Genomic DNA, 45,095 nt, shown 5'->3' with positions numbered 1-45,095 from the left:
CCGGGTTACCCACGGATTCAAGCCTGCGTTCGGCCAGCGTGGTTTAACGGGGCGCCTGAGATCAAAAGCAGATCAAGATCAAGATCAAGAGCGGGTCGCTTCGCATCGTGGTTAGCGTTGGCTGCTACAGCATTGTGTAGATAGCCAAGGCTATCGGGAGCAAGCCCCCTCCCACGCCGGTTGGGTGGCCTGCCGGTATTGCCTGGGCGTGAACCCTGTCGATGCCTTGAACTGTCGAGTGAATGCACTGTGGTCGGTATAACCGCACTGCAACGCCACGTCGGTAATCGGCAGTTCGGTGTGCAGCAATCGGTGGGCATGCTCCAGCCGTACCTTCTGGATCATTTGCCGGGGCGTGAGGTGGAACACGCGCTTGCAGTAGCGCTCCAGCTGCGCCACGGAAATGCCGGCAATGCGCGTCAGCTCGCCGAGGGTGACACGGCGGTTGAAGTGCGCGCGGATATGTTCGTCCACGGCCGCCAGGCGCTGGTAGGCGGGGTGGGTTTCGCTGGCCGATTGCAGGTCGAGCGAGATGCCGGCCAGGCCGATGATCGCGCCGTCATCGTTATACAGCGGCCATTTGTGCGTCAGGCACCAACCCGGTTCGCGGCTGCCGTAAAGGTGCAGCTCAAGCTGGTCCTCCAGCACCAGACCCTGCTGCAGCACACGCCGGTCCTGTTCGGTATAGCCCGGCCCCAGTTGTGCGGGGAATACGTCGGCGCTGGTCTTGCCCAGCAGCGGCTGCAGTTGCCGCAGACCGCAGCGCTGCACCAGGGTGCGGTTGGCGAGCACGTAGCGGGCCTCGATGTCCTTGATGAAAATCGCCGCGTTGGGGATCACGTCCAGCAACGGCAACAGCTGCGCCGCGCCCGTCAGCAACTGCTCGATGCTGTGGGGGCGACTGCCCTGCAAGAGACTCGCAAACACGTGCTGAACCATGACCTTCATCGCCCGTTTCTGACCCCGACGCCGAGCAGATTGCCCCATGCCCGAGAACCTGTCGAGCGCTGAAAACTGTGCTGAATTCGTCGTCCATTCCGGCGCAAACCATCAATCGCCGCTCGCGCATCGGCATCACGATAGCGCCACTGCATGCCTATCCAATAACTCACAAGAAGGCGCCGCTATGTCAGGCCAAGGCAAGTTCAAGAAACAGCTGTCATTGATGGACCTCACCTTTATCGGGTTGGGGGCCATCTTCGGTTCGGGTTGGTTGTTCGCCGCCAGTCATGTCTCTGCAATTGCCGGTCCCGCCGGGATTATCTCCTGGCTCATCGGCGGCTTCGCGGTGCTGCTGTTGGGCATTGTCTACTGCGAACTCGGCGCCGCCCTGCCCCGTGCCGGTGGCGTGGTGCGTTACCCGGTGTATTCCCATGGCCCGCTGTTGGGCTACCTGATGGGTTTTATCACGCTGATCGCGTTTTCCAGCCTGGTGGCGATCGAGGTGGTCGCCTCGCGCCAATACGCGGCGGCGTGGTTTCCGGAACTGACCAAGGCCGGCTCCAGCGACCCCACCACCCTCGGCTGGCTGGTGCAGTTCGCGCTGCTGTGCCTGTTCTTCGTCCTCAACTACCGCAGCGTAAAGACCTTCGCCATCGCCAATAACCTGGTGAGCGTGTTCAAGTTCATCGTGCCGCTACTGGTGATCGGCGTGCTGTTCACCTTCTTCAAACCGGCAAACTTGCAGATGCATGGCTTTGCGCCGTTCGGGCTGTCGGGCATCGAGATGGCGGTGTCGGCCGGTGGGGTGATCTTTGCCTACCTGGGGCTCACGCCGATCATTTCGGTGGCCAGTGAAGTGAAGAACCCGCAACGTACCATTCCGATTGCGCTGATTCTCTCGGTACTGCTGTCGACCACGATCTACGTGCTGCTGCAAACCGCCTTTCTGGGTGGCGTGCCCACGGACATGCTCGCCGATGGCTGGGCGGGCATCAGCAAGCAATTGGCGTTGCCGTATCGCGATATCGCCCTGGCACTCGGCGTGGGCTGGCTGGCCTACCTGGTGGTGGCCGATGCGGTGATCTCCCCGAGCGGCTGCGGCAATATCTACATGAACGCCACGCCGCGCGTAGTGTACGGCTGGGCGCAGACCGGCACCTTTTTCAAGATTTTTACCCATATCGATGCGAAGTCCGGCATCCCACGCCCGGCCCTGTGGCTGACCTTCGGCCTGTCGGTGTTCTGGACCCTGCCGTTTCCATCCTGGGAAGCGCTGATCAACGTGGTTTCCGCCGCGCTGATCCTGAGTTACGCCGTGGCCCCGGTCACCGTCGCTGCGCTGCGCCGCACGGCCCCGCAGTTGGCGCGCCCGTTCCGGGTCAAGGGCATGGCGGTACTGGGCCCGCTGTCGTTCATCATCGCCGCGCTGATCGTGTACTGGTCGGGCTGGAGCACGGTGTCCTGGTTGCTCGGCCTGCAAATCCTGATGTTCGGGGTGTACCTGCTGTGCGCCCGCTGGGTGCCCACCGCGCACGTGAATCTCAAGCAGCAGGTGCGCTCGTCGGCCTGGCTGATCGGGTTCTATGCGCTGACCATCCTGCTCTCCAAGCTCGGCAGTTTCGGCGGCATCGGCCTTATCAGCCACCCGTTCGACACCGTCGTCGTGGCGGTCTGTGCCCTGGGCATCTACTACTGGGGCGCCGCCACCGGGGTACCGGCCCATCTGGTGCGCCTGGAAAGCGAGGACGATGAAAGCGAAGCCGTCAGTGACGATCGTTACAGCCCCCCACTTTCTCCGGCCACCCACTGATGGAGCCTTGCATGAAACGCCTGCACGTTATCGACTCCCACACCGGCGGCGAACCCACACGCTTGGTCATGAATGGCTTCCCCACGCTGGCCGGCGCCACGCTCGCCGATCAACTTGACGACCTGCGCAACCACCACGATCAATGGCGCCGCGCCTGCCTGCTGGAACCGCGCGGCAACGATGTGCTGGTGGGGGCGCTGTATTGCGCGCCGGTCACCCCGGGCGCGACCTGTGGCGTGATCTTTTTCAACAACGCCGGCTACCTCGGCATGTGCGGCCACGGCACCCTCGGCCTGGTTGCCTCGCTGCACTACCTGGGGCTGATCGAGCCGGGCGTGCACACCCTCGACACACCGGTGGGCCCGGTGACGGCCACGCTGCACGCCGACGGCACGGTGACCCTGCGCAATGTCCCCGCCTATCGCTATCGTCGCCAGGTCGCGGTGCAGGTGCCCGGCCACGGCGAGGTCGTGGGTGATATTGCCTGGGGCGGCAACTGGTTTTTCCTGGTGTCCGACCACGGTCAGGCGCTGCAGATGAGCAACGTCGACGCCCTCACCGACTATACCTGGGCCATGCTCAAGGCCCTTGAAGCCCAAGGAATACACGGCGAAGACGGCGCGCTGATCGACCACATCGAACTGTTCGCCGATGACACCGAGGCCGACAGCCGCAACTTCGTGATGTGCCCCGGCAAGGCCTATGACCGCTCTCCCTGCGGCACCGGCACCAGCGCCAAGCTCGCCTGCCTGGCGGCCGACGGCAAACTCGGCGCCGGTGAGCCCTGGGTCCAGGCCAGCATCACCGGCAGTCAATTCCAGGCGCGCTATGAATGGGACGGCGAACGCATACGCCCGTTCATCACCGGCCGTGCCCACATGACCGCCGACAGCACGTTGTTGATCGACGAGCAGGACCCGTTTGCCTGGGGCATCTGAGCCCTTCCCCACTACTCAATACCAAGGAGTCAGCACCATGAGCGACAACCTCTTCACCGGCTGCATGCCCGCCCTGATGACGCCGTGCACCGCCGCACGCAAACCGGACTTCGACGCCCTGGTGGCCAAGGGTCGCGAACTGATCGATATCGGCATGAGCGCCGTGGTGTATTGCGGCTCCATGGGCGACTGGCCGCTGCTCACCGAAGCCGAGCGCCAGGAAGGCGTGGCGCGCTTGGTGGCCGCCGGCGTACCGACCATCGTCGGCACCGGGGCGGTCAACAGCCGTGAGGCCGTGGCTCACGCCGCGCATGCCGCCAGGGTCGGCGCGCATGGCTTGATGGTGATTCCGCGTGTGCTGTCCCGTGGTGCCTCGGCCACCGCACAAAAGGCCCACTTCGCGGCGATCCTCAAGGCGGCGCCCAACCTGCCGGCGGTGATCTACAACAGCCCGTACTACGGTTTCGCCACCCGCGCCGAGCTGTTCTTCGAACTGCGCCGCGAGTACCCGAACCTGATCGGCTTCAAGGAATTCGGCGGCGCCGCCGACCTGCGCTATGCGGCCGAAAACATTACCTCCCAGGACGATGACGTGACGCTGATGGTGGGTGTCGACACCCAGGTGGTGCACGGTTTTGTCAATTGCAACGCCACCGGCGCCATCACCGGCATCGGCAACGCGCTGCCTCGCGAAGTGCTGCAACTGGTAGCGCTGAGCAAGCTGGCCGCCACGGGCGATGCCAAGGCCCGGCGCCAGGCTCGCGAGCTGGAAGCCGCGCTGGCGGTACTGTCCTCGTTCGACGAAGGCTGCGACCTGGTGCTGTATTACAAACACTTGATGGTACTCAACGGCGACCAGGGCTACGCCCTGCACTTCAACGAAACCGATGTGCTCAGCGACGCTCAACGCCGCTATGCCGAGCAACAGTACGCGCTGTTCCGCCAGTGGTACGCCAACTGGTCGGCCGAGCAGAACGTCGACTGATCCCTGTGGCGAGGGAGTTTGCTCCCCCGCCACACCCACCTCTGTTTCCAGGATGATCCCATGACTCTGACGGGCAAGATGCTGATCGGTCAGCACTCCCTTTCCGGCACGCGCGAGGCGATCCGGGCCATTGATCCAGCCACGCGCACGCCGCTGGAGCCTGCCTATGCCGGCGCCGATCGCCAACAGGTCGAGCGGGCCTGCGCACTGGCAGGGTCCGCGTTGGATACTTACCGCGAAACCTCCCTGGCCGCGCGCGCCACGTTTCTCGAGACCATCGCCGACAACATCGAAGCCTTGGGTGACGCGCTGATCGAACGCGCCGTCGCCGAAACCGGCCTGCCCCGTGTGCGTATCCAGGGCGAACGCGGTCGCACCTGCGGGCAGTTGCGCACCTTCGCCCGCACCGTGCGCCTGGGCGAATGGCTGGACGTACGCGTAGACACCGCGCAACCCCAGCGCCAACCCCTGCCCCGTGCAGACCTGCGCCAACGCCACATCGCCCTGGGCCCGGTGGCGGTGTTCGGCGCCAGCAACTTCCCCCTGGCGTTCTCGGTGGCGGGCGGCGATACCGCGTCGGCACTGGCCGCCGGTTGCCCGGTGATCGTCAAGGCGCACGCGGCCCACCCCGGCACCAGTGAGCTGGTGGGCCGCGCCATCGCCCAGGCGGTGCACCACTGCGGCTTGCCGGACGGCACATTTTCTCTGCTCTACGACGCCGGGCATGACGTGGGAGTTGCGCTGGTGACCGACCCCCGTATCAAGGCGGTAGGCTTCACCGGCTCGCGTGCTGGCGGTATTGCCTTGTGCCAGGCGGCCCAGGCGCGCCCGGAACCGATTCCGGTGTATGCCGAAATGAGTTCGATCAACCCGGTGTACCTGTTTGCGGCTGCGCTGCGCGCACGGGGCGACGCGCTGGCCGAGGGTTTTATCGCCTCTCTGACCCAAGGCGCCGGCCAGTTCTGCACCAATCCGGGCCTGGTGATCGCGGTGCAGGACGCCGCCCTGGACCGCTTTATCACCCGCGCCAGCGACGCGCTGCAGCGCTGCCCGGCCCAGACCATGCTCACTCGCGGTATCTTCAAGGCTTACGAAAGCGGGGTCGGCAGCTTGACCCAGCATGCGCGGGTCGCCGCAAAGGGCTTGTTGCCCACCGGACCGAACCAGGGCCAGGCCCACCTGTTCGTGACCCAGGCCCAGGCTTTTCTCGGCAACCCACATTTGCAAGCCGAAGTCTTCGGCGCGGCCGCGCTGGTGGTGCAGTGCAGCGATGCCGAGCAGGTGCGCCAGGTGTCCGAACACCTGGAAGGCCAGCTCACCGCCACCCTGCATCTGGACGACGATGACCTGCCGCAGGCACAAGCCTTGCTGCCGGTGCTGGAGCGCAAGGCCGGTCGCCTGCTGGTCAACGGCTGGCCGACGGGCGTGGAAGTGTGCGACGCCATGGTGCATGGCGGGCCGTTCCCGGCCACCTCGGATGCGCGCAGCACCTCGGTGGGTACGGCAGCGATCCTGCGATTCCTGCGCCCGGTGTGCTATCAGGATTTCCCGGACGCATTGCTGCCCAGCGCCTTGCAGCACGGCAACCCGTTGCTGCTGCGGCGCTTGCTCGACGGCCGGAGAGAGGCATAAGTGATGGCCGATCCCCACTCAGCGGACATCGTCGTGATCGGCGCCGGCATCATCGGCGTTGCCTGCGCCTTGCAACTGGCGCGACAAGGGCGGCAAGTGCTGGTGATCGACGCGCAGGCGCCCGGTATGGGCGCCTCCTACGGCAACGCCGGGCACCTGGCCACCGAGCAGGTATTTCCCATCGCCGACCTGTCGATCCTCAAGCGCCTGCCGGCCATGTTGCTCGATCCCATGGGCCCGCTGCGCCTGGACTGGACCTACCTGCCCCGCGCCCTGCCCTGGTTCATGCGCTTGCTGCTGAATCTGCGGCCGACACGCTATCGGCGCACTGTCGCTGGCATTCGCGCGTTAAATGAAGCCAGCCTGGGCGCTTGGCAGCGTTTGTTGGGCTCTATCGGGCAACCGCAGCTGCTGCGCGAAGACGGTTCGCTGCTGGTCTTCGAGCACGCCGAATCCCGCGCGGCGCTGGATGCCTTGCACCAACGGATGCAGCAGCAAGGCGTGCCCGTGGCGTTCTGGTCGGCGCAAGCGGTACGCACGGCGGCGCCGCAGTTGAGCGAGGCGATACGGGGCGGCTTGTTTTTTCCGGGCACCGGGCATTTTCTCGATCCGTTCGCAGTGGTCGGCGAGTTGGTGAACGCGGCCAGGGCCTTGGGTGTGACCTTTCTGCAACAACGCGTCGTGGATGGCCGCGTGGATAATGACGGTGTGTCATTGATGACGGATCACAGCGTAGTCACCGCGCGCCAGGTCCTGATCGCCTGCGGCGCTCACTCGGCTCATCTCACCGCCGCCCTCACCGGCAAGCGCGTGCCGCTGGACACCGAGCGCGGCTATCACCTGATGCTGCCCCACGAACACCAGCGCCTGCCCTTCGCCGTCACCTCACTGGAGCGCAAATTCATCATGACCCCCATGGCCGACGGCCTGCGTCTGGCCGGCACCGTGGAATTCGCCGGCCTGGAACTTCCGGCGAATATGCAGCGGGCGTGGCAGTTGCACCGTTTGAGCGACGGCCTGTTCCGCCAGCCGCTGAATGCCGCTGACGCCACACCGTGGATGGGCTTTCGACCTTCCCTGCCCGACTCATTGCCGATCATCGACCGGGTATGCGACGGCAAGGTGCTGCTTGCGTTCGGTCATCAGCATCTGGGATTGACCCAGGCGGCGGTGACGGCGGAAAAAATCGCCGGGCTGGCAGGCGGTGAGGCGGTGCCGGGATTGCAGGCGTATCGATTGGAGCGGTTTTGATAAGCCCTTAACAGGGCTGATTCGAGGAGGCCGCGAATAATGCATCCGCGGTGTCCTGGATATCGTCGCGCTGGCAGAGCGTGTTCAGCCAACCGACGGGGATCCCATGGACACCATAATGTGCACCGGCCAACTGCCCCACGATAGCGGCGGTCGTGTCGGCATCATCCCCCAGGTTGGCCGCTGCGAGCACCGCTTCGGCAAAACTGGCGGTGTGCTCGAAACACCAGAACGCCGCTTCCAAGGACGCGACCGCATAACCTGATCCTGTAATGTCTGCCTGGGCCTTGTCGCGATACTCACCACGGGCGATCGCCATGACCTTGGGCGCCGATAACGCGCTGTCCTCCAGGCGCAGCACTTCATTCTTCGGCGCACCGCTCAAGGCCCTGCTCATCGCCTCGGCCAGCAGCACGCAGCATTCGATAGCCTCTTGGGCGGCGTGAGTAGTACGCGAACTGAGCGCGCTGAATCGGCGGATGCTTTCCAGGTCTGGAAAGTAAAACAGCACCACAGGCGCGAGTCGCATCATCGAACCATTACCGGCCGAATACGGGTCGGTGGAACCGGAAAACGCCTCGCCATTGCGCTCGAATGACGCCAGCGCTTCACGCACCGTCATGCCGATATCGAAGCATTCACCGGTCGAGCTCAAGTAGCCCCACTTCCACCAGTTCAGATAACGCCCCATCTGATCCGCTGCGTCAAAACCGCCCTTGCGCAGCAGGCTCTCGGCCAGGCACAGCGCCATGGAGGTGTCGTCGGTCCATTGGCCCGGTTGGAGGTTGAACGGCCCGCCGCCGACCATATCGGTGACGGGCGAAAAGGTGCCCCTGGGCATGAACTCAACCGTGGTGCCTACCGCGTCGCCACAGGCCAGCCCAAGCAAGCTGCCGCGATAACGATCCAAAAGCGTGATGTCCATCAACCCTCCCTGAGAAAACATTGCCCCCCCTACTACTTGACCAAGCGCTTTTCTTTAGAGGGGCGATAGCCGAAATACGCGCTGTAGCACTTGCTGAAATGACTCGGTGACACAAACCCGCAGGCCACCAGCACGTCCACCTGCGACAGCTCGGTGTGCTGCAACAGCCGCCGCGCTTCGGTCACGCGCAACTCCATGTAGTAGCGCTGCGGCGTGGTGCCCAGCTGTTCCTTGAACAGGCGCTCCAACTGGCGACGCGAGCGGCCGGCGTAGACGGCGAGCTGGTCGAGCTCAAGCGGTTCTTCGAGGTTGGCGTCCATCAGCTTGAGCACTTCGCGCAGCGGTGCGCTGACGCAGACGTTTTCGGTCGGCTTGATGCGGCGGTAGCGCGACTCTTCGAAGGCGAGGATGTCTTCGATGCCTTCGACCAACGCCTTGCCGTGCAGGCCCTTGATCCAGTCCAGGGCCATATGGAAGGCACCCGAGGGGCTGGAAGCGGTGAGGCGGTCGCGGTCGATCACATAGGGCTCGCTGGTGACCTGCGCGGCTTTGCACACCTCCGCCAGCGCCGGACGATGCTCCGGGTGGATGGCGCAACGGTAGCCCTGCAACAACCCGGCGCGGCCGAGAAACCACGAGCCGTTCCACAGGCCGGCAAGCCCTATACCCTGTTCGGCAGCGGCGTGCAGGATATGGATAAAGTCTTCACTGGCCTTGAGTTCGGTGCGAAATCCGCCACAGATCACCAGCAGGTCCAAATCCTGCAACACCGAAGGTTCCAGGCGCGCATCGGGACGGATGACCAGGCCCAGGTCGCTGATGATCTCACGCTCGTCCCACCCGAACGTGCGTGTCACGAACAGCTCCGGACGCAGCAGGTTGGCGGTGACCAGCGTGTCGAGGGTCTGGGTGAAGGCAGGCAGCGAGAAATGTTCGAGCAGCAGGAAGCCGATGCGGGTGACCGCCGCTCTCTGCTGGGGGTTGTCATTGAGGTAGCGCAGGTTCTTACCCTTCATGCCACCGCTGAACTGGCGTCTTTCCATCGCGGGTTGGCCCACTCTTATTGTTGATGCAGTGGGCGCTATCTTAGGGGCAAATGCGGTGGCTGTCTCACTCCCTGCGGCTGATCAGCAAAAACCTGTGGTGCCTGAAAACCTGCGACTCAGGCGCTCGCTCGCCATCTGATACGGTTTTTTGCGCATCATCTGCCTCTGTATCGAAAGCCGCCCGAAGCGGACAATGGCGCCACCCGACATTCCTGTCGTCCCCCCTTCCCTTTGGAGGCCTTATGACCAAGATGGCTATTTTCCTGTTCGGTTTTCTGGTGCTGACCATCGGCATCGGCTTGCTGGCGACCATCTCGCCGGTCTAGTGGGGCTGTCACCCCACAAAAAGCATCGGATACAGCGACAGCACCAGCAACCCCGCCATGGTCCAGTTGAATGCCCGCAACCAGCGCGGCTCGCGCAATACACTGCGCAAGCCGCTGCCGCAGCCGACCCACACGCACACACTCGGCAGGTTGACCACGGCAAACACCAGCGCAATCACCAGCACATTGGTCACGTAACCCTCGGCCGGCGTGTAGGTCGTAATCGCGCCCAGTGCCATGATCCACGCCTTGGGGTTGACCCACTGAAACGCCGCCGCGCCAAGAAAAGTCATCGGCTTGCCCTGTTCGTCCTCACTGTCCGTCATGCCGCCGGCGTTGGCGATCTTCCAGGCCAGGTACAGCAGATAGGCAGCGCCGACATAGCGCAGCAGCGTGTACGCCCAGGGGAACAGCTTGAACACTTCGCCCAGGCCCAGTCCCACGCAAATCACCAGCACCATGAACCCAAGGCTGATCCCCAGCGCATGGGGCATCGAACGGCGAAAGCCGAAATTCACGCCAGAGGCCAGCAACATGGTGTTGTTGGGCCCAGGAGTGATCGACGACACGAAAGCGAACAGCACAAAGGCTGACAGAAGACTGGTGGACATGACCATGGCGCGGCATCCAAGCGGGGTTGATGTGCCTGCGACAGTAGAGGGTTGTGCGCTTTATCGCCCCATACAGCTGGCGCTGGATCGAGGAATACACTTTGATGACATGGGTTTCACGAAGCTTTCACAGACGCAGGCCTAGAGTTATCCCAGCTCCTACATGAACACCTTTTAGCCCGCTCCCCCATCGCGGGCTTTTCTTTGCCTGTGATTTTCCCCGGATAAACACAATGGACGCGTTGATAGACGATCTCGGCGGTCCCAGGACTGCGCAGCAGGAACTGTTCTACGACCTCGAAGATGCCGGCGCCGTGATCGGCTGGTCGGTGGTTGAACTGACGGCCCTGGCGGCCAGCGGCAGCGCGGGTAATCAAGCGGCGCTGCTGACCAAAGTGTGCGCCCTGCTGGCCATTCAGCAGAAACGTCTTGAAGCCTATGCGCATGAAGTCAAAGAGCAGCGAATCAATCGAGCTGAAGCGGCTGGCTGAGACCAGCCGCAAATCGGCATGGGTAGGGGCAATCAGCGGTGTTGCGTTGAATGCTGGCTACCGTCGGTTTGTTGTTTTTTTACACGCTTGCGCGTTCTGAGTTCGTATTGGTGGTGGACAAACCAAATCACCAGAAGCAGAGCCGTCACGCCGAAAACCAAAGTTAAAAGCTCTAGCGCAGTACCTTCGTGTGCAAACATTTTTCGTTCCTCATCCTGAAGCCGTGTGACCGAAAAACAGTCACACCGAAATTGTTTGTAACAATACAAACAATTTCAGGGTAGTCGGCTGAGGCGTCCGTGACAACCGTTTAAGGGCCGGAACCCTTGATCCAGACACGTCATTCGTCGAAAACCACGGATGCGGGATTTGAAAAAACGATGGCTGGGTCGTTCTGCACCGCAAAAAAAACCCGGCGCCAGGCCGGGTTCATTCGCGTGAATCAATCACTAGTTATCCGGATGCTCACTGGCCACCGAATCGGCCGCATCCACATCCGACATATCCTCCTCCAGCGGCGCCTCGTCGTCCGGCGGCAGTGGAATAGTGTCCTCATCACGCTTAGGGTCGTGACCGGTTTCGTTATCGGTATTGCGGGTCACGTCCTGTTGAGACAGGTTCCCCGGGGCATTTTCGTTGATATGCATGCTGGCTCTCCGTTCCTACGCTCGGGATATCCGCGCTTGATATTCAGAGACGGCATGGCAGGCAGAGTGCCGGGTGGCAGACGAATGGTGATCCTATGTGGGAGGGGGCTTGCTCTCGATGGCGGTGGGTCAGTCAATATAGATGTTTCTGACTCACTGCTATCGAGGCCAAACCCTAATGCCAGTCAGTTGAGCGAACGAGATGCTCAAAGCAGCGAAGATCAAATGTGGGAGGGGGCTTGCCCGCGAAGACGTCGGCCCAGCAAACACTGATGTTGGTTGACCCACCGCTATCGGGGGCAAGCCCCCTCCCACATTTGATTTTCTCAGTCTTGTAGATTGAGTCAGCAGCAAAATCCTCTATTTCCAACCGGCATGCATCCGCTCTGTCTTGCTTCGGAGATTTCCCACAAGCCGAAGCGGTTGAGCCCTGGGAACCAACTTGGCTAGGATTCGACGTCGCAGTAAATCCTGTGGCCGGGTGTCGCAACCTGAAGTAGTCTGAGGCGCGGTAGCGCCATAGCTCTGTAGCAGGCGCTTTTTTTATGCCTGCTTACCGCATCTATGGTGGACCGTGTGAGGCGGGCTTTTGCCCGGCCGGTACCCTCGGACACCGGTTTGCGACCCTTGCACGGTCCACCACCCATCCGTGTCGCAACGGCGGTGGTGGCCTCTTAACTGTCTGAGGATCGAGAGGATGTTTTTAACAAATCGTAATGATCGAGCTGTTGAAGTTGAAGTCGTGAAAATCGATTGGTGCTTAGTCGTGAGCAGTTGTTCAACGTGTGGCGCATTGGAGTATCGGCCATGAAAACGTACCCAATTGATAGCGATCTTCCCACCAGTGCTTTCACAGTACGGCCAGATATTAGTTCCGAAGAAGCATTAGTAAACGCAAGCGAAATCTTGGCTTCAGCAACCGCAATGGCGAATGAACAAGCACATGCTTCAAGCGGTTCACAGCGTCTTCAAACGTTTGGGTTGGCTCAGCTTATTGAAAGCGCGGGACTTCTGGTGAATGTTGCGTTGGAGAAGATTAGCCCAGTCACTCGCTAAATTTTTAGTGTATAGCTGGAAATAGCAAGGATTAGAATTTTAATGTTGCTCCAACCTTGGTCTTCACTCCTCTTGTAAGGAGGAGTGAAGACTAAGTGACGCGCCACAAACCATCAGTCGCGACCAATTCCCGTGATGCCAGCGGCGCTCGGGAGCTGCCAGCTCTTTCTGATGTTGTGAATGATGGTCTGACCCCAATTAGTTCCTTCGATGCACGCACATACCAAATCAGAATACTCATACTTAGGCGGAGCCCATGGATCAATAAGACCAAGCGCTCTAATTAAAGTCGCAACCATTCCAGCCTGATTAAAAACATATAAAAAAACGTCGCCATCATATTTAGGTAAGCTTTGGTCAGAGGCATACAATATTTGATTCCTGAAATTAGCTCTATCCTTAACCATCTCTGGAAAATTACCAAATCCACCTTGAGTAGCTATCGCTTTCACCCCATCAAAAATGATGTCCTCCCAACGAAGGCCATTTTTAGTTTTAAGGCTGAGCGGAGGCTCAATAAAAACAGATTTACTTGTCCCTTTTATGGGCATGAACACACCGAACGCTTTGCGCTTCCCAGCCTTACAGGGAAACAAGCGTAGATTATCTAACCCAGTAATATTCTCAGCATGGAAGGATGTATACCAACTTTTGATAGCCTGAATAAAAATTATTATGGCTTGTTTATCTTGATGACTTCTAAATTGAATTTTGTCAGCCCCCTTATAGCGTAAACGCTTTAAAGAGAATATAAGTGCAGCCGCTGCTTCTTCCTCAGCACAAACAGAACGAAAAACAGCCATTAAAGGATCAACGCCCAATATTTTCCTTGCCATACTTATGTGCAAACAAGAACTTTTAGTTGCGAGCTTAACACGACCAGAACAACCTTCTATAAAGTCATCATATTGTACAAAAGAGTTAATTCTTTGATCAAGATCGTCAAATCCAACGCGACCTATTTCGCGCCCACGTTTCAGCCCGCTAGCGATAGCTTCTACGACTGTCACCCCCGGAACGCTATCGCGGTATTCCTCGTGAATGGGTATCCCCGCTGAGGTATATACGCCAACGAACAATTGAACCGACCCGTTTACTGCAAGCCGACCTAGCGACTCGACATATTTACCACTAATCAGAACTTCATCTCTGCTCTGGTGGTTCTCTTGAGTTAAAGCCCAATCGAAGTACGTTTTTGTTCTCTGAATAACGTCTGGCCTCATTCCTTGCAACCTCCTGAATAATTGAACGCAGTAACACACACCCATTGGATTCACGTCAGCAGGTGAAGTACTCCTATGTCCGCACGACAGAAGAAACACCCCTTCGATTTCAAAACCCAATATGGATTCGGTTTCAATCCTCAGGACGATGAGATCGTTGTCGGCGGCTTCTGCGGCCGCGCGGGGACCGGACTGGAGATAGGCTATGGCTGTGTAGCGTCAGTGGCCAAAAATCACAACCCAGCGACTATCCGCATGCACACTGCGAACCACCATACCTCGTACCACTTCACTACTGTCGTGCTTGAAGTCGATCCCGACGAGACTGCCTGCCTCAATCACTCTCGCCTAATAGCGAATACTTATAGCTGCAGGTCTTTGCCCGTGCGATGAATAAGATCTTCGGCGATTTTTAACAGCAGGGGAACCTCCTGCACTAGCAATTTTTCCTGACCTGAGAACGGGGTAAACCTCGACTCTTCCCCTTCTTTGTTGTGCACGAGTGCGTTACGTATCTGATAGATCCTCGTACCGATGGACGGAAAAATTTGGTTATCTGACAGATCGATCCTGTTGAGCTTACCAAACACATCCTGCTCCACAGTGAAGCCTGCACCGTATTCGGCATCATAGCTTTGTATCCAGTTGCGAAGGCCTTCCTTATCGATATGTTGTTCTAAAACAGTCTGAAGCATTACTTTTTCATTCATCTTGCTGTCAAATGTCCTGATCACTTTTGTCAGGCCTCGAAGCTTTGCGACTTTTGCGTGTGAGAAATCCGGCGCTAGCAGATGATCTTTAATTTTCTTATGCAATACATGCTCGGAAGCGTCTGTATAAAAGTACTCAAGAATTTTGTACAGAGCCAAATATGCAAGAACTAGGCTCTCGGCCCCTAGCGCCATTTGGTAATATGCGACTAACTCTTGATTGTAAGTCTGCAGCGGAAACTGTACCACTTCGGAGCGGCTACTAGGAATTCGAAAAAAAGACCGTTCCCATGATTTAAGCGGCACTAGCCCAACACCATTTCCGTATGACATATGGTACAAGCCAGACTCCGCAATTAACTGCAGTTGCTTAGCACTCTTTCTTTGAGAATAGTTAGAAGGCGCAAAAACCTTCACCGACATAAATCTAGAGTACAGATCTCGCAACCCCAAATTTGAACCAGCTTTGCTTACTGACCTATACATGGTGGATCTACGAAATTCTTTATTCATCTCATCCACATCTGCCATGCCCATAATAAATATCACGGACAAAGGGCTAAGTTCAATGAGAAAACCTGACTGTTCATGCTTTAGCGTGATAGTTCTATTTTCGCGAAACAACCTATAAGAACCAGGCCCATTACCATGTATTTCAATCGCCTGCTCATAATAGCCTTCATGAAATACACTAGTCTCGGTAACTTGCTTCGGTGACTCCTTAAAACTCTTATAAGCATCCAACTCTACAGCAGTAACGGTAATAGCCACTCCCCGCACAGACAGTTTTACAGCCCCTTCCAGTGCTTCCACATCACCGATCTTAAGCCCCCTAAGGACCGACTTAACTTCGTCCATGATCGAATTAGATATCAGATTCAAGCTTTCCACTTCCATACTTATCCTTAAGGTAAAGACCGAGATGATCCGATAATATTACAACGCCATAAGCGAGATGTCCCTAAGTCAACAGAAAGGCTATAGAGCTAGCTCGGCCACCAGCTTTGCGCCTAACTCCCGACCAGCCACCTGCGCCAGGCCATGGTCAAACTAGGTTAGGTCACCGGCTGCTGGGCGCGCCGCAGTTTGGGTCCATGAACACTCAGCGCGCCCCAAACTTCTCCCTTAAATGGCTACCGGTAAGCCGTTGGCCGCATTCTACCGTCAGTACGGTGAGGACCACCTCATGGAAATACAAAGCGAAACCCTCGCCGAGGAAGAGCTGGCAGCTATCACAGGCTACCTGCTCCCCTCCAAACAAATCCAATGGCTGGCTGACAACCGTTGGGAATTTGTTCTAACCGGTGCCCGGCGCCCAATAGTGGGCCGGGTATACGCTCGACTAAAACTTGCAGGCGTTAAGCCTTCGGCGTCTAACGCAGTAGCCGAAACCTGGACGCTCGACCTTTCGAATGTGAGCTGATCTATGCGCCAGAAAAGCACAGCCAACCGAGATCTACCACCACGGATGATACGGCGCATTCGCAAGGGTAAGAGCGGAAAGACATGGACATCGTATTACTACGACGGCAGGACTGCGGACGGAAAGCGAAAGGAAATTCCGTTGGGCACCGACCTCGACCAAGCGAAGGTCGAATGGGCCAGGCTCGAGCGCAAGGCACCTCCGAAACCCAACCATCTGATGGGTTATGTGTTCGACCGGTATGAAAAAGAAATCATCCCAGGCAAGTCAATTCGTACCCAGTCCGATAACCGCAAAGAACTCAAACAACTGAGAAGAGCGTTTGAGAGCGCACCCATTGAGTCGATCACGCCCCAAGTAATAGCTCAGTACCGAGATGCCAGGACAGCCAAGGTCAGGGCCAACCGTGAGATCGCCCTGCTCTCCCATGCCTTTACCATTGCACGCGAATGGGGGCTGACTGACAAAGCAAACCCTTGCTTTGGCGTTCGACGCAACAAGGAAAAGCCACGGGACTACTATGCAGGTGAAACCGTATGGAGCGCGGTTTACGCGGAGGCAGTACAGGAGCTCAAGGACGCGATGGATCTGGCCTACCTGACGGGCCAACGTCCTGCCGATGTGCTCAAGATTGCAGCCACCGATTTGAACAACGGTTTCTTGCTGATTGGCCAGGGCAAAACCGAAAAACGCCTCCGCCTTCGTTTGGAGGAGGCAGGAGTACAGTCCGGGCTGAGCGCCTTTATTGAAGACCTGCAGGAACGTAGAACCATCAATGGGATTCGTACCTCAACCTTGATCACCAATGCCTCTGGACTTCGAATGAGCCAGCAGATGTTGCGCAACCGGTGGGATGATGCGCGGGAGAAGGCGGCAATCAAAGCTGCGTCTGATGGCGACCCGGCATTGGCCACGAGCATTCGACAGTTTCAGTTCAAGGACATCCGGCCGAAAGCTGCTAGCGAGATCGAACTGTCCCACGCAAGCCGGCTATTGGGCCACTCCACCGAGGAGATGACCAAAAAGGTCTATCGGCGAGTCGGAGAGATAGTGAAACCTACGAAATGACCCTGATTCAGCCATGACTCCAATCAGTAACAAATAATGAAAACAACTACCTCAGCCCGGCCACATTTACTGGTTCGCCCTACCGGCCTGAAGTGAGAGACTAGCAAGTGAACAATCAGCTATAATAGTTTACATCCAGAGGAAGACGAAACTAGCTATACATTGTTAAACTTACAAACCCGTATAATAATTTGGCATCTTCCCAATAAAAGCCAATAACAAACCACCCAAAATCAAATATTATAGACTTAAACCCCTTCGCATTGGAAAGGTAGGATATGGATATTCTTCAAAGACAGCTTGACGAAGTCATCGCAGAATTCATGGAAAAAATCGAAACAGAGGCCGACTTTGAAATTGCGTCAGAATCCCTAAACAAAAAAACGATTGCACTGATAAACAATCTCCCAAAGTCAATTCTTAGATCAATAAAAAAAGACGCATTTGGAGCAGGACTTTCCGATCGCAGGACTCAAAACAATAAATTCGTAGCACGGAATTTTGAGCGATGGGAGGAAGGATTTAATACACTTGAACTCCTGATAGAGATATGTGTAGAAGCAGGCAGCAGCAACAACACGAGATTGCGCCCGGACGCAGTTGAAACCCAAAATATTGTATTTGACGTCCTAACTAGATTGCATGCCAAAGCATGCTTAATCTCTAAAGAAATCATCTGTTTGCTCAAAAATGGATTCGCGGATGGTGCTCACGCACGATGGCGCGCACTACACGAGATAACTGTTACTGCTTTATTTTTGGCGATGCATGAAAAGGACACTACGGAAAGATACGTTTCACACGAGATAATAGACTCATATAAAGGTGCCTGCCAACATAAAGAATACGCGAATCGTTTACAAGCAGCCCCTCCAAATGAAGAGGATTTGCGCATCTTAAAAATTGAGTACGACGCAGCGATTCAACGATTCGGCTCAAATTTCAGTAATGCTTACGGCTGGGCTGAACTTGCTATAGGAAAGAACAGAGCAAACTTCTCCGACATAGAAAAGGCAGTTGGACTTGATCATTGGCGCCCTTATTATAAATGGGCCAGCCAAAATATCCACGCCGGCGTAAAAACCATCAGATCGTCTTTAGGCCTCACCGACTCACAGAAAGGGTTACTGCTTGCAGGCTCAAGTGATTCGGGAATGGTGGATCCCGCCCACTCGATGGCCATTTCACTAACACAAATCACCTGCACACTACTAGGACAATCACCCAATATCGATAGCGCTGTAACAATGAAAATCATACAATTGCTATGCGATGAAACCGGTGATACTTTTTTGAAGTGCAGCAAAGCAAAATAGAAAACTGATAAGATTATGGGCCAATAGAAATAAACTCTCAACGGGCGCTGAGATGGCCTGATGCAAACAATTATTAGCACGACCGACTGTAAGCTACTGCCTTAGTTCGCTTATAGCGGTCTATCTGGATAGAGAGGTGACTTAATTAAATCACTTACGCTCAGACAGCCAAGCTCAGCTGCACCTGAGCAGGTACGGTCGCGCGACGCCAAAGCCAGGCATCGAACTCGCGACGAGGAAGAGATAGGAGATCGGCAGCACAGCAAAACGACTTACGGAGAAAATGGTAATCGTCATTTTCAATACCAACCGATCGTGCGAAGGCACGAACGTGACGATCAACAGCAATAGAGTCGATACCAACCAGGCACGCCATATAGTCAACCGTTTTTGGCCCGATGCCATTCACTGTTTGAATGGCATCGCAGAACTCGACAGAAACCAAGGCTGTACGTAGATCTTGCGCGTCTTCGATCCCCATGCCCTGCAAGAAAAGCACAAGTGCTTCAAATCGGCCCACTTTTTCAAAATGGCGCCAATTCAAAAAAGCACCGACATTGCTAGCTTGAACCAACGAGACCAATGAGGAGATTGTATCCAGATCAGGATGCGACTGTAGAATTGCAAGGACACGAGGCCGCACGACCGTGGTGTAATTGAGGCCCGCCTGAAGTACAGAATCTGCCAGCACCGCCCCAAGATGCTCACAAGTGGCACGCGGATGCTTCTCATCGAAGAGCGCGCCCTCCTCCTTGGCGCGGTTAGCAATACGACGTGCAACCAGGAGAACATCGACGAGGGAGTTGCTCATACCAATTTAGCCTCTTTCAGCGCGTTCAAGCGCTCAACACAGTTCGGGCAAGCGCCGCATGGAAAATGGGCCGACGCCTGACAGGAGTAAGTCCTACCAATCGGTACGCCTAGCGCAGCTGCGGTCATAGCCACATCGCTTTTGGAGGAATATCGGAAGGGTGAATGGAAACGGACAGAGCCTATTGTCGAGGTTAGCCCATCAAGGCTGTTCATAAACGCAGCAGTACAGTCGATTTCTTTAGCGTGGTTGCTGTTAATGAAGCCAGTATAGACATCCAAAATCCCGACGGTCTGGGCGCGCGCTGCAGCAGCTGCAAAGAAGAGCATCGTCCGATACGGGATGTACAGGTCGTCGTCCTTCACTTCTTCTATCCAGAGATCAGCCTCTCGGATAAGGCGAGACTGCGACCCCCGGAAAATATCCGAGATATCAAAGCGCTCAGGTGGCACCATTCCGGATGGAAGGACCTCATTCACCCGCTCCCATTCAACGTCGGCGCAATGCTGCCCGTAATCGAAAAAAATTGGTACTACTTCAACGCCTTGGGCGACGAGCTGATATGCCACGGTGGTGGAGTCCAAACCACCTGATGCCAGTAATAGGGCCTTTTTCATGACTTTTCGCGCCCTAATTCAGCAATTACGTTGAAGATTCCGTTGAGACATGTGTCGAGGTCGGCGGAGAATATAGAGCTACCAACCATGACCATCGTGTTTTCATTCTCGCGCCGAGGATCATAGGTGACGATCTTTTTGCCCATTTCAATAGCCATCCCAATCTCTACGAGGGTTCCGGGGTCACGATCGAGAGGAATTGCAAATACCACGTCGCAGTCCCTTAGTAGCTGACAGTCCAAAAAATAGGCTCGACGCAGACCGCTTTCAGTGGCCGGCCTCTCTAACTCACCGTTCTCTACTATTGGTCGTCGTACTCTAAAATTGTGGTACATGAGGCTATCCACCGCCCGATCAAGCTCTCGCTTGTCGACGTAAGAAAAGTCCGGGCCTGCAAGATAGATAGAGTATTTCTGCCGCTCGTGCCACGGAAGCGACGTCCCACCAAGACCTTGCAGCGTACTTAAAGGTAGCCTAAACCCACGCTGTACTTCCCGCTTGATATCGTCTGGGAACGTAGACTGAGAGTAGATTGTCGCAGCCTGACACCCACGCCACGCCGCCTCGACCCACCCTTTCTGTGAGTGGGCGACCATAACACTTGAGTAAACATCCCCTACGCCCACGGAATTAATGGTGCGACCCAACGTTGCCGGGATCTGTAGAACGCTTCCCTTACGCAAATCGAAAAGCCGGCTCCCACCACGATTCTCTTTAAGCAGGAAGACTTCTGGTGAAAGTTTTCGGACGGCAGCAAGCAATCCATCAAGATCTTCATGCCCTAAATTCATGAACAGAGACGATGACGTCGAAATAATGACTGCTTGCAATCGACCTCGAAACGCTTCGAGCGACGATAGGTCCTCAAGATCATAGGCAACATCGAACGAGAACCGTGCATCTTTGGAGAATGCCTGAGCAAGCGCTTCAATGCTGAACTTGCCCGGAAAGACGACAACCTTTTGGTAAACTTCTAACGAGGGTAAAGGATCGCGGAGCTTCAATCTCTTCGTCTCACGCATAAGGTCCTCATAACCTTGATGCGCAACCTCTGTCACATCACCAATAACAATGACATTGGGAGCTCCGACCACATCCCCAAGCCAAATGAATTCGTAGCACTCAAGCTGCGCAAGGTAGTCAGTTGCTTCGTCGACGAGATATTGCGGACAAAAAACAGCAACGGAGTATTCAACCCCTGCTGCCCAAAGTCCTCTTGCAGCATGCGCTACGCCCCCCAAGCGAAGCTTACACATTGAACCATGCTGGCCCAGCGTGTAATCGACAACAAGCTCTCCGACCACCAAGACTCTTTCTATAGTGCCCATAATTATTGCGGCACGAAGTCAGCTTCGACGGTAGGTACAGGTGATGCCGCGGACAAAGTGACCAGACCTACGTAACTAACACCGTCTTGCATGCATGCAACAAGATAATTGTATAGCGTAGGAAGTGCACCAACCTTCAAACCATTTGCGTCAACCGCAAAAACGCGCTGCCCGTCGAAGATAATCGTCAACTGAGTACTCGGAGGCGGGACAGTCCTGGACTGCGAGTAAAACTGGCCATTTCCAACATCTTCCAACAGTACGTGAAAGGCCTGGCTGCACCTATCAACTCCGCTTGTACCTCCAGCAACTCCTGCACCGTCGCCTGCCACTTCCTTGGCTTTCGTACCAGGATAATCCGAAAAACGCCCAGATCCAGAGCTCCCCATAACACCCTCCTTGTGATAGCGATTTGCCTCAGTAGAGGGTGTTTGTATCCTCTTCCATGGGTTAATGCAATCCAGCTGTCGGAAATTAGCTAACTGAGACGAACCCTTCATGAATGCTAAAAACAGCCTTAAATGGCTGGCACGATACTGAAGTTTGCAGATGCTAGGAACTGCGCTGTGATTCGCACCGCCTAGGGCGCTCATTAGCTCGTATAAAGGGCTGGTTGCGGAAGTGATTCAAAAAGTTGCGGAAGTGATCCTCAAATTACAGGCAATAAAAAACCCCGTAGACGTTAATCTACGGGGTTTCTAAGAGTGGAGGCCGAGGTCGGAATCGAACCGGCGTAGGCGGATTTGCAATCCGCTGCATAACCATTTTGCTACTCGGCCTCAAACGATCAATGCCTGTGTTGCCGGCACTCACCGCATACAAACTTGAGTGGGCTCTGTGAAGCGCGCCTCTACTCTGACTCATCCAACACATCTAACTCATTGAATACATTAAAGTTTTTAATGCTTCGTTGCGTTCGATGGGCGCCATTATGTACTTATTTGCTTTTGCCCGCAACCCCTTGATTTCAAAAATATTTCGCATTGGCATCAAGGGGTTGCGTGGCCGCCCTACTCCTGAACGCGCTGCATCTGGTACTGCGGGTCGGCCTTGATCTGGGCTTCGGTGAACGGCATTGGGTGCAGCTGTTTCTCGGAGAAGGCTTGGGTCTGGTCCTTGGCGTATTTTGAGTCAGGGTTGCTGGATTCGGAGAACGCCAGTACGCCTATCGCCTGCGGGCCTTGGTCGTCGAAGCTGACGATTTGCAAATAGCTGGTGCCGCTGACGACTTCGCGTTTGCCGTCGGCGCGGGGTACGGTTTGCATGGCGTTGTAGATGCCCAGTTCCTGCGGGCCGCCATGCATGGGGGTTTGGCCGGAGACCTGGATGTCGCCCCAGCGTTTCACGCCGAGTGTGTCGACGGCGGCGCTGGAGGCGAGCATGGCTTCGCGCAGGGCTTTGGCCACGGGCGCGCGGTCGATGGCAAGGCCCTTGGGTGTGGTCAGCGGGTGGGCCGGGTCGAAGGCGACGCGCCACGCGTCGGGAATCTGCTGCAGGTGTTCCACCAGGTTGATGAAGTGCACCAGGCCCAGGCCGCTGTCGAGGTTGGCGCGCTGGTCCCAGGTTTTCAGGCGGGTGCACACTGACTCAAGCGCTGCGGCATCGTTGCCCAGGTACCTGGCGCAGAACGCCAACAGGTCAGGCATGACTTGCCCCGCCAGGTACACCTCGTTGTCCATGACCATGCTTTGCAGGGCGCTGACGGTAATCGGCTGTTTCTCCAGGGCTTGCAGGCGTTGCAGGGCAAAACGCGCACGGGGGCCGAGGCCGATGTTGTCCTGGCTGATCACCGGGGAGAAGCCGGTGAGCGGCGCCTTGGGGTTGGCCATCCAGGCCGAATCGTTGGAGTGCTGCACGTAGTCGCTGCGTTGCAGTTGCGGCAATTGAGCGGCCGCGAAGATGCCCGCTTGCGCGGCGTGAGGGTCGATGTCCCAGGCGCAGGCGCTGCGGCTGCCGTCGAGCATGATCATTTGCAGGCCTGCCCGCGGGTCGCTGCATTGCGCGAGCTTGGCGGCACTGACGTTGGGCACTACCGACAGGTTCATGTACAGGCTCTGGCCCTGGTCATCGGCAGCCAGGGTGTTGACCCACGGGATGCCTTGCAGGGTATGCACCGAGGTTTGCAGCGCCTGGAGGCTGTCGGCGCGGTTCATGGCGTACCACTGTTGCAGCACGCGGTCGTTGCCGAGGTTGGCGTCGCGCAGGCTGTAGGCGTAATGGTTGTCCCAGTCCAGTTTGCCGGGCCATTGCACCACGGGGCCGAACTGCGAGCTGTAGACGTCATGGGTGACGTCCTTGAGGCTGCCATCGGCTTGCTTGGCCTGAACGGTCAGCGTGGTTTTATCCAGGGGCAAGGATTTGCCGTCGAGCAGGTAACGGGTCGAATCCTTGGGGTCGAGGGTCAGGCGGTACAGGGTGAAATGCTTGGAGGTGTCCACCGTGTGCGTCCACGCCACGTGCTGGTTGAAGCCGATATTCACCACCGGCAAGCCGGGTAGCGCCGCGCCCATCACATCCAGATGGCCGGGAATGGTCAGGTGCATCTGGTAAAAACGCATGCCGCCCACCCATGGAAAATGCGGGTTGGCCAACAGCATGCCGCGCCCATTGAAGGAGCGATCTCGGCCCACCGCGACGGCGTTGCTGCCCCGGTCCAGGGTGAAACGCTGTTGATGCGCCGCAGCCAGCTCGAATGCCTTGGCGTCCGGCTGCACAGCGGCCGTGGCCTGGGGAGGCGTCGCGCCAACCAACGCTTCGGCGAACTGCCCGACGCCACCTTCTACCAGCAGCCTGCGTGTCAGCTTGACCAGGTCTTCTTTGACCAGTGGACGCACCCACGCCGCCTGACACTGCGCCGGTGCGCCCTGCTCTTTCAGATAACGATTGAAGCCTGCCACATAGCCGTCGATACGCTGGCGGATCTGCGGCGTTTGCGCGCTCCAGAATGCCTGCACCGCGCTCGGCGTGTTCAGCCAGGTAAAGAACACGTCGCTGGCGAGGTTGTTGCGTTCTTCCAGGGTGGTCTGCTCGGGGCCAAAGAATCGGGCACGCTGACCGTTCACCGTAACGATTTCATTGGCCAGCAGGCACAGATTGTCCTGGGCATACGCGTAGCCGATGCCGAAACCCAGGCCACGTTCGTCGTTGGCGCGGATATGCGGCACGCCATAGGTGGTACGCCGAATCTGCGCCGACGCCTGCGTCACCTCCTCGCGCGCCGATGCCGCCAGGCTCAACCCCAGCAACATCCCCGCCACGCCTATCCTGGACAACCTATTGGAAATAATCACGCCGACTCCACAGTCAATTGAACACCCTCGATAGGGACAACTACCCCACCGTTAGGACGCAACTCACCGGGAATAATTTAGCGGCGCGGCAGGTTTATTCCTGGCGAGTGCACTGTGACAAACCCGATACCGACAAATTTTCTACAGTCTGCACTTCATGATTTTGCTCGTTCGTTCGTCTTATTGAATAAGAGCACCATCATTTTCCTGATCAGGCTCTGATAAGGAGTTTTGCATGTACAACCCACAAGCACCCACGGATGGACATTCAGCAACCGCCGAGGCCGGTTTCGGCAACGGCCCGCAAGGGTTCGGCAACGCGCCCGAACAGCAGGGCAACCAGCGCATACGCCATTTGCTCAAGTGTTTCGGTCTGCGCACCAGCCTGATCCGGCTGAAGGTCATCGACGCCCTGCTCACCGCTGCCGACAACCAGCGCACCCTCGGCGTGCGCGGTGTGCACAGCCATTTGCTGGAACTGGGCATCCCGTTGTCGTTTCTCAGCGTGCGCGAGGTGCTCAAGCGCCTGTGCAGCGAGGGCGTGATCACCCTCAATGCCGACAAGAGCTACAGCCTCCACGAAGAGGCTGCCAAAGTGCTCGATGGGCGCGCCTGAATCACGCGCTATCAGAAGTGAGGCTTGACCTTGCGCCGCATGATGCCGTTGATCACCACCACGACAACGGCAATCGCAATGGCCAGGTACTGGAAGGTTTTTTCGCTGATCACCCCGATGTTCTGCAGGTAAGACAGGCCGAACATCGAGGCCAGGACGGCCAGGGCAATCAGAATCGAGTATTTCAAACGTTGTTTTTGGGTCATGACGAGTTCCTGAACCTGAAGAATGTATCCACTTTGTATCGCTGCGCATGCCAGGCACCTACCCGGTGGCGAGGACGGATGGGGCCCGGCGGGGGCTTATGTTACAGGCGATGAAAAATTTTGGCTTGTGCTACGCCTGACTGGTTTGAACCGATACCCAGGACACCGGCGGATACACCATATTCGCCCCGCCTTTACGGAACGTACCGACGCTATAGACCCAACTATACGAAGCCCAACAAGGAAGAATCATTCCTCAAACATCATAGGGAAACTTGGGCCAACGTCACTTGGACTACTCAATTGATTTCAGGCCTCGCCAACCTCCGTATACGCCGGGACGTTTCCTCCCTGGAAAACACCCCGCCACCTCAACTTACGCCACAGCCTGTACCTGCATCTACGCTTCCCTCCGTGCAAGGGATCGCACCGGTCAGCGCGATACGCACAGACCTGCTCAGTGGCCTGCAAATAACCGATCAACGCCTGTTGCTCAATCAATACCAGACACTCAATCAGACTATCCAGGCGCTGCTGCTGCGCCAGCCAACGCTCAGCAGCGTTATCGAGCAACAACTGGCCCGCAGCTTCGGCGCCACCCCACCTGTGGACGCCTCATCACTGTATGTGCATCGCTATCACACCGACGAGCAGGGACAGCGCACGCTGGTCTCGACGCAAAGCATCACCGAAGCCTTGTTCGATGCGCTACGAAAGCACAACAGCTCGGTTGAACCGCTGTCGCCGATACGCCCAGGCACCACGCAAGTCGGCTTTTACAGCACGGCAGAGCCCAGCGAAAGTCACCAGCAGTTAAGCGCCGGCAGCTCGCTGCTGGCGATGGCCCAGGCCATCGAAAACGAACTGCCTGCAAGTTTTACACGGTTCTGGACGCAGCCGCGCCCGAGCGAGGTCAACCCCGAGTCGCCCCAGGATCAATTGCTCAATACTCATCGTGAGATGTTGTCCACACTGGCGGCCTTGAAAGTCGAAGACGGCACACTGAGCCCAGTCGCCAAGACCCTGATCGACAAGGCCTTTGAGTACCCGACGCTGGCGGCTCGAGAAAGCGCCATGCGCGATGGCGAGCGGCCGGGGGTTTATCCGCTCAAGCTCAATCTGCCAATACCCACCGGCACGCTGCTGGCCGGCGCGTTCATGATTACCAGCCGCGACGGCTCATCAGCGACACGTGCCTACGACAAACCGGAAACGGACAGGACCTTGACGCTCGCCGAACAACAAGGTCTGACGGTGCTGTACACCCCGCGCGACGGGTATGAAACGTTCGACAGCCCGGCCAAGGCGTTTGAAAAGCTCGGCCAGCGTCTGCGCTCCGATCCGGAGGCGGCAGAGCAGTTGAAACAGACACTGCCATTGACGCTCCAGCACAGCCTCGGCAGCGACTGGAGCAAAGACCTGAGCCAACAGCTCACGCCAGTCGCGACCGACGTCATTGCCACCGGCGTGCCGCAACTGCTGCAGCTTCATCAGAACAGGCTGACTAACCAGTTGCAGGCGCTGTATGAACCCGAAAACAGCGTGCAATATGATGATCCATGGCGAGCGCGGCAAGTGACGACCGACCTGCAGCAAGCCGCTGACCTGCGCCTGCATTTCGACGGGACCAATCCTCTATGGGCGCGTACGCAATCGCTGCAGGATCGCTTGAGCAACGTGGACGGTCGCCAGGCACTGAGTCAGCAATTGGCGAATCACAAAAACTGGCAGTATTTGGCGCAGCAACTGAACCTGGCCTATCACTGCCTGTCCGAGCAAGCCCCCGCGCGGGACGTTTCTGCCGCCCTGAAAAAGGCGCCGATGAACATAGCGCCGGACTCGGCCCAGTATCAGGCCTACATCCTGGAGCCCGGAAAACCGGCCTCAGTGGAAGCCTTCATCATCGAGAACGGCTTGCCACTGCCCAAGACCAGAAGCGAGTTGCAGTCCCTGGCAGAGACGGCAGCGTTAAAGGCACGTCAACATCCCTACGGCAATTTCGGTGGAGGTTTGTCCTGGCCGATCCCACTGAATATCAGCCAGCAACAGACGCTGCGAACGGCTGCAATCGCGCATGCCAACACCGGCATGCAATCATCGCAGGAGGGGCCGGAACGCAACGTACTGGCCTATCTCAACAGCAACCAGCTCCTCTCCTCCGACACCTTGGAGGATCCAGTCAAGACGCTGGAAAGCCTCGTCAGTTCCACTGCAGGCCAGGCGCTGGGCCTGGCCATGCAGACCAAACTGAACGGCATCTCTACCGACTCCAGCATCAATGACTACACATTGGCTGCGCTGCAGCTGACGCTGGATCCGCAATCCATTACGTCGCCCCACCGCAACCGGGTAGCCGGGTTCGACCTGGCCAAAGAAAGCCATTGGGGGCAACCTCTCTCGACAGTCACCAAAGGCCTGCGTCAGCATTTGATTGACGAGGGACGGGCATCACCCGCGCTGGCAACGGCAGCCGCCCATCTGCTATTGATGCGCACCGCCCCGCAATATCTGGTCAGGGATATCCCCGATAATGTGCGCCAGGGCACTCAAGCCTGGCGGGACCTTTGCCTGGCAGTTGCCGCCATTGGATGTACCGCGGCCAACATGACGTTCGCCGAGGTGATGGTCAAGGCCTGCGCACTGCCGCCCGCCCCGGCTTGGGCACAAACAGCGGCGTTGGTGGACTGGGGCGTCAGCAACAATATTCTTGCAGCAAAGAGCGATGCGCTGTACAGCCAGGAAGACCTTGATCGGGTGCAGGCAGCCTTCAGCAACCAGCGGGAAAAACTCAAGGAAGGCAGTGCTCTAATGGACACGGTCATGCCGGATCGTGCTGCAATGGCAGCGGATCTGCTCATCGCCGAGTTCGGAGTGGACGTTGACTTCGATAAGAAAATATTTTCAAGACTCTCCGACACCTTACCCCGAAAGCCAGGCAAACCTTACTCCATGCGCGACATCGTAATGGAGCAGATCGTCATGGATGATCGCTGGAATATCGCAAAAGGCACCCACGGCGTCGGCCTGGCTACCTTCGTCGCCTTCACCCAGCGACCACAATTCAATATTAAAACTGCCTTCGACACGGCGTTTTCCGAAGCGATCGCCAAGTTCAAAAAAGTCAAACACCTGAGCGTGATCAACGCCCTCAATAATCTGCCACCTGAAGACAAGAAGAATCTCAGCTTCGGAAAAATTACCTATTACCTGGAGAAAAGTTACAAGACCAGCACAGTGCCCTTCGTGGGGCCGAAACTGTTCCACACCAGCCCCCGGATACTGGTCACCGCAGAAAACAACGGAAAGACTTCCAACTATGCGTTCGATACGCAAAAAGGCGTTATCCGTAACCTTGGCGACAGGGAAATACCCCGCGCGCCAGAGTACTTCTCGAACGAAATAACCAAAGAGGAAGAGTTTTTTCCTGATGTCAGCCGAGAAAAAACCGTTGAAGGCATGAAAACGTTCGTCCAATACCTGGGCGGAGGCTCACTGCTGAAGGGATTGGACATAGACAGCGCCAAGCGCGACCCCCTCGATAGCGAGCGGTCCGGCACAAATTCGGCACCGTACATGTTCATCAATCCCCGTACCCACGAACTCGCCGACTCGATCGTCAAGGCACTGGACCTGGACAACCCATCCATCCGTAAAGCCGCTGCAGGCGTCACGCCCTCGGAGCAAGCCAACGAATGGTTGGCCACCTTGCGTGACGGGTTTCTCGATCTGATTCCCCTGCGTTCGGCCATTGTGAACTTCAATAAGGGCGAATACAGCGACGCCATCAACGACCTTGCCTTTGATGCCTTTGGCTTCGTCACTGCCGGGGCAGGGGCCGCCGCCAAAGCGGCGAAAGTGCTGAGGACGACGGCATCGGTTGCGAACAAGGCGTTCAAGGTCACGAAAATCATGGTTGTGCCCATGGCCAAGGAGTTCAACCCGTTCAATGGCGCGGACGAGATAATAATCGGAGCAGGTAAAGTTGCCTTCGAGGCCGCTGGCGCGGTGAACAGCGGGCTGCGCAGTCTCAAGGGTACGGTGGCGCTCGACGAACTCAAAACCGCCAGCAAACGCTTTGACGCAGCCGCGACGGGCAGGTTGAACGTGGATAACCGTGCCGTGAACGTCAATGCGATGAAGCACGACGGCCAGTGGTACGCATTTGACGCGAGCACCCAACGCCCCTACGGTTCGCCCTTGGTGGCGTTCAATCCGGCCCATACGCTGATGCCGCCGTCACCCGATCTCAACGCCTCGAGGACGCGTCTCAACGCGCACAAAGCAGAACGGGGTCATCCCTACAGGAGGCCTGACCCGTCTTCGCTTGCAGCACACCGAGTGCCTGACTTGGCGGAACACATTGTGCCCAAGACCGATCATCTGCCGCCGCTGGACATACCGTATGTCGAGTACATCCAAGGCGCGCCCATCGAAGCCCATTTCACGCCGAGCCGCAGGCAAGCTACAAAGGATCGCTTCGAACTGGAGATGAACAGAAGCCTGGCGGCGCCTGAACTACCGCGCCCTGCACTTCCCGAAATGAAACCCTATGAACCAATCGCCAACCTGGTTGAAAAGACCCTGGACAGTGCGGATATCGTGGCCTTCGGCGAGAATCACCTTAGCCTGGCTTCATTTCGTGTCCTCACCGACCTGATCCCCGTGTTCAAGCGTAAAAACGTCAAGGTGTTCGGGGTGGAAGGTATGGTCTATGACAAAGAAAAGCGGCTCAAGAACGATGGGATGGCCACCACAGGCCCCAATCATCGGCCCTACGATCCCGATTTCAATTTGCAGACACTGATCGACACATTCAAGGCCAACGGCATTGAAGTGGTGCCTCTCGATCACTTCTATCTGACCCGCCATCGACATCAGCGCAGTGCCCATACCGGCCTGAGCCGGGCCGACCGGAATATACGACGGCTCAAGGAAATGAACTACTACGCCGCCCGTGAGCTGCTGAGCCATAAGCGTAAGGGCAAGGTGGTTGCCCTGGTGGGTCGTCAGCACATCAACACTACCCAGGGTGTACGTGGCCTGGCCGAAGCGACCGGCGGCGTTGGCATTGGTATCTATGAGAGAGCCGGCATCAGGGTAGGCTACGGCACGAAATCCACAGACCTGCGACCGGGGCCGAATGGTGAGCTCAAAACCCATGACGACATCACGGGAGACCTGCAGATTTTCACGGCCGAGTGACCAGGCAACCCGTCGAGCCGCTGCTTGCACAGCACGCAGGCAGCGGCTCGAACCATCAGTCAGCATGCACCCAGCGCTGGTGCAACCACCGCGCCAATGCATCCAGCGCGAACCCCAGCAGCCCGATCAGCAACACCATCGCCATCAATTCCGAATACGCCAGCCGGTCACGCGTATCGAGGATGTAATACCCCAGCCCCGCACTGACCCCAAGCATTTCGCACGGCACCAGCACAATCCACAGAATACCGATGGCCAGGCGCACACCCGTCAACACATGCCCCACCACCCCAGGAATGATCACCCGCCGCAACGTCTCCCAACGCGTGGCGCTCAGGCTCTTGCTCAACTGCAGCCAACGCGGGTCGAGATGACGCACGCCGGCAGCCGTATTGAGCATGATCGGCCACACCGCGGCGAACGCCAGCAGGAAGTAAATCGGCTGGTCGCCTACCCCCATCAGCATCACTACGATGGGCATCCAGGACAGCGGCGAGATCATGCGCAAAAACTGGAAGGCCGGGGTGGTCGCAGCCTCCAGGTTGCGCGAGCTGCCGACCAGCAGCCCCAGCGGCACCCCCACCAGCAAGGCCAAAAACAACCCGATAAAAATACGCTTGAGACTCACCGCAATATGCAGGTACAGCTCGCTGCGCCCCAACAGTTCCCACAGGCTGCTGAACGTGGCCGTCAGGGAAAAACGCGAAGACAATCCATCCGCATCGCCCAATACCTTGACGCCCAGCCACCAGAGCACCAATAACCCTGCCAAGCCGCCCAACCCGAGCAACCAGCCCGGCCACGCTACGGTTTTGCCGCTGTTCAAACGCCAATCTCCTCGTTGCGCTCATAACCATCGGGCAAGCCGAAGGTCTTCATGCCGCCGACCGCCTCGATGGCGTTGCGCACGAAACGGTCATCGACCAGGTCCCTGGCGACGAAGGCCGGGTCCAGCTCAGCGAGGAATTTTTTGTCGCCTTCGATCAAGGTGTCTTTCAAACGGCGTACCAATTCCTCGGTGTAGCTGGGGAATGGGTAAGGCTGGAAGTCGATGCGGTGCTCGTCCCAGCTGGCGTGGCGGATCGCGCCGTCGGCCAGGTACCCGGCGCGATCGGCGGCGTCAGGCGCCAACACCTTGCTCAACACCGGTTCGGCATGCGGCGTGTAGCGGTTCGGGCCGTCCTTGGACAACAGCTTCACCGCTTCTTCGCGATGGTCGCGGGTCCAGACCTGGGCCTTGACGATGGCGTTCACCACTTTCTGCGACCACGCCGGGCGCTGGGTCAGGTCATGCTCGTGCATGAACACCACGCAGCACGCATGGTTGCGCCATACATCGCCGGTGAAACGCTGCACCCGGCCGACCTTGAGGTTCTCCGCCAGTGCGTTGAACGGCTCGGCGACGATATAACCGTCGATGCGCTTGCTGGCCAACGCCGGCGGCATGTCCGAAGGCGGCAGCACGATCAGGTTGACTTCATTGGCGGCAATCGCACCGCCCGCCGCACGAGATACCGGGGTCAGCCCGTTGTCGCGGAACAACTGCTGCACCACCACGTTATGAATCGAATACCAGAACGGAATCGCCACCGACTTGCCGCCCAGTTGCTTCACGTCGGTGATGCCCGGCGCCACGGTCAGGCCCGAACCGCCCACGTGGTTCCACGCCACCACCTTGGCCGGCACCTTGCTGCCATAGCGCGCCCATACGGTCATGGGCGACAACAGGTGAATCACATTGACCTGGCCCGAGATAAACGCTTCGATCACCTGGGCCCAACTGCGCAGCAACACCGGACGTTCGGCCTTGATACCCTCGGCTTCGAACAGCCCGTTATTGTGCGCGACCAACAGCGGCGTGGCGTCGGTGATCGGCAGGTAGCCGATGCGTACCGGCGCGTCGGGCTCACTGGCGGCGCGCGCCTGCAGGCTGCTCAGCAACGGCAAGGCGCCGGCGGCGCTGAGCACCGCAGACAGTTTGAGAAAATCACGGCGCGAGTGGGTCAGGTCATCCAGACACATGGCTAGGCTCCAGCAGTTCAAGGGGGTTGGGTTGAGGGCGGCTCGCCTGCCGCAGGGTTTTAAGAATGTCGATGCGCAGCGCGCCGATGGCTTCGACCTGCTCCTCACGCGGTTGCGGCAGATCGATTCGCCATTCGCCCAGCGTGCGTGCCGGGCGGTTACCCAGCAGCAGGATACGGTCGGACAACAGCAACGCCTCATCGATGTCGTGGGTGATCAGCACCGCCGCCGAGCCCTGTTCGCGATTGACCTTGAGCAACAGGTGCTGCATGTCCGCACGGGTCACTTCATCCAGGGCGCCGAAGGGCTCGTCCAGCAGCAGCACCTGTGGCTGGCGTGCCAGGCAGCGGGCCAATGCAGTGCGCTGGGCCATGCCGCCGGACAACTGCGCGGGGAACTGGTGACGGGCGTGTTCCAGGCCGACCGCGGCAATCGCGTGGTCGACACGCCGGCGGCGTTCTTCGCTGCTCAAATGCGGTTGGCGGGCGAAATCCAGGCCGAAGGCGACGTTCTTTTCCAGGTTCAGCCAGGGCAGCAGGCTGGGGTCCTGAAACGCCACCGCCACCCGTGGATGCGGGCCGTTCAACGGCTCACCCAGCACGTGCACGCTGCCGCCCCGGGGCGCCTGTAAACCGGCCAGCACCCGTAACAGGCTGGACTTGCCCACGCCGCTGGGACCGAGGATCGACACCACTTCGCCGGGCTGCAACTGCAGGTCGAAGCCCTGCAACACCGGGCCACTGGCATACCCCAGGCACACACCCCGGGCCGTCATTACCGCCGGGCTCATGGATTGGCCTGGCGTTGCAGTTCGGTGCGCAGCTGCACCAGGCTGGGCGTGACGATCGGCACAAACGCCGATTCGCGCCAGCGCCGGGCAAAGCCACTGCCATGGGCGGTGAGGTAGGCCTTGCCGCCGCTGGCCTGCAGCTCCAGCTGCACAGCGCCGGCGGCAGTTTCCGCCAGGGCAATGCGCAGCTTGAACAACGGCACCGGTTCGGCGGCGAAGCGCCCGGCCAACAGGCCGTTCTTGAGTTCAGTGACCAGGTGATCGAGGGTCACCCGCAGCGCTTCGAGCTCTTCACGTAACACGGTGCGCGAAGCGCCCAAGTGATGGGCCACCTCCGCCAGGGAACGCCGCGCCAACCCGATCGACAGGCCGCATTGCAAGCCCAGGAACGCCGGGCGCACGGCGGGCAGGAACTGACGCGCGTCCTCGTGCAGCAGCCAGTCGCGGCTCAGCTCCACGCCTTCCAGGCCGAGGGCAGCGGTATTGCTCGACTGTAACCCGAGCAATTCCAGGTCGCGGGAGCGCTGCAAGCCGGCCACTGAATCCGGGATCGCCAGGATAAACGGCGCGCCGCCACCGGCGTGTTCGATGGCTGCGGCGGCGACAAAGCCGTTCCTGCGCAGGTTGGTCACCCAATGCAGGCGTCCGTTGAGGGTCCAGCCGTGGTCGTTGGGCTCGGCGCTGATCTGCAGCGTCTCGATGCCGGACAGAAACTTCATCGCATTCGAAAGCCCCGTGGCACCGGCCAGCTTGCCGCTGATCAAGTCCGGCAGCAGTTGCTCGCGCAGCCGTGCATTGGGGCTTTGCAGCAGGTATTCGATAAAGGAGCGCTGGCCCCAGCAGACGAACGCTGCCGCCAGGGAATGACTGGCAATATTGGCGATGGCCTCCACCGCCCCCGCCACGTCGCCGCCCAGGCCACCGAGGGCTTTAGGCACGCCGACTCGCAACACATTGGCCTCTGCCAGCCGCGGCAGCACTTCCTGTGGATCGCAACTGCCCACGTCCAGGGCCTGCGCTTGAACATCGAGCCAACGGCTCAAGATCGGGTCAAGCATGGGTGTTTCTCCTTGATGACAACAGGTGGATCAGCGCCGATTCAGCTGGCCGGTTTTTCCCAACGGTATTGCGCCAGCTCCGGGTTCAACGGCGTACGCGCGAACACGTTGGCGAAATTGCACAGCGTCGCCAGGCTGACCCCCAGGATCACTTCCAGCGCCTGCCCGTCGGTGTAGCCGGTGGCGCGGAACGCGGCATAGCCGGCATCGCTGACATCGCCACGGGTGGCAATCACTTCACGGGTGAACGCAGCAAGTGTCTCATAGCGGGCATCGGGCAGTTCACCGCGCTGGCGCAGCGCCTCGATCACTTGCTCGGGCAACTTGGCTTTGTTACGCGCCACTGCGGTGTGCCCGGCAACGCAAAAATCGCAACCGTGGCTGGTTGCAGCGATCAATTGCACCACTTCACGCTCCGCCAGGCTCAGGGCTGACTGGGCGTTCAGAGCGGACACGGTAACGTAGGTTTCCAGTGCCGCCGGCGCATTGGCCAATACGGCGAGCAGGTTAGGAATAAACCCCGAGCCTTTCAGCGCATTCTCCAGGAAGGGCTTGGCGGCCTCCGGTGCGGTTTCAGGGGTAAGCAGTGGTACACGGGACATGGAGTCGTCTCCTGATGGGTGAAGGACTCCAGTCTGTTGGTTATAAAAAAACCCCTCAATAGGCTAAAGTAGCGATTACTTGCTCCAGAGTCTTTTCGTTAGATGAATTCGTCCAGTGCACTTGTCGATTGGTTATTAGACAGCCTCGAACTCAACACCAGCCTGTTTCATGTCGGTCGCTATTGCGGCGACTGGCACGCGAGCACCCATGGCCTGGCCCGGGCGAGTTTTCATCTGATTGTGCAAGGCGAATGCTGGCTGCATATCGACGGCCAGCCGACTGAATACCTGAACAATGGCGATGCCGTGTTCCTGCTGCGTGACCTCGAATACCGGCTGTCCGGCGCCGACAGCGCAGCCGGCGCGCAAGAATGCCCGCGCCGGCCGATGCTGCCCCTGGACAGCCGTGCCACCGATGGGGTGGGTCTGGTCTGCGGCTTCTTTCACTTTCAATCCGGGCTCTCGGCGATGATCGTCGACAGCCTGCCCGCCTGGATCATCCTGCGCGCCGGCGACCCGTCGTTGACCGCCGCGCGCAACCTGTTCGCACTGATCCTGCAGGAATGCGAACGCCTGCCGGCGCCCTCCCAGGCCTTGCTCGAACGCCTGTGCCATCTGCTGTTTCTGTATGTGCTGCGTCAACAGGTGCTCGATAACACTGAATTGGGCGGCCTGGCGGCACTCGCTCGGCAACCGGCATTCGCCGATTTGTTGGAACAACTGATCGCACGCCCGGCAGAGAACTGGACACTGCAAAGCATGGCCGCCTGCACCGGACTGTCACGCTCGGCGTTTTTCAAACGCTTCCATGAGCTGTGCGGACAGTCACCGGGCCAGGTGCTGTTGATGATGCGCATGCGCCACGCGTGCCAGTTGTTCAAGACGGACCAGACCGTGGCGCAGGTATCGCTGGCGGTGGGTTATCAGTCGGTGGCGGCGTTTACCCGGGCGTTTCATAAAGTCACCGGTCAGCAACCGGGGGCCTATCGTAAAAGCAAGGTGCGGTATTAATCCGCCTACGCGCGGTTTTAATCGACATCAGTTGCTGCAAGACGGAACCGACTTTTCATAAAGCGACACATATCCATCGGCCTCCCATCAGTCAATGGAATATGATCAATGATCAACCTGACCTCCGCGCCTACGCACGGCGCAAGCAATAGCCCAGGCTTGCCGGCGCATACAGCAGCTACGCGCACCAACGGTTCTATCTACGATGCGCCAAGTTTATACAGCCCAGGCGAGAACGGTATTCGAACCAAGAGTGAGCCCCTCTACCGCGACGGTTACACCACCATAAACCGACAGGCCACATGGGACGTTTACGAGGAGCCGCCTTATCTCAAAAGGGTCAGTTTGTTGGTACAAACCGGAAATGCTGCCGATACTGTTCATGTGAGCAAATCAGCTGACGAGCGATTGATCCTGCAGATCAATGGCAGGTCCCACTCGTTTGAAGCGCGTGATAAATATGAACGTCCCGTGGATTTGCATATAAAGACCCAGGGTGGGAACGATGACGTACGGATCAGTCCAGATGTAAATAACAAAGTCACCATCGAAGGCGGAGAAGGCAACGACACGCTTCGAGCGGGTAGCGGCCGAACCAGGCTCCTGGGCGGAGCGGGCAACGATACGCTTACCTTGGGTTCGAATTCCGGCTACGCCGAAGGCAATGACGGCGACGATACCATCATGGGCGGCACGGGCAATGCGGTCATGTACGGGAACAACGGTAACGATCGCCTCTACGCCGCTGCAGGTCCCGCCGGCAAGCAAAGCTACTTGGACGGCGGTAGCGGAAGCGACCTGCTGCACGCGGGCAATGGTCACACTATCCTGCATGGTGGCAAAGGCGATGACCACCTGGTGGGCCACGACCGAACCACCTTTTACAGCGGCAGAGGTCAAGACCAAATCAGCAATAACCAGCGTGGCGACCTGATTTACGCCAAGGACAACGATACCTACGACCGCTCTCAAAACTCGGTATTCAGGCGAGTAGAGCCCACCGAGGACGGTGATGCCGGCTTCAAGGTCAGCACGTTGAGTTCGCCCGAATTCAAGCAACGCGTGGAGGATGACTTTGAGTTTCTACGTAGTTCGCCAAATGGGCGGAAAATTCTGGCGGACATGGATAAACAAGCCTCGCTGGCAGGAGGCAAAATCGCTATCAGAGAGGAGACCCAAAAAGGGAGCAGCTACCTGTTCGGAAGCACAGAGCTGGATAAAGCTCGGCAGGACGGCATACGTAACATCGAAAGGGACGATCCACGAAGAGGCAGAATCACCGACAACAAGCCAGGCTCACTCGCCGACAAGGGCGTAGTTGCTTATAATCGGACGGATATTGAAGACCCCAGTGGACGCACATTCGACCCCCCGATCGTTGGGTTGACCCACGAAACCGGGCATGCTTATAACGGTGCAACAGGCACCAACCTACCGGGCACTACTCGAGAACAATCGCCGTCCGACCCCAACTATTCAAGCGCGATTAACAACACTGAATTTCAAGTCGTTGGGTTGCCCAGCAGCGCACCGCCTTTTCATTTCAACGGCCCGTCTAATCCAGCAACCAACGTCAACCCTGAGCATTTCACGGAGAACGGTATGAGACGCGAACTGGGCCTACCCGAACGTACAAGCTACCTTACTTGATTTGAGCCCGTTGCAAACCGTTGTCCGGCTCGGCGCACAGTTGCACCAGCCAGTCGACAAACACCCTCACCCGTCGAGACAGCTGTCGGTGCGGCGGGTACAGCGCCGTCAATGCCATTGTCGGCACCGCCACCTGCGGCAACACCTCCACCAGCGTGCCCTCGGCCAGTTGCTTCATCGCATGATAATGCGGCGCCTGGATCAGCCCGTAGCCCGCTTCACAGGCGGCGAAATAGCCATCGGAACTGTTTACCGCAACCACCTTCGCCAGGTTGATCGTGCGCAGTTCGGCGCCGAGCTGGAATTCCAGGCCAAAGCGCTTGCCACTGGCGCTGGAGACATATTCGATCATCTGGTGCTTCGCCAACTCGTCCAGGCTGGCGGGCACGCCCATGCGTTGCAGATACGCGGGACTGGCCAGCGTCAGTTGGTCCATCATCGCCAGCGGACGCGCCACCAGCGATTCGTCCAGCGCCAGGCCACCGCGCAGCACGCAATCGACCCCTTCGCGAATCAAATCCACCGGACGATCATTGAGCCCGATATCCAGCTCGATCTGCGGATAGAGCGCGGTGAAGGTCGGCAACGCTGGAATCACGATCAGACGGCCAATGCCCGACGGCATATCAATGCTCAGCGTGCCTCGCGGGTTCTGTCGGCGGGAGGAAAACACCGCCTCGGTTTCCTCAAGGTCAGCCAGCAACTGCACGCACCGCTGGTAGTACGCCGCGCCGTCCAGGGTCGGGCTGACCTGGCGCGTGGTGCGTTGCAGCAGTTGCACGCCAAGGTGCGCCTCCAGTTGCTTGATCAGGATCGTCACCGAGGCGCGCGGCAGTTGCAGGCTGTCCGCCGCCCTGGCGAAACCGCCCAACTCCACAATCCGGGTGAATACGCGCATGGCATTGAAACGGTCCACGATGAGTTCCTGGCGATTGTTTAGATTTTCCAAACAGTGATAGTGCTTTTAGCCGGTTTATCCAGGTTTTGTCGAGCGTGACAATGGGTATCTTCACCCACAGGAGCTTAAACCATGCGCACTCGTCAACTCGGCACCAACGGCCCCCACGTCTCCGCCATCGGCCTCGGCTGCATGGGCATGAGCGATTTCTACGCACCGGGCACCGATACCTCGGAGGCGATCGCCACCCTGCACCGCGCGCTGGAGTTGGGCGTCAACTTCCTCGATACCGCCGACATGTACGGCCCCCACACCAATGAACAGCTGATCGGCAAGGCTATCGCCGGCAAGCGCGATCAGGTGTTCCTGGCCAGCAAGTTCGGCATCCTGCGCGACCCGGCGAACCCGGCGCTGCGTGGCGTGAACGGGCGCCCCGACTACGTGCGCGCGTCCATCGACGGCACGCTGCAACGCCTGGGCATTGACACCCTGGACCTGTATTACCAGCACCGCATCGATCCCGAGGTGGCCATCGAAGAAACCGTCGGCGCCATGGCCGAGCTGGTGCAACAGGGCAAGGTGCGTTACCTGGGCCTGAGCGAAGCGTGCGCCGCCACACTGGAACGGGCGCATAAGGTCCATCCCATCAGTGCCCTGCAAAGTGAATACTCGCTGTGGAGTCGCGATCAGGAAGACAACGGCTGCCTCGCCGCCTGCCAGCGCCTGGGCGTCGCATTCGTGCCTTACAGTCCGCTGGGCCGGGGTTTTCTGACCGGTGCATTGAAGCGCCCGGAGGATTTCGGCGCCGAGGACTACCGCCGCTTCAACCCGCGTTTCCAGGGCGAGAATTTCGCGAAGAACCTGCAACTGGTCACGCAGGTGCAAGCGCTGGCGGCGGATAAAGGCGTGACGGCGGGCCAACTGGCGCTGGCCTGGGTATTGGCCCAAGGCGACTACATCGTGCCGATACCCGGCACCAAGCAACGTAAATACCTGGAAGAGAATGTGGCTGCCGTGTCGATCAGCCTGACCGCGACCGAACTGGCGGCGCTGGCGGCGATCTTTACGGCTGATGCAACGGCCGGCTTGCGCTACCCCGAGGAGGTGATGGCAATGCTGGAAATCTGACCTTGCGGCGCCGTCCGACGGCGCCTGCACTTTCTTGCACCCGCGCACCTAAAGCTCCCCCGATCCAGGCCGATAGCCCTACGAAGCTCTAATAAAGCCGCGTCGACAATAACGCTTCGTAAGGACGACCCCATGCCCCCACTGCGCTCCATCCAAGCCCGCTATACCCTGTTCCTGGTGCTGTTCGTCCTGGTGTTATTGGTGTTGACCGTCGTGGGTATCGGCCAGTTGGTCGCGCCCAAGCTGCAATACACCGAAGAACAGGTGGTACTCAACCGCATCGCCGAGGTGGCCGAACAGATCCAGGGCGAACTGAACAAGGTTCAGGCCCAGCAACGCACCATCACCCAAACGATTCCTTTGCTCGACAGCGACGCCATCGACAAGGTCCTGCCCGGCCTTGTTGACCAGTACGGCGAGCTGAAAGTGTTCGGCGGCGGTATCTGGCCGCTGCCCAACCAGCGCACGCCCGGGCGTAACAAGCACAGCACGTTCTGGCACCGTGATGCCTCGGGCAAGCTGGCGGTCAACACCTTCTGGAACAGCGACGCCGCGCCCAACTATTATGACCAGAGCTGGTACAAGGGCGGCCTCGCCTCACCCCGTGGCCAATGCGCCTGGGCCGCGGCCTACAAGGACGATGCCAGCCAGGAGCCGCGCACCAACTGCGCCATGGCGATCCAGCGTGACGGCGCCGCCTATGGCGTGGCGACCATCGACGTAACCCTGGGCTTCTTCAACGACCTGGTGGCCAGCAAGGAAAAAGACATTGACGGGCAAATGCTGATCGTCGAAGGCGACGGCAAGATCATCAGCAACAGCTCGCGCATCAGCAGCCCGGTCGTACTGAAGAATATCAGTGAGCTGACCGGCACGTCGGCGTTCGCCGCCCAGGTCAGCAAAGCCCTCGCCCATCGCGACCAGGCCCTGCAACGCGCCGAGTTCGACAACCAGGGCGTGGCCAGCACCTTTTATATGCGCCCGATCGAGGGCACACCGTGGTTCCTGGCGACCGCCCTGCCCACCTCGTTGATCACCGCCCAGCGCAATGATGTGCTCGGCACTCTGGCACTGCTGCAAATCCCGATGGTGATCCTGCTGGTGCTGCTGGCGGCGTACGCCATTCGCCAACTGGTACAGCGCATGAAAGCGCTCAAGGGCAATATCGACGCACTGTCCGCCGGCGACGCCGACCTCACGCGGCGCATCACCATCCGGGCCGAAGACGAACTCGGCGCCATCGGCCACTCGGTGAACCGCTTTATCGTTTATCTGCAAAACATGATCGGCGAAGTGACCCAGGCCACCGGCGCCATGGCCTCGGGCCTTGAGCAGTTGCAGCACACTTCGGCGCACACCAACCAGATCCTGTTGCGCCACGCGTCGGAGACGGATCAGACGGTGACCGCCATCACCGAAATGAGCTCCACCGCCGACACCGTCGCGCAAAATGCCGCAGAAACGGCGGCTTTCACTCAGCGTGCCAACGAGCATGCCGACCGTTCACGGGTGGTGGTAGGCGAAGCGTCCACCAGCGTCAGTGCCCTGATCGGTGAAGTGGCCAGCGCGACCCACACCGTCGAAAACATGCGCCAGGATGCCGCGCGCATCACCGAAACCCTCGGCGTGATCGGTGCCATCGCCGGCCAGACCAACCTGCTGGCGCTCAACGCCGCGATCGAAGCGGCGCGGGCCGGCGAGCAAGGCCGCGGGTTTGCCGTAGTGGCCGACGAGGTACGCGCACTGGCCGCACGCACCCAGTCCAGCACCTCGCAGATCAACGAGATGCTGGCGCGCTTGACCACCGGCGTCAGCTCGTCGGTAGCGGCCATGGAAAACACCCAGGCCAGTTGCCAGTCGGCGGCGGATGCCACGGCGCGGGTGAACACCGGGCTCGACGAGATGGCCGGCTCAGTCAGCCACATCAACAACCTCAGCACCCAGATCGCAACGGCCGCCGAGCAACAGAGCGCAGTGACCGAAGAGATCAACCGCAGCATGGTGCAGATCCGACAAATGGTTGAAGAGTTGGTAGAAAGCGGTCATGCCACCGAAACCAATACCCAAAGCCTGTTGGAAGCCAATGGCCGGGTGATTGCCTTGATGGGACGCTTCAAAGTGCGTTGATCCAGGCCGGAATACTCCCGTGCACAGCACGGGAGTCGAACTATCCTGACAACTCCTGGTTTGAGACTCCCCACACAGGAAGGTGTGTCATGCATGCGACCGAGCAGCCAGTGCGCCTGAAGCGGATCAGTCAGGAACGCTTCATCCTGGCGGCAGTCGAGACCGTCTATGACTACGTGACCCAGCCCGACCGCTGGCACGAATGGCACCCCTCCTCCCTCAGCGCCGACACCGGCACCTGCGGTTCGCTGCCGGCCGGCGCGCGTTTTACCGAAATCATCGACCTGCTGGGCATCCGCCTTGCGCTGAGCTACCGCGTGCAAGTCGCCCGGTGCCCCAACGAGTTCAAGACCGTGTTCACCTCGCTGGCGGTCGATGGCTGCATTGAGTATGTGCTGCACGCGCATCAGGGCGGCACGCTGTTCAAGCGCGTATTGACCTATGAGACCGAGCTGCAACTGGCGACCTTGCCTGAACGCATGATCGCACTCTCGGGCGTTGCGCTGGACCGCCTCAAGCATCGCCTGGAAAATTCAGCCATAGACCGCTCTATCGCTTAACTGACCCGATTCAGGGAAAATGCCGGGCCCCTTGTCGCGCCTTCACTGAGACCCCCATGAAATTCTCTTTGCAACGAGCCCCAGCCCGATGTTGATGGCGTACCTTGGGCTGTTCGTCGCCGCCTTTGGCGCGGCGACGTTGCTGCCCCTGCAGTCGGAGGCCGTGCTCGTCGGGCTGCTGCTCAGTGGGCATTACAACCTCTGGCTGCTGTTGGGCATCGCCACGCTGGGCAATGTGCTGGGTTCGCTGGTCAACTGGCTGCTGGGGCGTTCGGTGGAGCGCTTCAAGGCGCGGCGCTGGTTTCCGGTCAGCGCACGGCAACTGGACAAGGCGCGCAGCCACTACGCGCGCTGGGGGCATTGGACGCTGCTGCTCAGTTGGGTGCCGATCATTGGCGATCCGCTGACCCTGGTGGCCGGTGTCATGCGCGAACCGCTCTGGCGGTTCCTGCTGCTGGTCACCCTGGCCAAGGCGCTGCGCTACGGCGTGCTTGCCGCAATCACCCTGCACTGGGTGTTAATCCCCCGTTAATCTTCCCCAAACAGCATCCGGAACATCTTTCCCGGAGCTTATGACCATGCCTTCCATCCGTGACCTGTGCATCGCCGGCCTGCTCACGGCCAGCGCCGCGCGGGCGTTTGCCGCCACCTACGGCCCTGAACTCCAGGGTTTCCAGTACCCCTATCCGGTTGAACGCTTCAACTTCGAGTCCCAGGGTGAAAGCCTGCAAATGGGCTATATGGATGTCCCGGCCAACGGTAAAGCCAACGGGCGCAGCGTGGTGCTGATGCACGGCAAGAACTTCTGCGGCGCCACCTGGGAGGCATCGATCAAAGCCCTGAGCGACGCCGGTTACCGCGTGATCGCGCCGGACCAGATCGGCTTTTGCACCTCCAGCAAGCCCGAGCATTACCAGTACAGCTTCCAGCAACTGGCGCTCAACACCCACCAGTTGCTGGAAAAGCTCGGCATTCAAAAAGCCACGCTGCTCGGTCACTCCACCGGCGGCATGCTGGCCACGCGCTATGCCTTGATGTACCCGGCACAGACCGAACAACTCGCCCTGGTCAATCCCATCGGCCTGGAAGACTGGAAGGCCCTGGGCGTGCCCCACCAGAGCGTTGACCAGTGGTATCAACGCGAGCTGAAACTGAGCGCCGACGGCGTACGCAAATACGAGCGCGACACGTATTACGGGGGGCGCTGGAAGCCCGAATACGAGCGCTGGGTGGACATGCTCGCCGGCCTGAACCAGGGCCCGGGGCATACCCGAGTGGCCTGGAACTCGGCGTTGATTTACGACATGATCTTCACCCAGCCGGTGTACTACGAGTTCAAGAACGTGCAAGTGCCCACCCTGCTGCTGATCGGCACCAGCGACACCACCGCCATCGGCAAGGACCTGGCGCCGCCGGTGGTGAAGGCGCGGATCGGCAATTATCAAGTGTTGGGCAAGCAGGTGGCCAAGCTGATTCCCCATGCCACCCTGGTAGAGTTTCCCGGCCTGGGCCATGCGCCGCAGATGGAAGAACCGGCGCAGTTTCATACCGCGCTGTTGCAGGGTTTGAACGCCCTTTAACCTTTTGGGGACGCGTGCATGTCGCTACAGATCGCCGTGATTGATGATTGGCAGCAAGTGGCCAGTAGCGTGGTGGATTGGTCGGTACTCGATCCCCTGGGCCAGTTGCACTTTCTCCACGACTACCCCGCCGACACCGTCACGATGGTCGAACGCTTGCAGAGGTTCGACGTGATTTGCGTCATGCGCGAACGTTCGCCTTTCGACCAGGCCCTGCTGCAAGGCCTGCCCAGGCTCAAGTTGCTGGTGACCGGTGGCATGCGCAACGCCGCCATCGACCTGTCCGCCGCCCAGGCGTTGGGGATCCAGGTGTGCGGTACCGACAGCTATAAGCAGGCTGCGCCGGAGCTGACCTGGGCCCTGATCATGGCCTCGACGCGCAACCTGCTGGCCGAAGCCAACGCCCTGCGCGCCGGCGGGTGGCAGGTCGGCCTGGGCGGCGACCTGCATGGCAAGACGCTGGGCATCCTGGGGCTGGGCAGCATCGGGCAGAAAGTCGCACAATTCGCCCAGGTATTCGGCATGCGCGTGATTGCCTGGAGCGAAAACCTCACCCCGCAACGCGCCGCCGAGTCGGGGGTGACTTGGGTCAGCAAGCGCGAGCTGTTCGAGCAGGCTGACATTCTCACCATTCACCTGGTCCTCAGCGAACGCAGCCGCGGGCTGGTCGACGCGCAGGCACTGGGCTGGATGAAGCCCGGCGCGCACCTGGTGAACACGGCGCGTGGATCGATTGTGGATGAACAGGCACTGGTGGATGCGCTGAGCAACGGGCGTCTGGCCGGCGCGGCGCTGGACGTCTATAGCCAGGAGCCACTCCCCCTTGAGCATCCCTTCCGCTCTCTGCCCAACGTACTGGCCACGCCCCATGTCGGTTACGTCAGCGAGCGAAACTACCGGCAGTTCTACCAGCAGATGATCGAAGATATTCAAGCCTGGGCGAACGGCGCGCCCATTCGGGTGCTCGGCTGACGCACCAATAAAGTGCATGCCTTGAATGAAAATCCCAAAGTGCACAATGTTGGCATACGCTGTTGATTTGTGTGGGAGGGGGCTTGCTCCCGATGGCGGCCTCTGGGCCGACCAGGATGTTGGATTGGAACGAGTACATATCCGTTTCTGCGGTAACGGCTGCTATGGGTTCCGCTTTTACAGCGGGTCACTTTTGGAAAAGAGCCCGGAATGCCGGCCCAGCCAAA

General features: G+C 58.8%; 39 protein-coding genes, 1 tRNA gene and 1 pseudogene. 21 read left to right on the top strand and 20 right to left on the bottom strand.

Annotated features, from left to right (window positions below; all coding sequences use genetic code 11):
* Positions 1 to 150 precede the first annotated feature (150 nt).
* Positions 151 to 939 (bottom strand): AraC family transcriptional regulator, encoded by a 789-nt coding sequence (locus BFQ04_RS22295; protein ID WP_065952730.1) that lies wholly within the window; start codon positions 937 to 939, stop codon positions 151 to 153.
* A gap of 187 nt (positions 940 to 1,126) precedes the next feature.
* Between BFQ04_RS22295 and BFQ04_RS22290 the strand changes: the two genes are divergently transcribed.
* From BFQ04_RS22290 to BFQ04_RS22270, 5 genes are read left to right on the top strand one after another with little or no spacing between them, the layout of a single operon-like run.
* A complete protein-coding gene (locus BFQ04_RS22290; protein WP_065952647.1) occupies positions 1,127 to 2,752 on the top strand; it encodes an APC family permease in 1,626 nt (541 codons plus the stop codon).
* Between the two features lie 11 nt (positions 2,753 to 2,763).
* The gene (locus tag BFQ04_RS22285) at positions 2,764 to 3,690 is read left to right on the top strand and encodes a 4-hydroxyproline epimerase (protein WP_065952646.1); all 927 of its coding nucleotides are present in this window, start codon (positions 2,764 to 2,766) and stop codon (positions 3,688 to 3,690) included.
* Between the two features lie 37 nt (positions 3,691 to 3,727).
* Complete coding sequence (locus BFQ04_RS22280) at positions 3,728 to 4,675, top strand: dihydrodipicolinate synthase family protein (RefSeq protein WP_065952645.1); 948 nt, start codon at positions 3,728 to 3,730, stop codon at positions 4,673 to 4,675.
* 60 nt (positions 4,676 to 4,735) lie between these two features.
* A complete protein-coding gene (locus BFQ04_RS22275; protein WP_065952644.1) occupies positions 4,736 to 6,307 on the top strand; it encodes an aldehyde dehydrogenase (NADP(+)) in 1,572 nt (523 codons plus the stop codon).
* Positions 6,308 to 6,310: 3 nt separating this feature from the next.
* On the top strand, positions 6,311 to 7,558 hold the full coding sequence (locus BFQ04_RS22270; protein WP_065952729.1) for an NAD(P)/FAD-dependent oxidoreductase: 1,248 nt from the start codon (positions 6,311 to 6,313) through the stop codon (positions 7,556 to 7,558).
* Between the two features lie 7 nt (positions 7,559 to 7,565).
* Here the strand turns inward: BFQ04_RS22270 and BFQ04_RS22265 are convergent, their stop codons facing one another.
* The 3 genes from BFQ04_RS22265 to BFQ04_RS22255 all read right to left on the bottom strand — a co-directional run bounded on the left by BFQ04_RS22265 (position 7,566) and on the right by BFQ04_RS22255 (position 10,472).
* Positions 7,566 to 8,483, bottom strand: a complete 918-nt coding sequence (locus BFQ04_RS22265) for an ADP-ribosylglycohydrolase family protein (protein WP_065952643.1) — start codon at positions 8,481 to 8,483, stop codon at positions 7,566 to 7,568.
* 32 nt (positions 8,484 to 8,515) lie between these two features.
* Positions 8,516 to 9,499 (bottom strand): GlxA family transcriptional regulator, encoded by a 984-nt coding sequence (locus tag BFQ04_RS22260; protein WP_065952728.1) that lies wholly within the window; start codon positions 9,497 to 9,499, stop codon positions 8,516 to 8,518.
* A gap of 364 nt (positions 9,500 to 9,863) precedes the next feature.
* Positions 9,864 to 10,472 (bottom strand): LysE family translocator, encoded by a 609-nt coding sequence (locus BFQ04_RS22255; protein ID WP_065952642.1) that lies wholly within the window; start codon positions 10,470 to 10,472, stop codon positions 9,864 to 9,866.
* Positions 10,473 to 10,699: 227 nt separating this feature from the next.
* Between BFQ04_RS22255 and BFQ04_RS22250 the strand changes: the two genes are divergently transcribed.
* Entirely contained in the window at positions 10,700 to 10,957 is a 258-nt protein-coding gene (locus BFQ04_RS22250; protein WP_065952641.1) for a hypothetical protein, read from the top strand.
* A 32-nt stretch (positions 10,958 to 10,989) separates the two neighbouring features.
* Here the strand turns inward: BFQ04_RS22250 and BFQ04_RS29750 are convergent, their stop codons facing one another.
* Positions 10,990 to 11,157, bottom strand: coding sequence for a hypothetical protein (locus tag BFQ04_RS29750; RefSeq protein ID WP_175413306.1), 168 nt, complete (start codon positions 11,155 to 11,157; stop codon positions 10,990 to 10,992).
* 249 nt (positions 11,158 to 11,406) lie between these two features.
* Entirely contained in the window at positions 11,407 to 11,604 is a 198-nt protein-coding gene (locus BFQ04_RS22245; RefSeq protein ID WP_065952640.1) for a hypothetical protein, read from the bottom strand.
* 807 nt (positions 11,605 to 12,411) lie between these two features.
* Here BFQ04_RS22245 and BFQ04_RS28885 point away from each other — a divergent pair.
* Positions 12,412 to 12,660, top strand: a complete 249-nt coding sequence (locus BFQ04_RS28885) for a DUF6124 family protein (RefSeq protein ID WP_139111960.1) — start codon at positions 12,412 to 12,414, stop codon at positions 12,658 to 12,660.
* Positions 12,661 to 12,773: 113 nt separating this feature from the next.
* Here BFQ04_RS28885 and BFQ04_RS22240 read toward each other — a convergent pair whose 3' ends face one another.
* The gene (locus BFQ04_RS22240; protein WP_065952639.1) at positions 12,774 to 13,883 is read right to left on the bottom strand and encodes a hypothetical protein; all 1,110 of its coding nucleotides are present in this window, start codon (positions 13,881 to 13,883) and stop codon (positions 12,774 to 12,776) included.
* A 75-nt stretch (positions 13,884 to 13,958) separates the two neighbouring features.
* On the opposite strand from BFQ04_RS22240, the pseudogene BFQ04_RS30125 reads away from it, so the two are divergent.
* A pseudogene (locus BFQ04_RS30125) lies at positions 13,959 to 14,216 on the top strand (DNA cytosine methyltransferase); the annotation flags it as partial.
* 29 nt (positions 14,217 to 14,245) lie between these two features.
* Here BFQ04_RS30125 and BFQ04_RS22235 read toward each other — a convergent pair.
* Positions 14,246 to 15,490 carry a hypothetical protein gene (locus tag BFQ04_RS22235; RefSeq protein ID WP_065952638.1) on the bottom strand — a complete coding sequence of 415 codons (1,245 nt, stop codon included), beginning with the start codon at positions 15,488 to 15,490 and terminating at the stop codon, positions 14,246 to 14,248.
* A gap of 289 nt (positions 15,491 to 15,779) precedes the next feature.
* Here BFQ04_RS22235 and BFQ04_RS22230 point away from each other — a divergent pair, with 289 nt between their 5' ends.
* From BFQ04_RS22230 to BFQ04_RS22220, 3 genes are all read left to right on the top strand, one after another.
* Positions 15,780 to 16,016, top strand: coding sequence for a DUF4224 domain-containing protein (locus BFQ04_RS22230; RefSeq protein ID WP_065952727.1), 237 nt, complete (start codon positions 15,780 to 15,782; stop codon positions 16,014 to 16,016).
* Between the two features lie 3 nt (positions 16,017 to 16,019).
* Entirely contained in the window at positions 16,020 to 17,084 is a 1,065-nt protein-coding gene (locus BFQ04_RS22225) for a tyrosine-type recombinase/integrase (protein ID WP_065952637.1), read from the top strand.
* 278 nt (positions 17,085 to 17,362) lie between these two features.
* Positions 17,363 to 18,400 carry a DUF5677 domain-containing protein gene (locus tag BFQ04_RS22220; RefSeq protein WP_065952636.1) on the top strand — a complete coding sequence of 346 codons (1,038 nt, stop codon included), beginning with the start codon at positions 17,363 to 17,365 and terminating at the stop codon, positions 18,398 to 18,400.
* 160 nt (positions 18,401 to 18,560) lie between these two features.
* On the opposite strand, the gene BFQ04_RS22215 is transcribed toward BFQ04_RS22220, so the two are convergent.
* The 5 genes from BFQ04_RS22215 to BFQ04_RS22190 form a co-directional block, all read right to left on the bottom strand.
* Entirely contained in the window at positions 18,561 to 19,211 is a 651-nt protein-coding gene (locus BFQ04_RS22215; RefSeq protein ID WP_065952635.1) for a hypothetical protein, read from the bottom strand.
* Positions 19,208 to 19,828, bottom strand: a complete 621-nt coding sequence (locus BFQ04_RS22210; protein ID WP_065952634.1) for a 7-cyano-7-deazaguanine synthase — start codon at positions 19,826 to 19,828, stop codon at positions 19,208 to 19,210. Before BFQ04_RS22210 ends, BFQ04_RS22215 begins: the two co-directional genes overlap by 4 nt.
* Entirely contained in the window at positions 19,825 to 21,132 is a 1,308-nt protein-coding gene (locus BFQ04_RS22205) for a nucleoside 2-deoxyribosyltransferase (protein ID WP_218187764.1), read from the bottom strand. Before BFQ04_RS22205 ends, BFQ04_RS22210 begins: the two co-directional genes overlap by 4 nt.
* A gap of 729 nt (positions 21,133 to 21,861) precedes the next feature.
* A tRNA-Cys gene (locus tag BFQ04_RS22195) sits at positions 21,862 to 21,935 on the bottom strand.
* A 231-nt stretch (positions 21,936 to 22,166) separates the two neighbouring features.
* Positions 22,167 to 24,446: a bifunctional acylase PvdQ gene (locus tag BFQ04_RS22190; RefSeq protein ID WP_065952632.1), complete on the bottom strand. Its 2,280-nt coding sequence runs from the start codon at positions 24,444 to 24,446 to the stop codon at positions 22,167 to 22,169.
* 235 nt (positions 24,447 to 24,681) lie between these two features.
* Here BFQ04_RS22190 and BFQ04_RS22185 point away from each other — a divergent pair, with 235 nt between their 5' ends.
* Positions 24,682 to 25,062 (top strand): fe2+ zn2+ uptake regulation protein, encoded by a 381-nt coding sequence (locus BFQ04_RS22185; protein WP_065952631.1) that lies wholly within the window; start codon positions 24,682 to 24,684, stop codon positions 25,060 to 25,062.
* Between the two features lie 11 nt (positions 25,063 to 25,073).
* Here the strand turns inward: BFQ04_RS22185 and BFQ04_RS22180 are convergent, their stop codons facing one another.
* A complete protein-coding gene (locus BFQ04_RS22180) occupies positions 25,074 to 25,268 on the bottom strand; it encodes a hypothetical protein (protein WP_005788056.1) in 195 nt (64 codons plus the stop codon).
* Positions 25,269 to 25,682: 414 nt separating this feature from the next.
* Between BFQ04_RS22180 and BFQ04_RS22175 the strand changes: the two genes are divergently transcribed.
* Entirely contained in the window at positions 25,683 to 30,470 is a 4,788-nt protein-coding gene (locus BFQ04_RS22175; RefSeq protein WP_256544605.1) for a hypothetical protein, read from the top strand.
* A gap of 55 nt (positions 30,471 to 30,525) precedes the next feature.
* On the opposite strand, the gene BFQ04_RS22170 is transcribed toward BFQ04_RS22175, so the two are convergent.
* From BFQ04_RS22170 to BFQ04_RS22150, 5 genes are read right to left on the bottom strand one after another with little or no spacing between them, the layout of a single operon-like run.
* The gene (locus tag BFQ04_RS22170) at positions 30,526 to 31,296 is read right to left on the bottom strand and encodes an ABC transporter permease (RefSeq protein WP_065952629.1); all 771 of its coding nucleotides are present in this window, start codon (positions 31,294 to 31,296) and stop codon (positions 30,526 to 30,528) included.
* Positions 31,293 to 32,492, bottom strand: coding sequence for an ABC transporter substrate-binding protein (locus BFQ04_RS22165; protein WP_065952628.1), 1,200 nt, complete (start codon positions 32,490 to 32,492; stop codon positions 31,293 to 31,295). Before BFQ04_RS22165 ends, BFQ04_RS22170 begins: the two co-directional genes overlap by 4 nt.
* A complete protein-coding gene (locus BFQ04_RS22160; protein ID WP_065952627.1) occupies positions 32,479 to 33,282 on the bottom strand; it encodes an ABC transporter ATP-binding protein in 804 nt (267 codons plus the stop codon). The genes BFQ04_RS22165 and BFQ04_RS22160 overlap by 14 nt, the downstream gene beginning before the upstream one ends.
* The gene (locus tag BFQ04_RS22155; RefSeq protein ID WP_065952626.1) at positions 33,279 to 34,340 is read right to left on the bottom strand and encodes an acyl-CoA dehydrogenase family protein; all 1,062 of its coding nucleotides are present in this window, start codon (positions 34,338 to 34,340) and stop codon (positions 33,279 to 33,281) included. Before BFQ04_RS22155 ends, BFQ04_RS22160 begins: the two co-directional genes overlap by 4 nt.
* Before the next feature lie 41 nt (positions 34,341 to 34,381).
* A complete protein-coding gene (locus BFQ04_RS22150; RefSeq protein WP_065952625.1) occupies positions 34,382 to 34,942 on the bottom strand; it encodes a carboxymuconolactone decarboxylase family protein in 561 nt (186 codons plus the stop codon).
* 102 nt (positions 34,943 to 35,044) lie between these two features.
* Here BFQ04_RS22150 and BFQ04_RS22145 point away from each other — a divergent pair, with 102 nt between their 5' ends.
* Both BFQ04_RS22145 and BFQ04_RS22140 read left to right on the top strand, forming a co-directional pair.
* Positions 35,045 to 35,953, top strand: coding sequence for an AraC family transcriptional regulator (locus BFQ04_RS22145; RefSeq protein ID WP_065952624.1), 909 nt, complete (start codon positions 35,045 to 35,047; stop codon positions 35,951 to 35,953).
* 108 nt (positions 35,954 to 36,061) lie between these two features.
* The gene (locus BFQ04_RS22140; protein ID WP_083218035.1) at positions 36,062 to 37,603 is read left to right on the top strand and encodes a M91 family zinc metallopeptidase; all 1,542 of its coding nucleotides are present in this window, start codon (positions 36,062 to 36,064) and stop codon (positions 37,601 to 37,603) included.
* On the opposite strand, the gene BFQ04_RS22135 is transcribed toward BFQ04_RS22140, so the two are convergent.
* Positions 37,596 to 38,519: a LysR family transcriptional regulator gene (locus BFQ04_RS22135; RefSeq protein ID WP_065952623.1), complete on the bottom strand. Its 924-nt coding sequence runs from the start codon at positions 38,517 to 38,519 to the stop codon at positions 37,596 to 37,598. The genes BFQ04_RS22140 and BFQ04_RS22135 overlap by 8 nt on opposite strands.
* A 114-nt stretch (positions 38,520 to 38,633) precedes the next feature.
* Here BFQ04_RS22135 and BFQ04_RS22130 point away from each other — a divergent pair, with 114 nt between their 5' ends.
* The 6 genes from BFQ04_RS22130 to BFQ04_RS22105 all read left to right on the top strand — a co-directional run bounded on the left by BFQ04_RS22130 (position 38,634) and on the right by BFQ04_RS22105 (position 44,868).
* The gene (locus tag BFQ04_RS22130) at positions 38,634 to 39,629 is read left to right on the top strand and encodes an aldo/keto reductase (protein ID WP_065952622.1); all 996 of its coding nucleotides are present in this window, start codon (positions 38,634 to 38,636) and stop codon (positions 39,627 to 39,629) included.
* A gap of 132 nt (positions 39,630 to 39,761) precedes the next feature.
* Positions 39,762 to 41,756 (top strand): methyl-accepting chemotaxis protein, encoded by a 1,995-nt coding sequence (locus BFQ04_RS22125; protein WP_065952621.1) that lies wholly within the window; start codon positions 39,762 to 39,764, stop codon positions 41,754 to 41,756.
* A gap of 89 nt (positions 41,757 to 41,845) precedes the next feature.
* Positions 41,846 to 42,316: an SRPBCC family protein gene (locus BFQ04_RS22120; RefSeq protein WP_065952620.1), complete on the top strand. Its 471-nt coding sequence runs from the start codon at positions 41,846 to 41,848 to the stop codon at positions 42,314 to 42,316.
* Between the two features lie 88 nt (positions 42,317 to 42,404).
* Entirely contained in the window at positions 42,405 to 42,848 is a 444-nt protein-coding gene (locus BFQ04_RS22115) for a YqaA family protein (RefSeq protein ID WP_065952619.1), read from the top strand.
* 46 nt (positions 42,849 to 42,894) lie between these two features.
* Positions 42,895 to 43,896 (top strand): alpha/beta fold hydrolase, encoded by a 1,002-nt coding sequence (locus tag BFQ04_RS22110; protein WP_065952618.1) that lies wholly within the window; start codon positions 42,895 to 42,897, stop codon positions 43,894 to 43,896.
* A gap of 18 nt (positions 43,897 to 43,914) precedes the next feature.
* Positions 43,915 to 44,868, top strand: coding sequence for a D-2-hydroxyacid dehydrogenase family protein (locus BFQ04_RS22105; protein WP_065952617.1), 954 nt, complete (start codon positions 43,915 to 43,917; stop codon positions 44,866 to 44,868).
* Positions 44,869 to 45,095 lie beyond the last annotated feature (227 nt).

It is taken from the genome of Pseudomonas sp. 37 R 15 (genome assembly GCF_900004865.1).
GTDB classification, from domain to species: Bacteria; Pseudomonadota; Gammaproteobacteria; order Pseudomonadales; family Pseudomonadaceae; genus Aquipseudomonas; species Aquipseudomonas fluorescens_AM.
Note: the sequence above shows the minus strand (reverse complement) of the source record. Positions and strands in the feature narration are given on the sequence as shown.

Bases quoted from the DNA above. Each gene is read 5' to 3' on its own strand.
- BFQ04_RS22295 (WP_065952730.1), bottom strand. From the start codon at position 939: ATGGTTCAGCACGTGTTTGCGAGTCTCTTGCAGGGCAGTCGCCCCCAC.
- BFQ04_RS22290 (WP_065952647.1), top strand. From the start codon at position 1,127: ATGTCAGGCCAAGGCAAGTTCAAGAAACAGCTGTCATTGATGGACCTC.
- BFQ04_RS22285 (WP_065952646.1), top strand. From the start codon at position 2,764: ATGAAACGCCTGCACGTTATCGACTCCCACACCGGCGGCGAACCCACA.
- BFQ04_RS22280 (WP_065952645.1), top strand. From the start codon at position 3,728: ATGAGCGACAACCTCTTCACCGGCTGCATGCCCGCCCTGATGACGCCG.
- BFQ04_RS22275 (WP_065952644.1), top strand. From the start codon at position 4,736: ATGACTCTGACGGGCAAGATGCTGATCGGTCAGCACTCCCTTTCCGGC.
- BFQ04_RS22270 (WP_065952729.1), top strand. From the start codon at position 6,311: ATGGCCGATCCCCACTCAGCGGACATCGTCGTGATCGGCGCCGGCATC.
- BFQ04_RS22265 (WP_065952643.1), bottom strand. From the start codon at position 8,483: ATGGACATCACGCTTTTGGATCGTTATCGCGGCAGCTTGCTTGGGCTG.
- BFQ04_RS22260 (WP_065952728.1), bottom strand. From the start codon at position 9,499: ATGAAGGGTAAGAACCTGCGCTACCTCAATGACAACCCCCAGCAGAGA.
- BFQ04_RS22255 (WP_065952642.1), bottom strand. From the start codon at position 10,472: ATGGTCATGTCCACCAGTCTTCTGTCAGCCTTTGTGCTGTTCGCTTTC.
- BFQ04_RS22250 (WP_065952641.1), top strand. From the start codon at position 10,700: ATGGACGCGTTGATAGACGATCTCGGCGGTCCCAGGACTGCGCAGCAG.
- BFQ04_RS29750 (WP_175413306.1), bottom strand. From the start codon at position 11,157: ATGTTTGCACACGAAGGTACTGCGCTAGAGCTTTTAACTTTGGTTTTC.
- BFQ04_RS22245 (WP_065952640.1), bottom strand. From the start codon at position 11,604: ATGCATATCAACGAAAATGCCCCGGGGAACCTGTCTCAACAGGACGTG.
- BFQ04_RS28885 (WP_139111960.1), top strand. From the start codon at position 12,412: ATGAAAACGTACCCAATTGATAGCGATCTTCCCACCAGTGCTTTCACA.
- BFQ04_RS22240 (WP_065952639.1), bottom strand. From the start codon at position 13,883: ATGAGGCCAGACGTTATTCAGAGAACAAAAACGTACTTCGATTGGGCT.
- BFQ04_RS22235 (WP_065952638.1), bottom strand. From the start codon at position 15,490: ATGGAAGTGGAAAGCTTGAATCTGATATCTAATTCGATCATGGACGAA.
- BFQ04_RS22230 (WP_065952727.1), top strand. From the start codon at position 15,780: ATGGAAATACAAAGCGAAACCCTCGCCGAGGAAGAGCTGGCAGCTATC.
- BFQ04_RS22225 (WP_065952637.1), top strand. From the start codon at position 16,020: ATGCGCCAGAAAAGCACAGCCAACCGAGATCTACCACCACGGATGATA.
- BFQ04_RS22220 (WP_065952636.1), top strand. From the start codon at position 17,363: ATGGATATTCTTCAAAGACAGCTTGACGAAGTCATCGCAGAATTCATG.
- BFQ04_RS22215 (WP_065952635.1), bottom strand. From the start codon at position 19,211: ATGAGCAACTCCCTCGTCGATGTTCTCCTGGTTGCACGTCGTATTGCT.
- BFQ04_RS22210 (WP_065952634.1), bottom strand. From the start codon at position 19,828: ATGAAAAAGGCCCTATTACTGGCATCAGGTGGTTTGGACTCCACCACC.
- BFQ04_RS22185 (WP_065952631.1), top strand. From the start codon at position 24,682: ATGTACAACCCACAAGCACCCACGGATGGACATTCAGCAACCGCCGAG.
- BFQ04_RS22180 (WP_005788056.1), bottom strand. From the start codon at position 25,268: ATGACCCAAAAACAACGTTTGAAATACTCGATTCTGATTGCCCTGGCC.
- BFQ04_RS22165 (WP_065952628.1), bottom strand. From the start codon at position 32,492: ATGTGTCTGGATGACCTGACCCACTCGCGCCGTGATTTTCTCAAACTG.
- BFQ04_RS22160 (WP_065952627.1), bottom strand. From the start codon at position 33,282: ATGAGCCCGGCGGTAATGACGGCCCGGGGTGTGTGCCTGGGGTATGCC.
- BFQ04_RS22155 (WP_065952626.1), bottom strand. From the start codon at position 34,340: ATGCTTGACCCGATCTTGAGCCGTTGGCTCGATGTTCAAGCGCAGGCC.
- BFQ04_RS22150 (WP_065952625.1), bottom strand. From the start codon at position 34,942: ATGTCCCGTGTACCACTGCTTACCCCTGAAACCGCACCGGAGGCCGCC.
- BFQ04_RS22145 (WP_065952624.1), top strand. From the start codon at position 35,045: ATGAATTCGTCCAGTGCACTTGTCGATTGGTTATTAGACAGCCTCGAA.
- BFQ04_RS22140 (WP_083218035.1), top strand. From the start codon at position 36,062: ATGATCAACCTGACCTCCGCGCCTACGCACGGCGCAAGCAATAGCCCA.
- BFQ04_RS22130 (WP_065952622.1), top strand. From the start codon at position 38,634: ATGCGCACTCGTCAACTCGGCACCAACGGCCCCCACGTCTCCGCCATC.
- BFQ04_RS22125 (WP_065952621.1), top strand. From the start codon at position 39,762: ATGCCCCCACTGCGCTCCATCCAAGCCCGCTATACCCTGTTCCTGGTG.
- BFQ04_RS22120 (WP_065952620.1), top strand. From the start codon at position 41,846: ATGCATGCGACCGAGCAGCCAGTGCGCCTGAAGCGGATCAGTCAGGAA.
- BFQ04_RS22115 (WP_065952619.1), top strand. From the start codon at position 42,405: ATGTTGATGGCGTACCTTGGGCTGTTCGTCGCCGCCTTTGGCGCGGCG.
- BFQ04_RS22110 (WP_065952618.1), top strand. From the start codon at position 42,895: ATGCCTTCCATCCGTGACCTGTGCATCGCCGGCCTGCTCACGGCCAGC.
- BFQ04_RS22105 (WP_065952617.1), top strand. From the start codon at position 43,915: ATGTCGCTACAGATCGCCGTGATTGATGATTGGCAGCAAGTGGCCAGT.